The sequence below is a fragment of the Longitalea luteola genome (assembly GCF_017356035.1).
Taxonomy (GTDB): Bacteria; Bacteroidota; Bacteroidia; order Chitinophagales; family Chitinophagaceae; genus Niastella; species Niastella luteola.
The window spans coordinates 1-57671 of the sequence record NZ_JAFIQX010000008.1; the positions used below are offsets into that span (position 1 = coordinate 1).

Genomic DNA, 57671 nt, shown 5'->3' on the forward strand with positions numbered 1-57671 from the left:
GAGTAAAGCAGCTTTTACCACATCATTACAAAAAGTAACCTTCGATAGATCTTCGTTTAAATGCAACATGTACTTGCTCGTAGGGATACCTTGTAATTTGGTTCTTGTAATTTGTATTCGGGATTTATTTGGTTCTTGCTACTTGGTTCTTGGAATTTGTATTCAGGATTTTTTTGGTTCTTGGAATTTGTATTCGGGATTTATTTGGTTCTTGGAATTTGGTTCTTGGAATTTGTATTCAGGATTTATTTGGTTCTTGGAATTTGGTTCTTGGAATTTGTATTCGGGATTTATTTGGTTCTTGGAATTTGGTTCTTGGAATTTGTATTCAGAATTTATTTGGTTCTTGGAATTTGGTTCTTGGAATTTGTATTCAGGATTTATTTGGTTCTTGTAATTGGTTCTTGGAATTTGTATTCAGAATTAGTTCAACAAATTTTCCAGTTCTTTCTCGTTCAGGATGGTAATGGCGCCGTCGTGAATATCGATGAGCTTTTCACTTTTAAATTCACTCAGCGTTCTGATCATGGAAGCAGTAGCCGTACCGGCAATGGCTGCCAGGTTCTCGCGGCTTAAATTAATGGAGCTTTTGTATTTTCTGTTTACGGTGATCAATGCGTCTGCCACCTTTTTGCGCAAGGAGTTGTAGGCAAGTCCTAACAAAAGTTGTTCTTTTTCGGTAATGTTCTTTGCCATCATGGTCATAAACCGGTACACTACCTCGCGACGCGTGTTCATGAGGGCATCAAACTCATCTTTTGGAATAAAGGCCAGCTCGGTATTCTCCATGGTCTCGGCCCTTTCTTTATAAACTGTGCCTTCCAGCAGGGCTACATAACCCAGGAAATCACCTTCGCCATAGATCCCTACGATCAGTTCCTTGCCTTCTTCATTGGTCTTATACGTTTTTACTTTTCCTTTTTTTATGTAATACAGTCTGGCGGGGCGATTGCCCTCCACGTATATGATCTGTTTTCTTTTGTATTTGGTAACGTCCCGGTTCTCAGACAGCAAACTTAAAATATCCCGGTCATTACCCACCCTGGGCTGTTCATTCACCAGTTGGTGGCTACCATTCGCAGCTGCTTCCTTCCGTATAAATTCCTGCTTCATCCATTCTGCACGTTTTAAGCGGCATTCTATGGCTTGCAGTAATTCTGTTTTCTCAAATGGTTTGGTAATGTAATCGTCAGCGCCCAGTTCCATGCCCCTTCGCACTTCTGCCCGGTCGGTGCGGGCTGAGAGAAAAATAAAGGGTGTGTTTCGAATAGCCTCGTTCTTGTGCAGGAGATGAAGAACGCCGTAGCCGTCTAAATGCGGCATCATTACATCGCACAGGATGAGGTCGGGTTTTTCCTGTAGTGCAATCTCAATTCCTTTTTTTCCATCATCTGCAGTAAATACATTGTAATTAGCCAACTCGAGTATCTCCGCAACATTTTCCCTGATTCCGGCATTGTCTTCAATTACAAGAATCTTTTTCATGTTTAGTTGGGTTTTAAAAATGAAATAAAGCTGTTTACCATGCCATGGCAAGCATAGTCATAAGACATAGTCTTCGAAGGAATATCATAGATTATGAAACGGATAGGAATAAGGTGATGTCAGAGCTGCTTTCGGAGAAGTACTTATTAAAAAATATAGCGGAGAGAACTATCTCTAATGAATTCACTGTAATGAAAATCAAAACAGTGATAGCAATTGTTTGGTTACCTGCTAAGGATTCGGTTACAATAAACAATATGAATCTGATGGACTGGTTAATTTTAAAGATAATGTATTTTATACATTATTCCCATCCCATTCATATTATTTTTATGAAGTCAATAGGCAATCATTCAATTTGTTCCCAATAATGTTTTCTGGATTATATTTCGGTAAGACACGGAAGAGATATGCAAAGTTGCACAATTTTAAACTTTTTGCATCCTGAACCAGCAGGTTTTTTTTCAATTCTAAAAAATTTAAAAAGTACGATTCACTTTACTTCAATCTTCAACAAGTAGATAGCGAGTGAGGTGCGCCAAATTCGCTTTTGACGTTGCGATGATCATAATACACCTCGTTATATTACTGCGATACTTCGTCGAGCAAATACAATACGGAGCGGTAGTTTTTGCCTGATGATTCAGCCAGCGCCATTTCGCAGGTCTTTGCAGTGGAATAACAATCATTGCATTGAGTGCTGTTTACTTCTGCTGCTTCAGCACGTGTAGCTGCAGCTGTTAAACCCGGATAATAAAACCCACGGTCACCGGCCATACCACAACAACCTGCAGTTGAAGGAATAACAGGTTCCTCTACGGTATGTGCAGCGAGTTGTAACAGGTTCCTGTTCAGATTCATCTTATGCAGTGAGCATACCGGGTGAAATACGGCCTTAGCTTTCTTTTTGACAATAGTCAAACGCGGCATAAGTATATCAGTGGCAAACTGAAGGCTGTCGATGATCTTTAACCGGTCGAACCGCAGCTGGTTCTCGGGCGACAAATGCGGCCGGCAGGTCTGCAGGGAATGGGTACACGAAGTGATATCAAGCACAATGGGCAGAGCGCCCTGTTTGCTCCATTCCCACAAAACATCGATGGTGCTGTTAACAAAATAGCGATAGGCAGGCGTAAATCCTTTCGAGGCGAATGGCTGGGCGCAACAGGTGCCGGTGAGGTTGGAAGGGATCAATAACCGGATGTTGGCTTTGGCAGCCAGGCGGCGGCACACATCCACGATCGACTCCTGTTTTTCCATATCGCGACCCATCGTGCGGCTGATGCAGGACACGAAATAAACGACATCAGCCTGCTCAGGCAATTGTGGTTTAACAGTCACCGGAGCCGTCAATTGGCTGGGCCATAAGGGAAAAGCAGGCGCTATCTTACGAATACCAGTCGTGAACCGGTACATTGCTTTTCGTCCAAATATGCGATTCACCAGTCTTCCGCTGTGTAAACCGGTTTTAATGAGCCGTTCTACCAGCCCAAAATGCTTAGCCACCTGCATGGCAATGGCATTGCCGGTTTTCGAATGGTTCTCTTTTCTCAATCGCTTTACGAGTTCCCCTGTATTGATAGCTACAGGACAATCTGTAGCACACATGCCATCTACTGCACAGGTATCGAGACCATCGTAGGCATAATCTTTCAGGATACTATTATAGGTAGCGGTGTCCCCGGCTTTTTTCAATCTTGCCAGTGAACGTCTTAATACGATCCGCTGGCGGGGCGTAAGGGTGAAATGGCGGCTGGGGCAACGGTTCTCACAATAACCGCATTCGACGCATTTGTCGACTTCTTCCTCCACCACCGGCATGGGCTTCAGGTTCTTTAAATGGCAGTTCTTATCGGCATTGATGATCACGCCGGGGTTCAGGATATTGTCGGGATCAATCAGCGCTTTCAGTTCCTGCATAATGGCATAGCCATCACTCCCCCACTCGGTTTCCACGTAGGGTGCAATGATCCGCCCCGTTCCGTGTTCCGCCTTTAACGCTCCATTATACCGTTTGATGATCAATTCCGCCAGCGCATCATTAAAAGCGCCAAAAACGGCTATCTCTTCGGGCGTATCGAAGGATTGCGTCAACAGGAAATGCAGGTTACCCTCCTTGGCGTGACCGAATACAATGGCATCATTGTAATTAAATTTTATGAACAGCTGTTGCAGGGCTTCAATGGCATCGCCCAGGCGGTCAACCGGTACTGCAATGTCTTCCAGCATCACCGAAGTGCCTTTTTGCCGTACGGCCGCCACGGAAGGATACATTCCTTTGCGCAGCTTCCAGTAATTGGCCTGAATGGCTTCATCGGTGGTAAACGTGGTTTTATATATTATAGGTAGGGCATCTATGAATTGTGCAGCCCTGGTCAGTTTTTCCTCCAGTCCTGCCGCGGTTTCGGCCTGGTATTCGCACAAGATGCCCGCGGTGTTGGCTGGCAGGGTCTTCAGGAAGGCGGGGGCGCCGGCCAGGTCTTCAATGGAATGAATGGCGGCCCTGTCCATGAACTCCAGCGCTTCAGCGTCGCTTTCTTTCAAGGCGGGAATTGCGTTACAGGCGGCAGCCGGTGATGCAAAGAACAACAGGCCGGTGCTCTTGTATGGTTTATCGGGTATGGTGTTCAGCACCGCCTCCGCAATAAAGGCGAGCGTACCTTCAGCCCCGATCAGCAAATGGGCCAGCACATCCAGCGGATGCTCATAATCCAGGAAAGCATTGATACTGTAACCAACCGTGTTCTTTATTTTATACTTCTCCCTGATCCTGGCAGTTAATGCCGGATTGCTTTTAACGCGCTGCGCCAGTTGTTGAATGCCGGCAAACAATTGCGGCTGGGTGGTTTCAAAGCGTTTGTAATCAGCTGCATTTTCCGTATTGAATACTTCGCCGTTAGGCAGTACGAACTTTACAAACTTAAGGGTATGGTAAGAATTATAAGCCACCCCGCAACACATGCCGCTGGAATTGTTCGACAAAATGCCTCCCATCATGGCGGCATTGATAGAAGCCGGGTCGGGTCCGATCTTCTTTTTGTATTGTTTCAGGAAAAAATTCACGCGGCTGCCGGTGATGCCGGGCTGCACCCGCACTGTTGCACCGGCCATTTCCGCTTTGATCAGCGGCCAGTTGCGTGAGAGGTCAACCAGGATGCCATCGGTTACCGACTGGCCCGATAAACTGGTGCCGCCGGTGCGAAAAGTAAGTGAGGTCTGGTATTGTTTGGCCAGCTTAAAGAGCAGCTGCACTTCTTCCACATTCACCGGGAACACAACGGCCCTGGGCACCAGGGTATAAAAACTGGCATCAGATGCGTACGCGTGCAGGTCTATGAGCCGGGTCTTCAATCTTTCTGCCGGAAAATGCGCTGCCAGGGCCTGTTGTATTTTCTTTTCTTTCGTCATTGGGGTATCTGCTGGTTTCGGTTTGCAAGTTAAGCCATATCAGCGGAACGCAGAACGCGAAACGCGGAACGCAGAACGCGAAACGCAGAACGCGGAACGCAGAACGCAGAACGCGAAACGCAGAACGCAGAATGCAAAGTGCCGAACGTGCCGACCGGCCTGCTTCGCCGAAGCTCCGGAAGGCGCAGCAGGCAGGCGCAAAAACACGCATACATTTATCAGCTTCCGACTTCCGACCTCCGACTTCGTCATTAAACGTTAACCGTACACCAAAATCTGAAAACACCTTTATTTCCTGCATGCACAAACGCATTTCAAATATCAAAATTAAAAATATGCGTCACCGTTTGAACGATTTTTTTTAAATTCAGGAAATTTTCGTTCTGAAAAAATGCCTGGCCATACTGCTGCTCACGGTGCATTTGTTTAACCTGTGCGGTTATACGCTGTTGTTTGAATATTTCATCCAGCGTTCGAACGGGCAGTTGATAAAGCAGCTGGACAATCACGACTACAAAGACAGCGAGCTTATTGAGGTGAAGATCGCTTTACATTTGCCTTATCTTTCCAACTGGAGCGAATATGAACGGGTAGATGGCGAAGCGGAAGTGAATGGAGCCTACTATAGTTATGTAAAGCGAAAGATCCACAACGATACCCTGTACCTGTTGTGCCTGCCGAATAAAAATAAAACCCGACTAACCGCCGCACGTATTGAATATGCCAGTAAAGCACATGACGTACCCGCTAACAAAAAAGATTTTCAGGCGTTCAAAAAGAATCCGGCCGGCAATGAATACAATCAACCTGTTACCCTCTATGATGTAGCAGTTCTTTCCATGATGGCACATCAGCGCGGTGAAGATCCTGCGCCACCGGTTACAATCAACTATAATTCCGGCCCCTTCCATCCCCCACAGGGTTAAAAAAACGAACAACTTATCAGTAAACCCGGGGGCGAAGATCCCCTGCCCATTGATCCATCAGCCTGTTATTCAACTCATTGTTGATAATAAGCTCAACACATACTTCCATGACCATTGCCTTTCCTCGATGGCTGGCCATTCTGTTATGGCCGGCCATCTCTTGTACCTGGCCAACAGCGCCCAATAAAAAAATGATCAATTTGCTGTCGAATGTCGCAGAGCGCACAAATGTTCCGGCCAACCCTTTTGCCTCCGAAACAAAATTATCTTTCTATGATTCCCTGTTGCAGACGGCAACGGCGTATCCCGATTCAGCCACCGCCATCTTTGCTATAGCCAATACACACCTGGAACTGGGGCAGGAAGAAAAAGCCATACGGTTGCTTGAAAAACTGTTTCGTGATATGCCGCCCTCCCTCTTCGATCACAAAAAAATGGTCTTGAAAACCCTGGCTATGTGCCATCTTCGGCTGGGCGAAAGAAAGAACTGCATCTATAATCATTCCGGTGAATCATGTATCTATCCGATTGCCGGCAAAGGTGTACACGTAAACAAACAGGGCGCCGAAAAAGCCATTGGACTGTACGAAACAATATTGAAATACGATGCCTTCGACCTGGAATCGAGATGGTTGCTGAATATTGCATACATGGCCGCCGGGGGCTATCCGCACAAAGTGCCACCGCATTTATTACTTGACATATCCGGCACGGATAGTAACTGCAGCGTTCGACCCTTCACTGATCTGGCTGCCCGCGTAGGCATCAATATCAAAAATATGGCCGGCGGTAGCATCATTGAAGACCTCAACAACGACGGTTATGTTGATATTGTCACCAGCAGTTGGGGATTACAGGAAGGCATGCATTATTACATCAATAATGGCAATGGCACATTTAAGGATGCCACCGCTTCTTCCGGATTAAAATACCTTACCGGTGGACTGAACCTGCTGCAAACCGATTATAACAACGACGGATGGAAAGATATTTTTGTGCTGCGCGGCGCCTGGAAAGATCAGTATGGCAAAGAACCGAATTCGCTTTTACGGAATAACGGCGATGGCAGCTTTACCGACGTTACGCATGAAGCGAAATTGCTCTCCTTCCACCCTACGCAAACAGCTACCTGGGCCGATTTTAATAACGATGGATGGCTGGATGTTTTTATTGGCAATGAAACAGGGTACAGTGGCGAACAACACCCTTGTGAGCTTTATCTGAATAACAGGGATGGTAGTTTTACCGAAGCAGCCGCGAAAGCCGGTTGCAATATCATCGCTTTTGTAAAGGGGGTAACCTCGGGCGACTACGATAACGATGGCCGGATAGATCTTTTCCTGTCGACCCTGGACGGAAAAAAGATACTGCTGAAAAATGAAGCATCGGTGAACGGCGCCTGTCACTTCAAAAATGTTTCAAGACAGGCCGGGCTGAGTGATCATTTTGGTGGCACTTTCACCACCTGGTTCTTTGATTATGATAATGATGGCTGGCTCGATATCCTGGCATGCGGCTATGAATTCACCAAATCGCTCGCCTGGTATGCTGCAGCGGAAGCAATGAATATTCCACAGGGCAATTCAGGCAGGATCTACCTGTTTCGTAACCGGCAAGACGGAACGTTTGAAGATGTTTCAGCAAGAACAGGTTTGAACAAGATCGCCTTTGCCATGGGTGGCAATTTTGGCGATGTAGACAATGATGGCTGGCTCGATCTTTACCTAGGAACCGGTAACCCGCAATACGCATCCCTCGTGCCTAACAAAATGTTCAAAAACGTCAATGGTCATCGCTTTGCCGATGTAACCACGTCTGCCCGCGTTGGCAACCTGCAAAAAGGGCATGGAGTTTCTTTTGTTGATCTTGATAATGATGGAGACCAGGATATCTATATTGAAATGGGTGGTGCATATATGGGCGATGCTTATGAAAATGCATTGTACGTCAATCCCGGTCAAAACGATAATCACCGCTTGCTGCTTTGTGTGCAGGGCACCACCAGCAACCGCGCGGCAATTGGCGCACGGTTGAAGATATCGTTTACAGATAAAGGGATCAAACGCACTGTGTACCGTGACGTTAATTCCGGCGGCAGCTTTGGCGCCAATCCATTAACGCAGCATATTGGCATTGGGGCAGCAACGATTGTAGATGAAATTGTTGTACAATGGCCGGGCACTTATACGTCCCAGGTATGGAAGCAGGTGCCAGCTGATGCACTCATTTCAATACAGCAGGGGATCCAAACTTTCTGGAGCAAACGCCTGAAATCTTTCAATTTCAACCGGGAAACACCCGAGATCATCGATTGTTTTCCGCAAACCCGGGCTGACGTGCCAGGAAAATAGTTTTTACAGCTACAAAAAAACCTTCGGCATACAAAAGCCGGCTGTTCTTATTGTAAAAAAACTTATTAATTTTGCACCCGACTTAACTGATTTACACGCTATTATCACTGGTAAACATAGATCCGGCAGAATTTGGCCAGATGATTGCTATATAGTTTTAAGATAAGGAACCATTATCTTATGATAATTCATTCATTGTATCAGGGCTCCGGTATATCTTCAAACTAAATCGCAAACATCCTGAATTACTTCAGGTACTGGCAAAGGTTCAGTCATCAGGACTTGCTGTATTCCGTTTACACCCTACATTAATCGACTTCGAAGCCATACAGCTTTGGAAATAACCTGTTCACGGAAAAGGAAAAATAAATAACCATTAAACCTGGATAAGGGATATTTATCCAAAGCAAAACTATTGTCAGCACAATGCAACGTGAAATAACTACCATATTGTACATAGATGACGACCAGGATGATCTGTTGATCTTCGAGGAATCAGTGAACGCATTGTATCCTGACGTAAAGCTGTATAAAGCGCAAAGCAGCGAGGCAGGGATCAACATCCTTAACCAGCTTGAATCTGAAAAGAAGCCTTTTCCATCGCTCATAATGATCGATCTGAACATGCCTAAAATGAATGGCAGGGAAACCTTGCAGCATATACGCAGCAATGAGAAATGGCATGATATACCTGTAGCGATCTTCACTACATCGGCTAATTATGAAGATATAGAGTTCTGTAAAAATTTCGGTTCTGCCTGTGTCATTAAACCCATGAGCTATACCGATTTCAGCGGCACGCTGAAAAAGCTGTTCAATACCCCGTGTCCCCCTAAAGGCGGGATACTTAGCCCCAGATAATTACTTTATTAACTGCCCGCCTTCGCTGAAGCTACGGCGGGCAAACGTTCTCCTTAAGCGCTCCGGAGTATTCTCACTGGTCCCAATAAACCGGACGGCATCAGCGGAGCATCTTTTTTGAAACTTATGTTGGTGCGGGTGCGTCTCTTTTCAGGCGGTAACCCCGCATCACCGATCAGGCGGTTAGGCCAGCAGTTCACCACTACGATCTCCAGCACATTACCGGTTGCTTTTAATATTTCCGTCACTTCCACCCGCCAGGGATCCGTCCACAAAACGCCCAGCTTTTTACCATTCAGCGTCAATTCCGCAATATTCTTTACGACGCCTGTTTCCAGGAAATAGCGCTTACCTGTTTCAATATTGACGGCATCGAACTGCTTAACATAAGTAGCGCTGCCTGAATAATATTTAATGCCTTCTTCCGGGCGTTGCGTCCAGTCTTCCAGTTTGGCGAACTCCACGGTGGCAGGTCCACCCCATGCTGTATCAAAATGGACCTTCCAGGCGCCGGTGAGTTCCTGCACTGGAGCATAAGAAAGAAAATTTGAGACAGCCGGTTTGCCAGCCTGCTTTTTCACGGCAGCCCCTTTTTTGAATACGATGAACCACGATTGAAAAGGCGCAAATTCCAATGGAATACTGGTATACCCTTTTGCCTGGCTGTATGTTTTTATGGGCATCATTTTACCAGTTACAGCATCCCAGATCTCGGGCGCACTGCCTGTGTTGCGAAAACGGCAGCTTAATTTTTCTTCGCTTTTATTGCGGTTGGCAACAAAATAAATATCGGTATCATCAGTGGTACGGTGGATGAAATCAATAAAAGCATTTTCATCGTCACAGATAAAGTCAGGTCCTACCCCTTTTTCCTGCAACACTTCTTTCAAGGGCACATTCCAAAAGATCTTTCCTTTGCCATACAGATGTTGTTTAATGTTTTTGCCATCGCATTTGCCCCATACTGCATCGGCCAGCACTTTTATGCGAACATCACAATTCGGATAATCTTTTAAACCGCTGTCCTTTTGTGGTCGGGGGCCTATTATGGTAGCACCGGCCGCCACGAGCGCTTTTATTTTCTCCAATACAGGCACCGGCATGGAAGTAGTGTCAGGCAATACCAGGATGCGGTAACTCATGCCATCGGGTAATACCAGCTTGCCGTTTTTGACGTTTAGCCTTGTCAGCAGTACTTCTTCGTTACACACATCATAATCGAATCCTTTGCCGGCAGATGGGTCAACATGTTTTGGCAGCACGATATTCGGCGCTATATCACCATTATAATACAGGATATCGGCTACAAACAATCCCTGTTGTAATATGTACTGGCAACGGCTGATGTAGTCGAGGAACGGCCCCGCCTGGTTCCACCACGTAACATTTGGATTGAAGTGGGTACCTGCGCCATATTCATAACCCGGTTTTCCATCCTGCACACGGGTTGCCGTAGATGTATGAATGAGAAAGCGGTTAATGCCTTCGCAAAAGGCGCGGTCAGCCGCCTGTTTCATGTTGCCGGGATAGTCGTACCAATGGCGGAAGGAAGTGAATGATTCAGCAGATGCTGTTTTCTTTCCATAGATATGCGCTGCCGATGATACCATCTTGGTCACTTTGTTCTGACCTCCTTCCAAACGCACCATGCCATACCCTAATTTCTCATCGAGGCCGCCTTCTTCATCGTGTTTACCACCCAGCCAGAACTCCCCCTGCGGCATATCGCTGCGTCCGAGGTTCTTTAAGGCATCCATACACATGGTTCCCGAGCGGCTCGGACCGGCAGCTTCATTCTGCACCTGCAAACCATTCCTATGGCAGAGATCGGCAAAATGTTTATAATGTTCATCGGCCAGACAATCGGCTACGGTTTTGCGATAGTCGTTCAAAAAACGATCGCACATATCTATATTGCCAATGATAAACCCGTTCAGTACAGGCAGGTAGGGAACGGGATCATAGCCCCGGTATTTTTTAAAATGCGTAATAATGTTTTCTGTCCAGTTGGGAAACCCGTCTTCAAAACTGTCATCGCATAGGTACACGAGCGTTTTGCCGGCCAGGTCACCTGCTTCCTGGATCAATATTTTTCCGAGGTTCTCAAACTGCAGGTCAACCCCGGTACGGCTTAACCAGTCAACCGACAGGCCGCTGGCTTCCGGCTGTGCGATCATTACTTTGGAACCCGTCATGCGATGGCCGGTGCGAATGATGGTCCATTCGCCGGCAGGCACATCCCAATCGAGCTGACCGTCGGCCTTTACTTTATCAGTTAGATCAATTACTTTATCCACTGCAATGGGCTGGTCGCCGGGCATGGCTTCCCAGGGCGTAGAAACAGGGCCCATTACATCGTTTGCTTTTATAAAATTGCTGGCGTCTTTGCGGTTGGTTTTGGCAGGAAACAGGGCTGCGCGTTTATCGCTCTTTAGCGGATTTTTGTTAGCACCGGCAGGAATGGCTACGATAGCGGTATCGCGGTAATCGATCTGCTCGATCGGCAGATCGATGTATTCTTTCCAGCCGGGCGCATTCACCAGCTTGTCGTACCCATCGCGATTACCCGGCAGCGGTAGTTTGCCGGAAAATTTTTGTGGACCGCTCACTGTTAATCTGGATTGCAGGAACCAGCGGCAGGCATGTTGCGGCGGTATCCAGGGACCACCCATACACCAGCCGGAACTCATGTTCACGCCCATTTTAATGCCCAGGCGATGCGCTTCCTGTAATGAATATCGAAAGAGCTCCCGCCATTCGGGCGACAGGAACTTAACACCCTGCGGCATTCTGGCGCCGCCCAAACCATCAGCCGAATTGATCAACAGCACTTCGCCCATCCCCTTGGCCTTGAATTCCTCCAGGTCGCGGGTAATACCTTGTTTATCTACCAGTCCGTTGAACCACCACCAGTAACAACCGGGTTGAAATGCCTGTCCGGGCGACAGGAATTTTTCTTTCAGCACATTGAGTGACGGCGTGCCGGCAAAGTCGTTTTCATTTTGGCGTATCCATTGTGAAAAACCACTTTGGGCCGTAGCCAGGTGGGCGGTTGTCAGCGAAGTGAGGCTTATAAATTTGCGACGATCCATTCTTATCAGTTCAAAGTTTTAAGTTCATAGTTCATAGTTCAGAGTTTTAAGTTCTTAACTGTTAGTTCCTGCTTTTTGTGAATGGTTTCGGATACCAGTTACCGGTTACCAGTCATCACGCAAAGCTTCAGCTTCTTTCAGTTCATTAATGTATTCATAACTCATCCACCAGGCAACTTATAAACCGGGTACTTAATAACTCATGAACTTAATAACTTCTAGCCTTTACTAATACGTAATATTCATTCCTAACCACCAACTTTATAAGAAATGAAATACTTTATATTTGAGAACTTTGAACTATGAACTTTGAACTTAAAACTTTGAACTTAAAACTGAAATTTATTTCTTCCCAAAAAACTTCGCCTTTTCACTGTTTGAAGGGGCCAGTGATTTAATGGCAGCTGCTGCTTCAATGGCGCGGTCAGCTTCAATGACGTCGGCGCCACTTTTGATGATCTGCGTATAAGCTTTGGCGCGTTCCTCCGGCGTAGGCAGTTTATCGTAAACAGGTGCAGTAGAGATCATACACATGACGCCGCGCTGGTGCAGCAGATCGAATATTTCTTTATTCTCCGGTTTATCCTGCGGACCCACATAAGCCATGATCTGTTGCCAGGGAATACCGGCCTTTTCATATTCCTCCATAGCCTTTTTTGTTTTTACAAATGCCTCGAACATGACGTTCTTATTATCGTCGTAATAAAATTTCGCTTCTTTGGCATTGTGCACCGTGATCATCACCCAGGCTTCTGCTTTATGTTTTTTGATGAGCTTTGCAGTGGTGGCAAGGGGCACATTTTTTTTATCGAGGATAAGCACCGTCTTTCCTTTAGCCCACTTGATCGCTTCTTCTAAAGTAGGAACACGAAAAGGCGTCACATTGCCGTCCACATCTTTCAGTTGCAGCTTTTTTACCTGCTCCCAGGTATGATCCTTCAGTTTACCGGTACCGGTAGTGGTACGATCGAGGCTGTCATCGTGCAGCAATACCACCACGCTGTCTTTGGTAAGGCGCGGATCGATCTCGAAAGTAGCCGGCGTAAACTGCAGCGTATGGGCCATGGCCTCGATGCTGTTCTCCGGATAACCTTTGCCAGGTCCGCCCCGGTGGCCGCTGATCAGTGGAATATCGTTACCGGTATATTTGAAATATTGTTGTAGTTGTTGGGGCTTATTAATCTTCAACACGTGCATTTTACGTGATTGGCCATAAACAGGCGCTACATAACAGCAGGCCGCTATAACAGCGAGCTGCAAGATCTTTTTATGAAGGATCATTGTATAAAGTTTAGTCGATCAATCAGAATTTTGAGTTCAGGTGCCGTAACACGAAGGTACCATCGGGTTCCAGGGTGAACATGCTGGCAGTAGCGTTCTCCATAAAGAACCGGCGGTAGTTGCTCAACGGCATGCCCAGTTTATGCGCCAGGAACAGGCGGTTCACTCCATTATGGGCAGCCACCAGGATATTACCGGATTGATATTTTTGTTGTAAGCTTTGAAAGAAATCATCTACCCGCAACACGATCTCGGTACCTGTTTCACCGGTGCCCCCTGCCCTGTTGCTGGCGGGGTCGCGCATCCAGTCGTGCCACAATTGGGCATTCTCTGCCATGAATTCTTCTTTTGTCTTTTGTTCCCACATACCGAAATCTGCTTCTATCAGGCGATCATCCTTCACGACAGTAGTGCCGCTGGCAATTTTTGCAGTGGTAAAGGCCCGTTGCAGTGGTGAGGAAAAAACACCCTCCCAGGTGATGGATTGTAACTGCTGGCGCAAGGCCTCGGCCTGTTTCAGGCCTTTTTCCGTCAACGGGATATCTGTTCGTCCGCAGTAGCGGTTATTATCGGCATTCCAGGCTGTTTCACCGTGCCTGATCAAATAAATATTAAGCATATGCTGTTTTGCTGATATAGCCTTTGGCGGCCAGTATCTCAATAAATTGCTGGTAATCTTGTTGATAAATAGCTGCCTGTTCCTGTTGCGGGTGAACCTCCTTCTCAATTTGGGTCAGGGCTTTGGCCGCTTCGGTCAGGGAATTAAAATGTGTTAACGATGCGGCAATGATCGCCGCGCCCACGGCGCCGGTAACATGTTTCATTTTGTACACGGGCAATTGCAGTACATTACTTCTGATCTTCAGCCATACATCGCTGTTACTGCCGCCGCCTGCTGTGTACACGGCGGATACCTGTTCGCCCGACAATTGTTCGATCACTTCATACGCATACCGTTCAATATAAGCAACGCCTTCCATATTGGCGGCAAATAAAGCCGCGCGTGATAATCCGGCCGGTTGAAATCCCGCTGCCTGTGGTGCAATGAAGGGAAAACGTTCGCCGGCTTGTTTGAGCGGCCAGGCCATGTGCCGCGTAGGTACCAGCACTGCGGCCTGCCTTGTGAGCTCAGTAAGATCATTCCCGAAATCCCGGGTGACCCAATCGGCGCCGGTATTGCTGGCGCCGCCAGGCATCCAGAACCCTTCCGGATGGCGATGGCAATACAGCCGGCCATGCGGGTCGTTGATCTCCTGCGTGGTTACGCCTTTTACGACAAGTGTGGTTCCAATGGTCGTATTCCAATCGCCTACCTGCACCGCGCCGGAGGCGATCTGCGCTGCGCAGCCATCGGTCATACCTGCTACCACCTGGATGGTGCCAGGCAAACCCAAAGCGGTGGCTAATTCGGGTAATATTGTTGCTACCGTTGTGCCGGAGGCCTGTACTGCCGGCAACCAATCTTTTTGAATGGGCAGCTTTTCCCAGATATACGAGGGCCATTCTTTCAGCCGCACATCGTAGCCCGACTTCAGGGCGTTGGTATAATCGGTTACATCGTACCGGCCACTTAATTTGCCGATGATGAAATCAGCGGCATGAATGAATTTGCCCAACCGGACTGCTTTATCGGGATAACGATTGATGAACCATAACATTTTCGGCAGTCCGCTGCTGGCGTTAAAAGCCGTATAGCCATTACTGTTTTCTGCCAGGGCTATTTTTTTGCAATAGGCGGCTTCTTCTGCCGACCGCGGATCACTGTACATGATCGCGTTATACAAAGGCTGGTTGTTGGTATCCAGCGGAATAATGGTTCCGGAAGTAGAGGTTACGGATATGGCCAGAATATCCGCCGGTTTGATATGCGGTTTCACCTGCCGGATCACCTGTTGCAAACAAAGCACACAATCCTGCCACCATAACTCCGGCGATTGTTCTTCCCTCGATTGATTGCTCAGGGGAAATGCCTGTTCTCCACTGCCCAACACTTCTCCGGCAGCGTCTATCAACACGGCTCTTGCTCCCTGGGTGCCTATATCTATACCTATGAAATATGGACTGTTCATTCAAGAATGTTATTACTATAATATTGTTCCTCTTTCTAGTTTCAGGTTACAAGTTGCAGGGGTACCGGTTACCAGTTACCGGGAAATCAGATACATGAAGGCTGCGCCCCGGTAACCGGTAACCGGCGACCGCACTGCTTCGCGATCTTTCACTACAAAACACTCCTGAATAAGCTTCGAGTCTTCTTCCACTCTTTATACAACGCTGCACAATAGGGCTGTTGCTGCGGATGGATCACTTCAATAGTATCGTCAAAGTCTACAGTCAGTTTCAGCGCTTCATTACAAATGAGGGCGCCGCCAATGACCGAGGATTGTTCGAACCCCCGCCGCACCTGCACTTTCTTGTTCAACAGACCGGCCAGTAAACTGCGCAGGGTCACACTTTGCAAACCGCCGCCACAGGCCCACACATAATCGGGCTGATGGCCGGCTACTTCGCACAAGATCTTATAATTTTCTGCAATGGAGCAGGCGATATCCAGCACAGTGGCCCATACAAAATGACCACGGGTCAATTGATGCGACACAGGCGTTGGAAAAATAAATCCGCCTTTGATCAGCGGTGTTTTTTCATCGGCCACCAGCGATCCGAGGGAAGCCATACAAAAAGCATCTTTGGTAGCCGCCAGCTCCTGCTCTATCACTGCATAGGTCTCATTGGGGTAAAATATCTCTTTCAGCCGCTGAAAGTTCAGTCCGGTTACACCGGCATTGGCTTCAAACACCAGGCGGTGGGCTTCAATATCGCGGCTCGTCCACGTACGCTGACCGGCATCGAGCAGATAGGTATCAACGAGTTTTACGATGGGCGTGGTAGTGCCCGATACGATCACAATGTCTTCTACGGCGGGTTGCGTACTCTTTATGGCGAGCTGCGTATCACCACCGCCCACTACCACGAGCGCCTCTTTCGAGATATTGAATGCGCTGGCAACGGCTGGCAATACAGGTCCCAGAACAGTGCCTGAATCATTCAACGGAGGCAGCAGGGAACTGTCGAGGCTGAACAGATCGCAAAGCGCATCGCTCCACTGGCGTTTTTCAACATCATATAACAACGTTTCTGACGCCTGAGAGTGCTCATATTTAATGACACCACTCAATTGGAACTCTACCCAGTCGCTGATGCTGACAAAGCTGTTACATTGCTGCCAGACCTCTTTCCAGCGTTTTTTTATGCCGAGTAATTTAAAGGCGGAAAACAAGGAGGTGGGATAACGGCCTGTGATCTTATAAACGATCGTTTTATCAGGCAGGATTTCTTCCCATTCGCGGCCGCGATGATCGATATTAGGCAACCCTACCAGCGACTCGCCATTTTTTCCCAGCAACACAATACCCTCGCGCTGGCTGGTAGCGGTCAATGCCCGCACCTGTATACCGGGTAAGCCATCGATCACTTGCCTGGCCAGGCCGGTTACCTGTTTCCATAATCCGTTGGCATCAAAATACAGGGCATCGGGATATTTTTCATCGCGGATATATTGAATATCTTCCCGGGCAACCCCCAGCACCGTTCCATTGGTGCTCACTGCAGCCACCCGCACGTTGCCGGTGCCAATATCAATAACAATGTATGCTTCTTTTGCAGTCATAGTTTACGTTAGATCTGTACAGTCAATATTTCTTTATTAGCCAGCCTGGCGCCGGTTCTTTTATTATGCACGTACCAGTCGACCAGGGTCTTGTTTAAAATGGTCACATGATGATCTTCCACTTCGAAGGTAGCACCGGCAATATGCGGTGTCGCCAGCACATTGGGATGATCGATGATCTGATAATCAATTTCATCGGGCGGCTCATGGTCGAACACATCGAGGATCGCCCCGCGAATGGCGCCTTCATTTAACACCCGCAAAAGGTCATCGCGTTTCACCACCACTGCCCGGGCTGTATTAACAAAAATGGCACCGGGTTTCATTTTCGACAACAGCGAATAATCGATGAGCCCCCTGGTTTGTTCGGTAACCGGCAGGTGGATGGAAACAATATCACTGGTTGCAAACAATTCCTCCAGAGACACAGAGCGATAATTTTCATCAAAGGTTGTCACGTACGGATCATAAAACTGAATCGGACAGGGATAACACTGCAGCATGGATGCGATCAGCTGACCAATAGCGCCAAACCCTACCATACCCACCGTTTTACCGGCCAGCTCAGTGCCTTTGAACTGAAGATACGAAGTATGTGCACCGGCTGCCCAGTTACGGCCTTTCAACCATTCAACGCCTGCCAGGGTATTGCGCATAAATGTGATCACGTTGGCTATGAACATTTCTGCTACCGCCTGGGCATTGCGCGCCGGGGTATAAAAAACGGGGATGCCATGTTTGGTGGCGGTTTCAACAGCCACATTTGACGGCGTTCCGCGGCAAACGCCGATGAACTGCAAATGAGTATTGGCATCGATCACTGCAGCCGTTACATGGTCATGTTCTGTAATCAATGCGTTGGCGCCGGTTTCCTTTAACAAAGCCGTTAACTCATCGGCATAATATGCACGGCCATTTGGTTTCCAGGGCCTGTAAATTACCTCGCCAAAATGTTCCTGCAATGTTACCAGGCCATTATCATTGTAAGGCGCCGTCACAAGGATCTTCATAATTTTATACTTTGTTTGTTATTTCTTTATTATAGTTTGTTTCTATCGTTTCGCGTGAATCATAAATCGAATCGTGAATCGTGAGTCGTCAATCGTGAATCAACTGCTAACTGCCCGCTGCCTATTGCCTATTGTCTATTGTTTATTGTCTATTGCCTGTTCTTCCAATGCAGCCACCTGCACGGCCTCGCCCTTCACATGATGTAATGTTTTTGCATTATCGGGCAGGGTGATGAATTTTGTAAGGAAGGCGCTGATCAAATAAAGGATGGCCAGGATCCAGATAATGCCTTCATTGCCCACGGCGCTGAAGAACAGACCAACCAGCGCAGGGCCTACAAACACCGGCAGTCCGGCCCCAAGGTTCAGAATGGCGATGGCGGCGCCTTTGTCTTTTTTAACCAATGAAGGAACGAGGGCCGACAATGGCACATAACCGGCAAGGCAGGCGCCCCACAAAATGCCGGCAGCCAGTACGATCGTGAAATTGCCCGGCGCCGCCTGCGGCACATAATATAGTAACAGGGTTGTGATCGCACAGCCTACTCCACCAAACCACATAATGGTATTGCGCCAGCCAAAACGATCACCCACAAACCCGAAGATCAGGTTAAAGATGATATTGCTGGTAAAGATGGTGCCCCAGATCTTCAGCCAGGTGGTGGTATCGAATCCATGCTTTTCCATGTACATGGGCAGAAACACCGGGAAAGCAAATTGCGCCGTGGTATTGATGATGCGCACAATGCCGCCCAGCAACACCTTCGGTTCTTCCTGTACGATGGTAAGTCCCTTGAGCAGTTCGCGGGCCCTGCCGCCGGCATTATTGCCATGGGAACTACTTTTAAAGGGCGCTCTATTGAGGATCAATGCGAAAAAAGCGCCGATCAACACCCAGAATACCGAGCTCCATAAGGTATTAATGTAGCCCAGGCTCTCGATGGCCCAACTGGAATAAAAAGCGCCCAGTACGTTTAATCCACCGGTGAATACAAACCAGAACCAGCCAACAGCCCGGCCGAGTTTCTCTTTCGGGCTTTGATAGGCGATCCACACCATGAAAGAATAAGCAAACAACGGATAACCAAAACCACGCAGGGCATACGTTACGATCATAACGGGAAAGTTCAGCTGCCCCAACCCATATCCCACAAAACCTGCAGTGCCTGCCAGGTACAATAACAAACCGGCCAGCATGGTCTTCTTCGGACCAAAACCTTCTGCCAGCACACCCGAAAACCAGGCAGAAACAGCTACGGTTATTCCATAAGCGGTAAACAGCGAAGCATTTTGTTCAATGCTCATGCCCCTTCCTGTGAGGTAAGGACTTAACCAACCGGTTTCCATACCATCGCCCATCATAAATATGAGGATACCTACGTAGCCCCAGAGCAGGGACATGGGAATGCCGGTTTTGTCGGCGAATGATGTGTTGTTGGCAGCAAGCTTTTGCATGAATCGTTATTTTACTTTAAGCTCCACCCATTGATGGAGTAGTACAGTTGTGAATAATCTTGTATCCTTCTTTTTTCAACCCTTTGCCGTCTTTTCCGGGCTATTTGTACGATTCGCCGGGCCGAAAGGCGCATTGATTATAACGGGAAAAGTTCGGGATGACCACCATTTCAGCCTTTTTTCGCTTTAAATTTTATTTAATTTCGATGAAACAAGCTGGTGGTTATTAACAATTGACAAGCCTAACCGGAAAAAAGTACCAGAACCTGGCCTAAAAAAGCCATAAATAATGCTTAATCCACGGTTAAAGAATGAAAAACGGATAACAAAGTAAACAAAATTTACAGTAATTAAACAAATTTAAATACAATTAAATGTTTTTAAACCATTAATTAAACACATTTAAGCGTCAGAATGGTAAATCCTGTATTAACTTTATTTAAAAAATTAAACGATCTGTAACCTTTTTACAGAAAGCGATTACATTTGCGGGGGCGAAGCTCAAATAATCACACATCAAATACCTTATTCAGTTTAACCATGACAATCACTGATAGACACCAACTCATTATCCAGAAGTTACAGGAAAAAGGACGGGTAGATATTCAGGAACTCAGCGAAGAGCTGCAGGTTTCGGGTGTAACCATTCGAAAGGACCTGAAACTGCTGGAAGAAAAGAACCTGTTGTTCAGAACAAAAGGCGGTGGCTCTATCAATAATCCTTATGCGGCGGAACGCACGATCAATGAGAAGGAATTTATAAATGCCGATCAAAAGAAGAAGATCGCCAAAGCAGCGCTGACCCTGTTGGGACAGAACGACAGCATAATCATTGGTTCAGGCACCACCGTATTCGAGTTGGCGCAGGCATTGTATCCGCCAAAACATATCACCGTGATTACACCGGCTTTGCGGGTTGCGCTGGAATTATGCAACCGGCCTAATGTTGATATCCTGCAAATAGGCGGCCTCATCCATCACAGCTCGGCATCCGCTGCCGGCGCTTTCGGCGAACGCCTGCTTGAAGATATCTCCTGCGGATTGCTGTTCATGGGTGTAGATGGTATTGAACCGGAATTCGGCTTAAGCATAACAAACCTGGCAGAAGCCAGTCTCGATAAAAAAATGATCCAGGTAGCACAACAGGTAGTGGTAATGGCCGATAGCACTAAATTCGGCCGCCGCGGTATCGGCCGCATCTGCGGGCTCGACCAGGTCGACTACATCATCACCGACGCCGGCGCTCCTATAGAAAGCATCAAGCAATTGGAAGAAAAAGGCGTGAAAACCATCATTGCGGAATAATGCAGGTACCGGTTAACAGTTACCGGTTGCCGGGGCAACCCGCCACGAAAAGGGCTACAGGTTACAAGTTTAAGTTTTACAGTTAACAGCGCCATTCCAATGCAATTGCCGGTTCCCGGCGGTTTTGCTGTCCATCTTCGCAGCCAGACTGGTTAAATTATCGTAAACCAATTCCGTATAACGTCCATAGTACTGGTTGTCATGTTGTGTTTTGCAATTATTCCCGTACATGTATATGCCTAAACAGACGGTTTTTAACGTTCAATTTGGTGTTGCGCAGGCTTTCTCAGTCATTTACAACCACCAAAAAACGGCAAACACATTATTTTTGCAGAATGGATTATTTTAAAAGGCTGCTGGATTTGTTGAAAACGGAACGTGAAGAAGACCGGCAATTGTATTTAAAGCTTACGCAAACTACCTCTGTAGCCCAACGCAGGGCCAATGGACTTACCTGGTATCCCATCGCTATCCGCGACCAGGAAATGAGCCGGGGCGATTACCTGACCGTTGAAGTGGAACGCACTACCCACCACGATATAATTCACCAGCTGCGGTTTGGCATGCCTGCTGTACTGTTCTCTAACCATGATGCCGCCTCGAACAAAGTGGAAGGCACTATCACGTTTGTGAACGGCAACCGGCTGAAGATCACCCTGCGCACCGATGAGCTGCCCGACTGGGCCGGCGACGGCAAGCTGGGTATCGATCTGCTTTTCGACGAGAACAGCTACGATGAAATGCAGAACGCCTGTAAGCAGGCGATGGTGCTGGCAGAAAAACCAGCCGAGGGCCGGCTGATACAAATACTTACGGGTGGTAAAAAGCCCAATTTTCAATCCAGCCAAATCCTGGAACCGGTTCGCGGTTTAAACTCGTCACAACAAGCGGCTGTCAACAAAATACTCGAAGCAAACGACCTCGCTATTGTGCACGGTCCGCCTGGAACCGGCAAAACCACCACGCTGGTGCAGGCCATCAAAGCCATGATCAGGCGCGACAACCAGCAAATACTCGTGGTAGCGCCCAGCAATACCGCGGTTGACCTGCTCAGCGAAAAATTAAGCGATGAAGGATTGAATGTATTGCGCGTGGGAAACCCGGCGCGGGTCTCGGAACGCCTGCTGTCGCTCACGCTCGACTACAAGATGACCGAGCACAGCCACATGAAAGAAATAAAGCGGCTGAAGAAACAGGCTTCGGCCTTCCTCGATATGGCGCATAAGTATAAACGCCATTTTGGCAAGGCGGAACGTGAACAACGCAAAGCCCTGTTTGCGGAAGCGCGCAACATCATGAAAGACGTTGATAATTCAGAACAATATATCATCAATGACCTGGTAGCGAAAGCGCAGGTGATCACCGCTACCCTGGTGGGCGCCAATCATTATACCGTTCGCAACCTGAAGTTCAATACCGTAGTGATCGATGAAGCGGGACAAGCACTGGAACCCGCCTGCTGGATCCCTGTTTTGAAAGCACAAAAACTGGTGTTGGCCGGCGATCATTGCCAGTTACCGCCTACGGTAAAAAGTACCGAGGCCGCCCGGAACGGACTGGCCACTACCCTGCTGGAAAAAACGGTGGCACTACACCCTGAATCGGTAGTCCTGCTGGAAGAACAGTACCGCATGAACGAAATGATCATGGGTTATTCTTCTTCTACCTTTTATGCCGACCGGCTGAAAGCGCATGCATCCGTTGCCCGCCATGTGCTCTTCAACAACGACCATCCGCTTGTATTCGTTGATACTGCCGGTTGCGGTTTTGATGAAAAGACCGAACAAACAAGTACGTACAATCCGGAAGAGGCGGCATTCCTGTTCCGCCATCTTACACAACTGGTATCGACGCTTGACGGTCATTATAAACCGGAAAATTTCCCGAGCATTGCGATCATTTCTCCCTACAAACAACAGATAGATACACTGAAAGAACAGTTCCTGAGCTCACCGGCCCTGCAGGCGTATGAACATAAGATCGCCATCAATACCATCGACAGCTTCCAGGGCCAGGAACGGGATATTGTGTACATCAGCATGACGAGAAGCAATCCCGATAGCCGCATCGGCTTTCTAAGCGATATCCGGCGCATGAATGTGGCCATGACGCGCGCCCGTAAAAAGCTCGTTGTTATCGGTGACAGCGCTACGCTGTCGCAATTCCCCTTCTATTCTGATTTCATTACATGGGCGCAGGACAGGAATGCGTATCAAAGTGCGTGGGAATTCGCCGAGTAACCCATTGACAATGGGCAATGGGTTACGGACAATGGGCAAAAGCTCAAATTGTAGAACTCACTATTGTCCGTCACTTAATAAATATTAACTCAATAACTGAACAACTGAATAACTAAAGAACTGAACAACTGAATAACTCAATAACTGAAGAACTGAATAACTAACTAACCTTATCAACCTCATCACTTTCGAGGTACCGTTTCGCCTGCATATTGTATAACTCCGCATACTTCCGATCGAGTTGCATCAATTCGCGGTGGGAGCCACATTCCACAATGCGGCCATGTTCCAGTAGTATTATTTTATCGGCATTCTTAACCGTACTGAACCGGTGCGTGATGAGAATGACTGTTTTTCCCTGCATATTCCGCTCGAGGGTACTGAAGATCTTTTCTTCGGTCACGGCATCTATTGAAGCAGTGGGCTCATCGAGGATGGTCACTGCTGCATTGCGGTAAAACATCCTCGCTACCGCCAGCCGTTGGTGCTGTCCCTTCGACAGATCAATGCCCCCGGCAAACTCTTTCCAGATCAGCTGATCATAATCCCTGATAAAATCATCAGCACCGGAAAACTGCGCAGCCTGTTTCATTCTTTCTTCCCTTGCCGCCGGCAGCTCGCCGTTCTCTTCAATGCGGCCCACACCGATCGATTCGCGAATGGTTAAATTATATATCGGAAAGTCCTGAAACAAAATGCCCAATGCGCTTTGCCAGTCTTCGAGGTGAAGATCTTTCAAATTGATTCCGTTAATATAAATATTCCCTTCGGTAGGATCATAAATGCGGCAAAGCAGTTTGATAAGCGTGGTCTTTCCCGAACCATTCACGCCCACTATAGCTACTTTCTCCCCCGGCCTTATCGTAAACGACAGCTGCTGCAACACAAACGGCGTGTCACCTTCGCCAACCGGATACCGGAAACTGACATCCCTGAATTCGATCAGCGGTGGTTCGGTGAATTGTACCCTGACGGCATTCTCTTTGGAAACAATGCGGGGCTGCATATCGAACAACTCGAACCAGCGGGCTGCGTAGCGGGATGCTTCTTCTGCATGAGAAATGCTTTCAATATAGCCGTTGATGGTTTGGTAGAAACGTGTATAGGTGGTGAATGCCAGCAGCAAACCGCCCACAGCAATGCGGTCGGCCAGCGCCTCCCGGGTCATGAGGGCAATGGCCGCAAAGAGGAATAACAGGTACCACAGGCTCATTACACTGTATGATATGGCTTTCTTGCGTTCGGCCGCAATGATCTTGTTATGATATGCCATTTTTCTGTCGCTGATCTGTACTTTGAGCCACTGCTGCAATTTGAGCAGGATGACATCCACAGCCTTTTGTAATTCTTCAAAATGCGAAATGCGGTTATGAATGATGCGATGGTCGTCGACGGAAAAATAGCGAATGCGGAACACCTCCATGCTGTACTTTTTGTAAAAGAAATAAACTGGCGCCGCTGCCAGCACGGCAAAGACCACAAGCCAGTAATTCAACGACCAGAGAATGCTGATGGAAGTTATAATGCCGGCAAAATTGGTAGCGGAATTAAAAAAGAAATCCTGCAGGTTGAGTATACTGCCCGTGCCCCACTCCTGCGCGCTACGTAAAAGGTTCTGGTAGGAACTGCTTTCAATTGTGCCGATATCCAGTTTGCCCTGCCGTTCAATTTTATACAGGTCGAACTGCACACTTTGCTGCATGCGGAAGATCATACGGTAATGCGATCCTATATTACCTATGATCAGCGGCACCAGGAACGACAAACCCAGGATCACCGACGACCAAATGAGCTGACTGGTTTTACCCGTGCCGTCTTTTATCTTAATGATCTCATCAACTATAGCCGCAAAACTGGTGAACTGCAGATATACCACAGCCCCCTGAAAAATATTGAACACCATCAGCAGGATCAACAAACGCCTGTTCGTTTGCCAGGCAAAATCAATTGATTTGATTGCCACCCCGAACATATTCCGGTACTTTTTCATCTTCTCTCAAGATACCATTTTCCTGCCAATTTGTTAATACCGGAAATTTTATTTGGAACATTCGTTCCAATATATATACATTTGTACCGGAATGATCATTCCAATATCCATTTCATCAAACATTTTATCACTCATGAATCGTTTACAAAATAAAACAGCCCTCATTACGGGCGGTAACAGCGGTATTGGTTTCGCTACAGCAAAAGAATTCCTGGAACAGGGGGCAACCGTGATCATCACCGGCAGAAGCCGGCAGTCGCTCGACGAAGCCAAACAAGCGCTGCAGGGAAAAGTTCATACCATACTATCGAACACCAGCAACCTGAACGACGTAAGGGCGCTTCGCAATCAGGTACAACAAATAACGCCTGCACTTGATATTGTGTTCATCAATGCAGGCATAGGGAAATTCGCTCCCATTGAAGCAGTGACCGAAGAACATTATGACGAACAATTCAACATCAATGTAAAAGGCGCCTATTTCACCATCCAGCAATTGCTGCCCCTGGTGAATGACGGCGGTTCTATCATTCTTAACACCTCTGTGAATGCGCATATGGGCATGGCCAATTCAAGCGTTTATTCTGCTACAAAAGCGGCCCTGCTGACATTAGCACGCACCCTGTCGGCAGAATTATTACCCCGCAGGATCCGGGTGAACGCCATCAGCCCCGGCCCGGTAACTACACCTATATTTGATAAATTAGGGTTGCCCGTAGCAGAGAAAGAAGGATTAAGAACGGCTGTACAAAGTAAAGTGCCTCTCGGTCGCTTTGCCGATCCGGCTGAAATTGCACGGGTTGCCACCTTCTTCGCTTCTGATGATTCTACCTTTGTGCTGGGCGCCGAGATCATTGCCGACGGTGGTATGATCACATTGTAAAATTTGCGGTAATTTTGGAACAAAGATTCCAAATACAACCGATGCCAAAGACAAAACAGTTCGACGAAACGGAAGTGTTGACAAAAGCCAAGGAAGTCTTTTGTGAAAAGGGATACAACGGTACTTCCATGGATGACCTGGTGCAGGCCACCGGCTTAAGCCGGTCGAGCATATACGATACGTTCGGTGACAAACATGGCCTGTTCATGAAAAGCCTGAACTATTATCGATGCACACAGCAGGGTGATATGGAAAAACAATGCACCAGGAGCGACAGCCCCAAAAAGAATATCCGTGCTATTTTCGACTATTATATCAAAGATATACTGGCTGATAAAGGCGGTAAAGGCTGCCTGCTGATCAATGCAAGCATGGAACTGAGTGCGGTGGATAAAGACGTAATGGCCATTTTCCAGTCGAACATGGAAGATATAGAACAGGTGCTCAGCGCCTTGATAAAGGAAGGGCAAAGCAAAGGCGAGATCCCGAAAAAATTTTCACCGAAAGCATTGAGCCGCCATTTGTTTAATAGTCTGGCAGGGCTTCGGGTAACCGGGATGAACCGGCCTGATGCCGATGTATTGCGGGAGATAGCGAAGATCTCGCTATCGATGCTGGATGAATAAACGCTGAAGCTGTAGGCCGAACGCAGAACGCTAAACGCAATAGTCTGAAGTCAATGACAGCCTGCCTTACAGGCGGCCGTCATAAAACGAGGAAGGCGCGTTAAGCCCAGGCGTTCAGCCTAACGCTTTTTTCCCCTTACTTTTGCGCCTATGATCCAGGACAACCTGTTACTTATTTTATCGCTTCTTTTTGCCATCAGCATCCTTACCATGATCAGTGGCAAACTGAAGGTTGCCTATCCTATTTTCCTCGTAATAAGCGGCCTGTTGGTCAGTCTTATCCCAGGCATTCCTCACATCAGTTTACATCCTGACCTGGTATTCCTGATCTTTCTGCCGCCCCTGCTGTACGCGGCAGCCTGGAATACTTCCTGGAATGATTTCTGGCGATGGAAAAGGCCTATCAGCCTGCTGGGTTTCGGACTGGTCATTTTTACTTCTGCTGCCGTTGCCTGGGTGTCTAACCTGCTGATCCCCGATTTTTCGCTGGCAGCCGGCTTTCTGCTGGGTGGTATAATTTCACCGCCCGACGCCATTGCCGCCACCTCTGTATTACAGGGCCTGAAAGTGCCCAAAAGAGCGATCATTATCCTGGAAGGTGAAAGCCTCGTGAACGATGCTGCCAGCCTGATCGTATTCCGGTTTGCGTTAGCAGCAATAATGACGGGCCAGTTCCATTTCTGGCAAGCTACAGGAACTTTTTTCATGGTGGCCATCCTGGGGATCGTCATCGGGCTGGCCATCGCACATTTTGTTTATTTCATTCACCGGTTCTTTCCTACCACGCCGGAGATCGATGCTGCATTTACGTTGATCTCTCCGTATATCATGTATATCACAGCAGAGCATTTTCATGTATCGGGCGTTTTGGCTGTTGTGAGCGGTGGTCTGTTCCTCACTTTCCGTTCGCAGGATATTTTCAGTTACGAAGCCCGCATCCAGGTGATAGGTTTATGGAACACGCTGGTGTTCTTAATGAACGGCTTTGTATTTATCCTGATCGGCCTGCAGTTGCCGGATATTATTAAGGGTATGGAAAATTATTCAGTAAGCGAAGCCATTTCTTATGCAGTGATCATTAGCCTGGTTACGATCCTCATTCGCATTATGTGGGTATTCCCGGCTACCTATATTCCCCGGCGGCTGTTTAAAAGTATCCGCGAGAAGGAATCCAACCCGGGCTGGCGGAATGTATTGCTGGTGGGCTGGAGCGGCATGCGGGGGGTTGTTTCACTGGCATCGGCCCTCGCCGTACCGCTGACGCTGGCGGATAACCAGGCCTTTCCGCACCGCAATCTCATATTGTTCATCACATTTGTGGTAATACTTTTTACCCTGGTGTTACAGGGATTGAGCCTCAAGCCGCTTATCAGGCTGTTAAAGATCGAAGGCGATGAAAAGCTGTCTGAGAACAGGGAGGCGCTTGACCTGCGTTTACAGCTGGCCCGGGCCGTGCTCACTCACATGAACACGCGCTATGCCAAAGAGATAGCAGAAAATGAGACTTATAAACGGGTGCACGACCGGTATGCGCGCATGATATCCATAACACAAAAAAAGCTGGAGAACCAGGAAGCTGTTAATGAAACGCAATCGTTTTTACCCCATTACCGGCAAATGCTGCTTGACCTGGTTGAAGTACGGCGCCGTGAATTGAATAGTTTCCGGCACAACAACAGCTTCAGTGAAGAATTGATCCGGGAAAGGGAATGGGAGCTGGATCTGGAAGAAGCACGGTTACGAAGGTGATTCAGTTCCTGAGTTTTTAGGTTAAAGTTTGATACAAAGTATAAGTAAACCGCAAACTGTGAACTTATTTATCAAAGACCACCCTTACCATACAACCCTGCCCCGGAGCGGTCTCAATGTCAACTTTTCCATTGAACACATCGGCGCGGTTGATAATGTTATTCAACCCAATGCCCTTGCGTTTGGCATTCAGGTCAAACCCTTTTCCATTGTCGACGATCGTGAGAATAAGTTTTTTATTTTGTTCTTTTATACTGATACCTATTTTAGTGGCCTCGGCATATTTCAGAATATTATTGATCTGTTCCTGCACCATCCGGTAAATGGTCAGCTTTAAGCCATAATCCAGTTTCGATTCATCGAAGCCGGCATGATTGAAGCTTACCTCTATTTTCTGCGCCCACCGGATATCGCCGATCATATCATTAATGGTTTCAATAATGCCCAGGTCCTCAGTACTGGGCGACACCAGTGATTTTGACAGCTTGCGGATCTCTTCGATGGCCATATGAATATGTTCCGCCGCTTTGTTGGTAAACTTTTCGCGTTCTTCTTCCGTTTCCAGGAAGGGCGACGACAGAAAAAGTTTCGCTGAAGCCAGGATCTGGTTTACGTTATCATGCAATTCCTTTCCTATTTCAGAACGTTCCTTTTCCTGCGTATTGATCGTGTTACGGGCAATCTGCCGCTGGTGATTCACTTTCTCTTCCGCCAGCCTGGCCTCCTGTTGCCTTAATTGTTCTTCTGCGTGTTTCTGATTGGTAATATCATGTACGACACCGATCAGTTTCTCCGGTTCGCCTAAATGATTTTTGACCAACTGCCCCTGCGAATGAATGATACGGACCTCTCCATCCGGGCGAACGATCCGGTGCTCAATATCAAAATCGCCCTTGCCGTCGACTGTATCCTTTATGCGTGCCCCTACAAATTCCCTGTCATCAGGATGAACAATACTCATATCCATTTTTTTGGCCGGTAATTCGGGATCATACTCATAGCCGAAAATGCGGTACAATTCGTCTGACCAGAACATAGTGCCGGTCTTGAGATCGCTTTCCCAACTGCCGAGGCTGGCTATACGCTCGGCCTGTTCCAGCAATCGCTGGTTATATTTGACCTGTTCCTTTGAGATTTTGCGTTCAGTACTGTCTATGCCAATGGCAAAATAACCGTTGAGTTTACCATTTTTATCGAACTGCGGCTGCGCCTGCAATGTGATCCATACTTTTCGCCCCGATTTGGTATACACCAGTATTTCCGTATCAAAAATGCGGGCGGCCGTTCTGTTTTCGAGCAGTTCTTTGATAGTGTCGACATTGGTTTCTTCACCATATAAAAAGTCTTCGGGCCGTTTGCCCACAGCTTCTTCCAAGGTGTACTCAGTCACCCGGGTAAAGGCTGCATTTACCCACTGGATCCTTCTCTCAACATCGGTGATGAGGATCGGGCTTAATGTTTCACTGGCAATATGGGAAAGCTTTTGCAGCTCTTCCTCTACTTTTTTCTTGGCAGATATATCCCGAAGGATCGTGCTCATGCGCTCCTCGCCATTCAGATCTGTAAAACAAACCGATGAGAATTCACTGGGAAAATATTCACCGTTCTTTTTAATGCTGATCTGTTCGCCCTGCACATACCCTTTTTTATTACGCTCTTCCATCAGTTTCAGAAATTCATCCGTTTGAAGCACACAATCCTCCCTTCTCAATTTTCTAAACTCCTCCTGGGTGTACCCAAACATTTCACAGGCTTTATTATTCACTTCCAGAATAGTACCATCTGGTTTACCCAAAATAAATGCATAGAGGCTGCTATTTGCAATGGCCCGGTATTTGGTTTGGCCTGTATAGATCATTTCCTCGGCCTGTTTATGCTGGGTAATATCCTGGAAAGTGCCGAACAACTGAATGGTCTTATTGAAGATCTGTTTAGGCCGGCCGATGGCCCGGATCCATTTTACTTCCCTTTCGCATTCATTGCAGTCGAGCTCGAGATTAAATGCAATGCCTTTATCAATGGCTTCCTGTACAGCCGATTTAAATTGCATGTAAGCCTCTTTTCCAACAAAGGAAAGTATATGTTCCCAGCTGATGGTGGTATACTTTTGAATGCCCATCAGCTTGTACATGCCTTCCGTGCACGACAGGTGATTGGATTGTACATCGAGCAGCCAGCCGCCGATACCAGCTGCCAGCTCGGTTTCCTCCAATAGCTGTTTGTAGTTATTGGTTTCTGTATTATCTGTTATGGAAGCGATCATGTACCGGTGATCCGGTTCGATAACGACGTTCAGTTTGCAATAAACCCCGAAGATGTGCCCGTCTTTTCGTTGTACATGAAATTCGCCTATTGTTTGTTTTGGAACAGGCGACGCCATCGCCTCGTTAAACGTATACAAAGTAAAATCGCGTTGTTGTTCGGGCACCACCGATAAAAAATGCCTGCCGATCAATTCCTGGCGTTCGTAGCCGATCATGCGGCAATACGTTTCGTTCATATCAATAAAAAAGCCGTCGCTGTCTACCACCAATACGCCAACATCGAGTGAATTGAAAACAGCATTGCAAACGGGATTGTTTGGGTTACTCATCGCAGAAAACTTACTCCGTTGGGATTTGGAATGTACTCGCATATCACCCTTTTTACCAACTTTGGTTTTGTGTCATCCCCGCTGATGGGACGGCAACAAAAAGTCAGTTTAATTAATTATGTATTATAGATCATCAGGTACAAGCCTCATGGCAGGCGATTGTAGGAACAGGTTGGCGCATGCTTCTGCATGCAGGCACACGGGATACGCAGGATTATTTAAAAAAGCAGATATAAATTATGAAACACTGGTAACGGATAAATTTACTATTTTATCTAATATGGATGAAGAAATAATTGTGCCCTGCCAAGGGTTTTGTATTGCTTACAGGCGGTTTGGCAATGTTTCGTGACCCCGATCATTTTGTCGGTAAATGTTTGTTAAAGAACAGCATATAAAAAAAGCGCGGCACGTTTTATAAGTGCCACGCCTGATGCTTTATTGCTGATATGCGGTGATCTGTTACTTCACTATATCTTTTATTTTGCTTTTCGCAAATTCATCGGCCAGCTGGTTCAACCGGCCGGCTGAAAGAGTTACCGGTCCCTGGTCAAAGACTACACGATACACAAAACGCACGCGCTCACCTTTTTTCAATTGCAGGTTCTTAGCTGATTTACCCTTGGTAAATATTTTTTCGCCCAACGGGTTGGCCGCGAATAATCCATAACCTCTTGCATGCCAGAAGGTGGGATAATTGATGTTGCTGGGGTGATCGATGATGGCAATACTGATAGAATCGTTCTTCATTTTGCCAAACATCTTACACCAGTGCGCCCTTGTGCTCCAGGCACTGTCGCCTTCTTTGCCGGCACTGGTTATATAATTACCCGTGGCAACGGCATCGGTGTTGCCTTTAACCACGGTTACATTGCCTTTATCATCTTTAAACAACTTGTCTTCCTTGGCCGAGATCTGCAGTTCATGGGCAACGCGCAGGCCGAGCAACCCATCCTTGGCATCGGTGAACAGCACATCGGTATTGGCTGTCAATACGGTGATACGGTCTACAATGCGCTGGTTCTCGGTGCCACTGAATTCATATTGGGTGGTTTCTTCGAGCAACACATTGTTTTTGGAATCTACCCAGTTGGCATGATAGGCCAGCACACCTTTAGCGCCGTCCTCTTTTTTAATGATGCGATCGGTCTTAATGCTTCCGTACATCGACTTTTTATTATCCGGAATGGCGAAAGAATTATTCCAGAAATCGAGCCCGTTCACATTTTCAAAATTAAGCCACAGTCCGAGGTGATGCGGGTGATCGGTAGGATCACCGGGCAGCGTGTAAATGGGATAACCCCGGGTGAGCATGGCGCCATTGCCCGAAAAAATGGGATACAACACCGGCTTGGCCAATGTATCGGGGTAAATGAAACTGGTGAAAAGTTTTGACCCGATCATTACGTTAATGGTATTCTTGTCTTTTTCCTGCACCAGTTTTACGGTCTCTTTTTTCTGAGCGAAACCGGCAGAAACAAAACAGGAACCAATTGCCCAAAGAAAGACTTTCTTCATATAGGTTATACAATGGTTTAAAAACAATTAATATTTGAACGGTTTACCGCCTACCATTACTTCCTGTGTTTTTTCATCGAACGTTGCCTTTAACCCGGTATGCGCTGCTGCAGTGGTCATGATACAGGCAATAGAATGGTTGTAACCCGCTTCTACCGGTGCATTCGGCTGCTTGCGGCTGCGGATGCATTCCATCCAGTTACGCACATGGTTGCTGGTTAGTTTATCACCACCGGTATTGGCGCTGGCAACAACTGCTTCTTCCTTTGCCAGGCTTTGCTCAGGCAGCAGGTTGGCCTGCATACCCATGGCCTCGGCAAATCTCTTTGTCAAGCCACCTTTGGGTGACACGGTGTTGGTGATGAGGTTGAGCTCACCGCCATTGGAGAAATATACTTCCGACGGACGTTCATCACCATTGTGCATACGGCTGCCAAACGTTACCTGGAAGCCGGTTGAAGGATCATTTAACGGACCGTAATCAAACACAGCGGTAATGGTATCCCAGTTGCGTCTGCCATCTTTCCACACATAAATACCACCGTTGGCCACAACACTGCGCGGATGGGCCAGACCACTGAACCAATGCACGGTATCGATCTGGTGGCTCATCCATTGACCGGGCAACCCGGATGAATAGGGCCAGAAGAGGCGATACTCAAGATATTTACGGGGATCGAACTTCTCAAACGGGCGGTTCATCAAATAGCGTTTCCAGTCGGTGTCTTCTTCTTTTATCTCTTTCAATAATTCAGGCCGGCGCCAGCGTCCGGGCTGGTTTACGTTCCAGGTAAGCTCAACCATGGTAATGGGGCCGAACTTGCCGGATTTTATAAACTCATTGGCGGCATGGTAATTGGCGCCGCTTCTGCGTTGTGAACCGATCTGCACGATGCGGTCCGTAGCCTTGATGGCTTTCAGGGCCGCGCGGTTATCTTCCATAGTTTCGGCAAACGGCTTTTCAACATAGGCATCACAACCGGCCTTAACGGCTTCTATGGCGTGCAGGGCATGTTGAAAATCGGCCGTACTGATGAACACGGCATCTACCAGTTTTTTGCTGTATAGTTCTTCGTTATTGCGACAGGCGACTATATCGTGGCCCATTTTTTCTTTCCATTGGGCAGCGCCTTCTTCCCTTCTTTTTTTCCAGATGTCTGATACGGCAACAATATCGAAGTTCAATTCCTTGTAATGGTTCATGAAGCAAGGCATGTGAGAAGCGCGATGACGGTCAGAGAAACCGACTACACCTACCCGTACCCGGTCGTTTGCTCCGATGATCCTTCTATAACTTGTTGCAGTGAATCCGGCCTTTGCAGCTAAGAGACTGGCTCCGGCCATAGTGGTTTGCTGAATAAACCGGCGACGAGAATTTTTCATATCGGCATTATTAAAATTGGTTGATTGAGTAGCCTTAAAATTAAGGAGAACAATACCAATTTCAGCATTAAAAAGCGAATAGCATAAATTTATTAGTAGTTGGGTAGTATAGTTTAATACAAAAAATAAAGGTCGATGCAACCTTTTATTGGCCGGTATCATCCCATCACGAACCGGGTGAGGGTTACTGAAATTGCAAGGCAAAATACTCCAGTGGCCCGGCGCCTGCATTCTTGATCGAATGCAAGGTTCCTGATGCAAAGAAGATGAGATCGCCTGCACCAGCGGCCCGGGTGGTATCACCCAGCAGCACCAGCGCATCTCCTTTTCTTACCAGGATGATCTCTTCCTGCGGATGTTTATGCGGGCTATGGCTTACGAGTCCCGCATTCAGTGAAGTTACATGCATTTCCATTTTCATGAAAAGCGCGGTAAAGCGATCGAACACACCTCTTCTTTCCCCTTTTTCATTTTCCTGAACCGACCAGTTCTCCCAGTCACCGACAAATGAGCCGCCCGCCTGGTTACCCCGTTCGATATATTTGGGCGTGTGGGTATTGAACCGCAACACATAATATACGGCGAGCGCCTTGCCGGTATTTTCAAAACTATGGTCATCACCCGGCATAATCAGCGCTACCCCACCCGGTCCAATGATGGTGGAATTGCCTTTTACGGTCACTTTCAGGTTGCCTTCTTTTACAATGATGAGTTCTTCTGCGTCTACATACGCCAGCGATGAATGGTGCGTTTTGCCGGGATCGAGCTCTATTACCCTTATGTTCAGATTAGACAATGTAGCAGTAGGGCCGTTGGCCACTTTCATAAAATAAGTGCTGGAATCCTTTTCAACGATCAGGTCGTTCCAGGCAAATACTTTCGAGGTTATTGATCCCTGCTGCGCCTGCGCCAAAAAACAAGCTAAAGCAGTAATGGTCAGAAAGATAGGTTTCATGTCGTAAATATAACATTGATTTGTTATAAGTCACGGTTTGCCAATGTATAACGAAAATAACCGGGTGCGGATTGTGGAAGTATTGCGAGATCCCGGTAAAAGTCGGGAAAAAAGGAACCGTCCCCCCGGCCGGGACCGGAGCAGACGGTTCTCTTACACTTCACCAGCCTGTTCTTTTTAAGGAAGCTTAACACCCTGCCGGGTCTTCATCAGTCTACTGTAAGCCATGACAGCATCTCCTATGCCTATTCTTTAACCAGTTTTGAGCTGATGATCTTTCCTTTATTAATCATTTTGAGCATGTATAAACCAGCTGGCAGGCGGCGCGGCTTGAAAACGGCCCGGTGGCTGCCGGCCGATAACTGACCGTTGACCAGCACAGCCACTTCTTTGCCGGTAAGATCGAATACCGACAGGTAAACATGGCCCGGTTGATCCATAGTGAAAACGATGGTATTGGTCTGTTTGAATGGATTGGGATAGGTCTGCAGCGTTACACCTGCAGCTGCCGGTGTGGTTGACCGGTGGGCGGGATCATTCTTTAACAGCTGAACGGTCACTGTACCCGTCAGTATCTTCACTTCTGTATAACTGTTCCAGGCATTGATGCTGTTGCCGTGTCCTATAATGCGAACGTATTTGGCCGTTCTGGGTGAGAAGTTAAATGTCTCGAGATTGAGTGTAGCGCCGCTGCTTTGCAGGCCGGTTGCCGCAATTACATAGCTCAGTCCATCGGTGCTGGTTTGTATGTCGAAAGTTGATGTACGGATATTGCCCTGGTAAAAAGCGATCTGAACACCTGATACGGTAGTTGCAGTGTTTAAACAGAACTGGATCCACTGTCCATCACCACTGGCCGACCAACGGGTATTAAGATTGTTATCGAGCACATTGGCGGGTACATTGCCATCATTACCGCTGGCTGTAACCGGTTCACACACCGGAGTACCACCGGGAAAATCATCGGCAGGGCTCAGCATACGCTGGCGAACCCAGGCGCCTGCTTCTTTCAGCCGGGCTGTGGTCCATGGACCATTTGAACAGGTTCCGGATTGCCATACGGCGCCTGAACGGAAATCATCAGAGTAATTCCAGTTCGTCCAGCTGATCTTTTTATTACGCATAAGATCGATGAACTGCTGCGCCATGGCGAAATCGTTCAGGCCATCACCACTGGCTTCCTGGGTACCGAACTCGGTTACAAACACAGGCAGTCTGTCAGACGCGGCATTCAACTGGTTCAAATACGCTGTACGATGATCCCTTGCATAGAAGTGGAAGGTGTACATCACGTTGGGAAACTGCAGCGGATTGTTCAATACATCCTGCAGCGAACCATCGCCGGACAAGCCGAATGTAGACCAACCATGTGTACCTACGAGGATCACGGCATCGTTATCAATAGCGCGGATGTGCGGGATCATCTGGTCTGCATAGGTTTTGATCTTTGCCCAGGTAGCGCCCGAGTTTGGCTCATTACAAATGTCGTAGATGATGTTATTCTTGTTCTTGTGCTGGTTGGCAATCGCCGAGAAGAAGGTTTTCGCTCTCGAAAGGTTGTAGTTGGGATCACCCGGCGTGAGCTGATGCCAGTCGACCAGGGCATACATGCCACGCTCGGTAGCTTCTTCGATCAGCCTGTTTACCTGGGCGGTAAAACCGGCAGGATCGGTTTCATAACCGCCTTCCTGCACATACAGGGATATACGCAGTACGTCTGCACCCCAGTCATAAGCGAGCGCATCGAGCGAAGCTTCGGTTAAACAGCTTCCCCAGCCGTACCATTGGATACCGTGGGTGCTCATGCCCCGCAACTGAATGGGATTGCCATACTGGTTGCACAATTTTGTGCCGATCACGCGTAACTGGCCGTTCCTGGCCACTGGTGTTTGCGCCTGGGCGTCTGACGCTACCAGTAAACGCAACATTCCTAAAAGTGCAATGAATGTAACTTTTTTCATTGGATATATATTATAGGTTAACAATGACACCTCCTGGCCCCCTAAAGGGGGAAACCGACAATCGGCAACGACAATTGGCAATCCTCAATCGACAATCGTGAATCAACAATCGTGAATCGTCAATCGTGAATCGTGATTCCAGTCACTCCTTTACGATCTTTTTTGTGATACTTTTCCCATTACCCATCAACTTTATCCAATACACCCCTGCTCCCAGCTTTTGGGCATGAAACACCACGCGATGATGGCCCGCCTTACTATTCCCGTTTAACAACAGGGCCACCTGTCGCCCCATGATGTCATAGACGCTCAACTGAACGTGCCCTTCTTTTTCAAGAAACCAGGTTATAGTGCTTGATGTATGAAATGGATTTGGATAACCGTTGAGTGTGGAAGCGCCAACAGGCGTTTCCGTTATCACGCGGGCAGCCAGCAGCGCGCTGCTTTGAATGCGTACTTCGGTATAACTGTTCCAGGCGTTGACGCTGTTCCCATGCCCCACAATGCGCACATATTTTGCGGGGGTAGCCGTTATGGGAAACGTTTCCAGGTTCAGGGTGGTGCCGCTGCTTACGCGGTTGCTGGCGGCAGTTGTCCAGGTAACCCCATCAGTACTTACCAGGATATCGAAAGAAGAAGTACGAGCCGTGCCATTATAGAAAGCGATCTGCACGCCGCTCACGGTTGACGCACTGCTTAAACAAAACTGGATCCATTGCCCGTCGCCGTTAGCCGACCAGCGGGTATTGAAATCGTTGTCGAGCACATTGCCGGGTACATTACCATCATCGGCACTGGCCATTACAGGCAGGCAGGTAGCCGGATCGGCGCCATTATGGCCAACCATGGATGTACTGAGGATTTGCGCGATCACCGGGGCCGAACTGGTTTCATCGGCGCCTTTATCGAGTGGAGAGGTACGGCTTTGTCCATCCATATCTACGGTAACCGCAGGATAAGTACCGGTTGCTGTACCTATTGCCGGGCTGCCCGGCTGCAAATGGAAAGTACCGGTGGCATTGCGGGCAAGCAGCGGATTCACGGACGTATAACCGCTGGCAGGCATAGCGCCAGCGCCATTCGTCTGGTATAGTATATTCCCCGACCATACTGCGCCGGTATAGGGACCAGCAATGGAAGCGGCGGCGCCCCCACCCTGGATAATATTGTTGGCAAACGTAGTATTGGTAGCCCCTAACCCGCCCGTACGTCCGCTTTGTGTGTAGTTGGCTGTATTATTGACGAGGGTATTGAAAACGATCACCGTGCGGTCCGGCCGGTCATGCACTGTTAATGCATCGCCATCGGCCACTTCGCCATCTCCATTCCCAATATTGATGGCCGGATTACAATTCTCAAAATGATTGCTGAATATCACATGATCATCGCCAAAGATGCGGATGCCGGGTGTATTGATAAAGTAGTTACCATACACCTTACAAAAGTTCCCATGCCGCAGCGTAAATTGTGCCGGGCAGTTACGAATGGTATTATACCTGATGGTTACTGCAGATGCTTTTACGGAGATCAATTCATTCTCGCCTTCACATGCTTCAAACAGATTATGTTCTATAATGCTGTTGCTGGAAGAAAGACTGTAGCCGCTTAAACCGAATTGCAGCGTTTCAGCGCCATTAGCAGTTTGAGGTTGCTGATCGAAGAAATAGTTGTGATGGATATGGATACGTTGCGCGATCTGGCTGCCCGTGCCACGTACCGTAATGAAGCGGCCCAACGCATTCTTATGTTGAAAGGTGTTGTAATCTACTTCGTGATCATTGCCGTTCAGCGACAGGTTCTCGCCGGCGCCCGGCGTTTCAAAGATATTACGGGTCCACCGGCAAAAGCTGGTGCCGCTGGCCATGGTAGCCTGCGACGCGCTGTGTGTGAATTTGAAACCTTTTATAATTATATACCTGGCCGGACTTACAATATTAAAACCGTTGGTACCACCAATTTCAACCCCGCCAATGGATTGCGCCTGAATGGTGATGGGCAAAGCCGCAGTGCCCTGTTTACTGATAGTGATGTCGGTACTGGCGCTGTATACGCCGTTGGCCAGGATGATAACATCACCCGGCGCTGCATTATTGATAGCAGTTTGCAAAGCCGGTAAAGAACTTACGTTAATGGTAGCAGCAGTCAGTACCGCTGGTACAGCATACAGCATTACAAGCAAGAGTAAAATTCTGGCATTCATGATTTTTGACTGTTTTAAGGTCATCAGCTGGCACACAACGATCCCTGGCAGGGTCGCGACCGGCCGATTGATGACAGGAGTTAAATATTTGAGGGGCTATAGGGGGATAAAACAGGCATGAAAGGCAAAAATAATATAATGTTAAACGTTAGTAGCTGGCGTATCGGAATACGCCGATTGGTTTTCCTTTTCTCATGTGACAGGTTTTAATGAACGCTTATGGTTATGAAAGAAAATACCAGTGAAGTAACTAAGTAATTGTACTCAAAGCGCGCATAAGGTTAGCCGAATAGTAACCTAAATTAGCAAACGAAGCAAGGCAAATACCGGTGGAAACTATTTACTGTTTATAAGTTCAATACTTCCGCTTTTCGACATGCTGGAACTGAGCAGGAAACTTTCTTCTTTTTTACCATATATAATTCGAACCAGGGCGGTATTAGGCGGAAAAGAACCCAGGCTTTCGGCATAGATCACCAGCCGGTTTGGGTAACCGGGAAACAGCGGCACCTTAATGATATGCGGTTTTTCTTTTAAGTACAGTTTTGGAACGATCAGTTGTCCATTATAAAATATACTGATGGTATCGCCATCAACAATGCCATTATCCATAAACCTGATCTCTGCCGAATCGGCATTGATGAGGTACCGGTTTGCTGGCGCCACTGCGCGGCCGGCGAAAAAATCACGGCCCACCAATGAATCTTTGTAAACAGGTTTCACAAATGTAAAACTGGTACCGGCGGTTTTGGTGGCAAGCCTGCGGGGCGATATATCAGGTTCGTAGAGGAAGGCAGCTTTATATTTCAGCAATCCTGCATCCTTTGTATAGCGGGCAACGATATTACACAGTGTATCGCATCTTCTTTCTCCCTGCAGCACCACGCTGTCGCCCACTTTTTCAAAAGATAATTTCATGCTGTCGCATAAATGACAATGTTTGGCCCAGGTATATTGTCCCGGCGGATCTTTGAAATACACCACTTCCTTTAGTTTGGTCATGATGTGATCTTTGTAGATCTTGCCGGTGATGCGGGTATGCAACCGTACGGCTGTATCAGAGGGCAGAATGCACTGTACCACCCCTTCAAACTGCGAACCATGTACCCGGGAGATCTGCAGGCGGGTGTCAAAAGTTTTGGTGAGTTTGCTTTTCTCGCCAAAATAAACGCCGTTCCATGTTCCGGCCAACCAGTCATTCTCCTGGCCAAAACCAGGCAACACAGCCAGCAAACAAACCAGGTGAACTATAACCAATAGATATTTTGTCATTTTAGTACAGTTGTACAACTGCTCCGATGGTATCGGCACAATTTGAATTAAAGCCTGGCGATCCAGGCGACTGTACAGTTCAGGGATGAATGATTAGTATTATTATGTGGGGTTAAGTACCCGGCAATTGCGTCAAATGAACCGGGAACCGCCGGCAATTTAAAGCCAAAAAACAATCCGGCAAAACTGAAAATAAGGAGTTCGGCCCATGCCGGTTTTTCGCTTCCTGGCCGGTTCGGTTTCCTCAGGACAGGACAAGACCTACCAGGGCGTTCAGAGCCATAGATTTAGACAAAAAAAATCCCGCCTCAGCGGCGGGATACGCTCTCTTAAACATGTAGTATGACTGGAAATTGGATCTCATCTCAGGTAAACAGTATATGGCTAGGCCACAAATAAAGCGGGTTCATGTTGTTTGTCGAGCACCCGGGCAAACAGCTCCTCATTGAGCAGGTCTTTCACCGATCTTATAATGAAGTCGGGTGCATAACCAAACTGATCGAGATCTGTTTCCCTGGTAACGCCTGACAGTGTTAGCACCGTAGTGAAACCCATTGATCCTGCGCCCAGGATATCTGTGGTCATGGTATCACCGATCATAATGGTTTCATCGGTTGATAATTGTAATATCTTTCGCGCCATACGCATCATTACCGGACTGGGTTTACCTACACTGAAAGCCTGTTTACCGGTAGCAAATTCGAGCATGGCGACAAATGCGCCGCAACCGGCCCGGTATTTTCCACTGCCCACGGGACAATTGGGATCAAGGTTGGTAGCAATCAGTTTTGATCCGTTCATGATCATATTGATGGCCTTGTCAACCGACTCCAGCATGATCGTGCGCCCTTCGCCTATGATCACATAATCTGGATGATCATCTACAATGGAATAACCAACATTGTGGAGCTCGGTCAATAACCCACCTTCACCAATAACGTATGCAGTACCGTGCTCTTTACGGGAAGCCAGGTAACGGGCCGTTGCCATAGCACAGGTAAAAATATCTTCATCGTTTACATTAAAACCCAGCTTGCGCAATTTGTAGCACACATCGCGGGGTGTACGCTGGCTGTTATTCGTCAGGAATAAAAAAGGAAAGCCTTTTTCGCGTAATGAATTAATGAACTCTACAGCGCCGGGAATTGGTTCACTGCCTTTGTAAATAACGCCATCCATGTCGATAAGAAAGCCCTTTTGTGCCATAAGTTTACATTTTGATGTTTTTAAAAATTGGGCAAGCGAACGGACAAGCATTCATTATTGAAAGAATCACTCACAGGCAAGAAAAAAATCGGTGGCAAGGAACTGGCAAGAAGTTATCTAAGGGAATTGTGCAGATTGCAAAACGGCAAGTGTTATAATAACGGGCAATTGTTACGCTTATTGTAAGCGGTACAAAGATAGCGGTAATATTTGAATGGTTGGTTTAAACTATTATTAAATCGTGAGTGGTGAATGGTGAGTGGTGAGTGCGAGTTAACGCTATCAACCAGTCAACTTATCAACTAGTCAATCCATCAACCCTTCCCCTCCAGATCCTTCAGGGCCTTATTGTACCGGTATAATACTTCAACATATTTCTCCAGCACCGGCAACAAGAGCCAGCAGGAAGCTTTCGCATCGACCAGCATATAATAGTATTGCACCGCCCGCTTGATATCTTTATGATCCAGGCAGATCCAAAGGCGGATGAGCCAGAAGTTGATCACTTCCGATGAATGATATTGTTCATAACCAGGTACTGCTTCACGGATGTCGGTAACCGCATAAATGTTCTCAAAACGAGGATCCGGTTCCTGCTGGATCAAAGCGCCAAGCGCCAGGCTGAAATGCAGCACCGGAAAGTATTTGTACATTTTCAGCGCATGCCGTTTAGCTACGTCACATAATGTATGCAGATCGAGCAGTACACCCTGCTCATAGATCGTTTGTAAAGCCAGCGGGTTATGAGCAAACTGGTTAGCCAGTGCGATCATTTTGCTTTCGAACGCGTGCATCAGCTGCTCATTATTGCGGTCTAACAACTCTGCCAGGTCATCTGCCTGCTTTACCACAGCCAGGTGTTCATCAAAATGTTCATCCAGCACATTATTGGTTGCTTCGGCGCCATGCCCTATTTCATCCCACATCTCGTGCCACATGAGCTCTTCAGCCGGTGTACAGGTGTTGATCTCAGGTGGTAACAGGCGGGTAAGTAATTCCGCATGGATCGTGATCTGCTCCAGTACCGACCGCTGCTGCACTTTTTCTGTGTTCAGCATATCATCCGAACGGATGCTCTGCACATTACCAAGGCTTACTTCTCCGGGTGGTATATTATCGATGATTAAATTTGTATCGGCCGATTCTTCGCGTAAACGAGGCGGGGCGTTTGTTTCTTCTACGGTATAATAATAATTTCCTTCGCCGGCGTATTGTTTGAGTTTAGCCAGAATTTCGGCAAACTGTCCGGCTTTTTCAACGATGAGGTGCGGCAATCCATCTGTACCTACCGGTACTTCAATAACAGGCACTTCATGATCGTCTTCTTCCAGTATAAAGCGGGTAACTTCAAAATTGTGGTGCGGATGAATATCAAATTCCAGGGCAAAATCATGGCCGGCATAAATGATGTTGTGGGCGAGGGCATACTCTATTTCCTTGAAATCAGCGAGCTGCTCACTGTATTCTTCAAAAAACTCATCTTCCGGCGTATTGAAAAAAAACACGGTATCCTTTACGCCGAGGCAAAGCAGGTCAACCCGGTACAAGCCTATTGTTACATTGCCGTTCGGATGTTTTCGCATTACCGATACATTGGCGATCTGGCTTTCTTCCCAATCTTTATTCACCATACATTTGCTCACAGGCATCGTGCGCGCTTTTGCCTGCACGTATTTACGGGGGGAGAGTGTCTGCATACCCAATGTATTTATTGTTGCTGTGTTGACCTGGATTAAGAATCGTAGCTTTTACCTTTAACGAGCAGTAATCCGTAAGATCAAAGTAAACGCATTTTACGGTACAAAAATTCAAAAGTTGTTGTCATAATTTTCACACATTTCTGCACATAAGGATAACATCCTGTTTGATATTGTTTTGTGATCAACTCACCATTTTGACAATGATCATTAAATGTTGTTACCCCCTTTGTGGTATTGTTATGACCGTTACAATCCCTTAGATTTGGCTATTCATTCTTATCACTCACCCCTACCCTCGCACTTTTAAACAAACTATATGATGCTTTTCAGGGCACCGTTAACGAGATCACTATCATTTTTCTTTATTGCAATACTGCCTGCAATAACCTGCATACTCACCAGTTGCAGCAGCACCAAGATCATTACGGAATACGATTGCGCCGATGCAGCTAATGTGAATAAAGACACTACAGTATGGCATTATTTCTGGGGTTTGAAACAATCGAAAGACATCCGGCCCCAATGTGATAACCGGTACAATCACCTGAATAAAGTAGTTGTAAAATCTACACCCGGTAATGTATTGCTCGCTGTTGTTACATTGGGTATTGTAATACCACAAAAAATCTCCTGGTGTTGCGCCCCGCCGAACCTGCAACCAGGCCGTCTGGGAAATTGAGCACACTTTAACATTGCATGCAACCTATCATCACAACATTAACCATATGGCATTTCCAGAAGGCATCTTACCGCTTCCTATCACCAACTGGCAGAATGGTCACCAGAACTTTACCGTGACATTAACAAAAGATGCCAGCTTTAACCTGCGCCTGCCCTTTGCCTTTACTGAAACAGAAAAAAATTATCATGCTACCACCAAAAATTTTCAATGGCTCATTCAACATGCCATTGATAATAATATCCGGCTAAGGGCCATGGGCAACGGGTGGAGCTTCAGCGATGTTGGTGTTTGCAATGGCGGACTGGTAGATACCCGGGAACTGCGGACCTTCTTTACGGTAGGCAACAGCTTTTTATCACCTGACTACCTCGCCACCGGTAAAACAGCGCAGGACCTGGTCTTTTCCCAGTGCGGCATGAGCATTTTGCAAATGAACAAAGAACTGGAACAGGAAAATGGCTGGCTTCGTTGCCTGCGTGCTTCCGGGGCCAGTAATGGACAAACCATTGCAGGCGCCACTTCAACCGGCACCCACGGTGCGGGCCTGTCGGCAGGCGCCGTACATGACGCAATTGTCGGTTTACATATAGTAACCGGCGCCAACAGGCATGTATGGCTCGAACGGGCATCCTACCCCGTTGCCTCCCCTGCATTCACTGACTGGCTGGGCGCTGAAGTATTCCGTGATGATGATCTGTTCAATGCGGCTGTAGTAAGTTTTGGGAGTTTTGGTTTTATCCATGGCGTATTACTGGAAACAGAACCCATCTATCTGCTGGAAAAATACACATCGGCCAATATTCCATACGACGATAATCTGAAACAGGCCATCAACGAATGGAATTTCGATGCACTGAATGATTTTCTCCCCTTCCCGCCCGAAAGCCCCGGCCGTAGTTTATACCATTTCGAAGTGTTGGTGAATCCACATCGTTTTGCCATCAATGATGCCGACAAAGGCGTTTTCCTGAAAGTGATGTACAAAACACCTTACCGCACCGATTATCCCAGGCCGGTTTTGCCGGATAGTAATTTCCAATACGGTGATGAATTGCTGGGCCTTGTACAAACCATTCTCGATGCTATCGGCAAAAAGCTTACCCAAAAACTGGTGCCGCCGCTCGTTACCAAATTGTTTCCCCTGGCGTTTGCAGCCAACGAAAAAGCGATAGGCACTATCGGCGAAACCTTTACCAATACCCGTTTCCGCGGCAAAGCCGCCAGTGCAGCCATTGCTATCGACAGCGCCCATGCAAGCAGGGCCATTGAAGAGATCGTTCAACTCAACAGCAAAACTCCTTTTGCCGGAGCCCTGGCATTACGCTTTGTAAAAGGCACCAAAGCCACGCTTGGCTTTACCAAATTTGAAAAGAGCTGCGTACTCGAAATGGATGGTGTTGAGGCTGCTACCAGCCGCCGTTTCTTTACCAGTGTCTGGAACCGGTTCGAAGAAATTGGCCTTCCTTATACGCTTCATTGGGGCAAGATCAACTTCCACCTGACCGAAGCGCGCATTCGGCAGATGTATGGCGATACGGCCGTGAACAAATGGCTGACCGCCCGTCATAAATTGCTGGATGATGTGACGCAGAAGGTTTTTAATAACAATTTCATGGAAAGAACAGGCCTCGTTTGACCGATGTGATAATGTGATAATTCGATAATTTGATAATGAATACACTGATTCGCTATCAGCGGGTATTTCCATCATCACATTATCACATCATCACATTGTCACATTATCACATCATCACATCATCAAATTATCAAATTAACTAATTGCCTACACTTTCACATAAATCCTCTTCTTATCCATCCAGTACCCCACCAGCCAACAAAGGAGCATATACAGCACTGCCTGCACCAATGCACCAACATACGGCGTAACCAGGTAAATGAAGAGGTTGTCATACAACCACCTGAATACGGTAATGCCGGATGGCAGGCGGAATACATTCCATAGAATGACCAGTACTTCCGATAGCAAATAAATGAATAGGGGATTTTTACCGAACACCTGGAAGAAGGGTGTCCAACCTGTCTTTTGCTGAATATCGGCTACAAAAACAATGGCGGCAATGATCAGGCAATCCAGTCCTACCGTTTGTACGACAAAAGAGCTCGTCCAGAGTTTTTTATTGACAGGGAAGGAATAATTCCAGAAATGCGCCAGTACCAGTAAGGCAAAACCAGCCAGCATCAGTTTCGTGAGCGCTTCGTACGTACCACCTTTCTGCTGCAGGAACTTTCCCACCCAATAACCCGCCACCACGTTGCCAATGGCAGGAAATGTACTTAAGAAGCCTTCCGGATCAAACGGCACGCCGTTGCCATGGTATAAATGGCCGGGACCGATCAGTAAAAGATCGAGCTTCAGCACGGCGTTGCCCTGTAATGAAAAAGGATCGGCGGCATCGCCAAAGAAATACAATATGGGCCAGTAGAGCAGGACGATCGCAGCTGTAATGATCACAGCAGCGCGGAACTTCAAAAAGTAGATCATTAAAGAAGCAAAGCAATAGGCCAGCGCAATGCGTTGTAAAACGCCAAAAACGCGTGTTTTGTCAAATGGCAGGAAAAAGTAGCCGCCGGTTGTATTATCGGGCCGCACAAAGGGAAACCAATACATCAGGTAACCCAGCATAAAAATGAGCAGGGTGCGTTTGAAGATCCTGGCCAGCACTGAAGCCGTGGTAGCCGCCTCCCATTTGGGCATCACGAAGCTCATGGCATTACCTACTGCAAACAGGAATGAGGGAAAAACAAGGTCGGCAGGCGTAAACCCATGCCATTGCGCATGCATTAAGGGTGCAAAGGTATGATCTCCATCCGGTGACGTATTGACGATGATCATAAAGCAGATGGTCATACCCCGGAACACATCGAGGGCCAGGAAACGTTTTTGTTGTAGCATGTCAGTTCTTAGTTAGCGTAGCAGTAAATACCTGGCGCATCGAAAGTAATCATTTCAAATGAACAGGCAAATTTCTGTAGCCCTGACATGGCTTTTACTTTTTTTCTTTTCCAAAGAATGCAGACAATGCCTTGATACTGTCGGTATTAATATAGTCCACTTGCAGCTTCATCAACTGGCGCCAGGCATTGGGATTATCAGGCGCAGCCCAAAACCGAACCGTTTTCCCCTGGGCATGTGCCCGGTTTACCAGTTGTTGCAGGGTATCTCTTTGCGCGGCTGGTATATTGCCATTGCCATTCCATGGCGTATATTTTTTCAGGTTATCGCTCATCATAACGATGCGTGACAGGGCTGCAGCCGGGTATTCCTTATACAACTCCCCGTCGAACCAGATAAAGGAAGGATAAGAAGCGTATGCAGTCACATCCGGGCGGTTACCGCTAATGGCAATTCGCAGGGAAGGGCAGTTTGTAATGGCAGGATATTTTTGCAGCAGTTCCACCAGTTTATTCAGGGTGGCGACTGCCTCTGTTTTTATGTCGATCATGAACTGCAGTCGGCGGCTGGTATCAGCATAAATATAGCCCTTGTTCTTTTTGATATATGCCTGCAATGGTTTCAGGTACAGCTCCTCCAGGGTACGGTGCAGCACCAGTTCACTGGTGGTATGGGCTACCAGCAATTCACCGTTGTGCCAGAAGATATCGGCTTCAATAGATCCGAATTTTTCATTGTATGCTGCATTCAAAGGCACCGGCTGTTCATAATCATTATGCGAATGGGCATTGGCTGTAGTGTAAACAGATGGTTGGGCAAGGGCAGCAGTACCTGTGAGGAAAACGACTATAAATAATAGCTTGTTCAAAATATTATAATTTTCGGTTATCCGGTTAGTCAGTTCCAACGTACGAACATAATAACTTTAAGTTTGCAAAATAAATAGATTAGCATTTCAATTGCCATTCTGATATTTAAGAAATTATTAGCTAATAGTAGTTCCTATAACGGGCTATGTCCCATCGAAAAATTATGAGCCCACCAGTTGGCGGGCTCATAGGTGTTACTGATAACTGAATACTTATTGAACGGTTATATTTAACTCCTGCACATCTCCTTTGTGATCATACCTGTTGATGTTGTCTGCTACAAAGGTTGCTTTATAAATGCCGGGGGTTTCGTAAATATAATTGTACCCCGGCATAAAAGTGGTCATATTCTTTAATGGCGTACCTGTATCGGGCGTAACCTTGTTCAGCACCAACGGCTTGGAAATAACCCAGCCTTCTGCCTCTGCACTGGCCGCAGTAGTACCCCCTTTTATCTGCAACTGGGAAGTAGAGATCGTCCAGGCAACACCAGGCGCTTTCATAGCTACCGATTTAAAACCAGCGGTAGATTCACTAATGGCCAGCAGCGCATACGAAGTATTATCGGCCAGCACATTCGACAGGTTAACTGATCTTATTGTCCACGTCCTTTGGGCACTACCGGCAGCACCGGTATATTTAAACGCAATGTATACCGGATGATCGCTGGTAATAAATGGAGCAAGATCGATCGTGCCTGAGGGTGTAGCCGTATTATTGGTCGCCAGTACAGCTTTGTTAGTAATATCTGTCCAGGTAGCCTCATAAATATTTGTTGAGTCATACACTCCTGAAAAATCCGTCGACACCATCAGACGCAGGGTATTTGTCTGCGTGCCGGTTGTCATTTGCGATGTGAATTGCAACTGCGGAATACCATCAGCTGTGACCCGTTCGCTGTACTCATATTTATGATAGGGTTCTCCGGAATAAAAAGTCAGGTACCAGGGGTTGCCGGTGAAGGAGAAACGCACGGTATCGACGGTGCTATATGTTTCTTTGTCTGTAGTGACCGAAAACCCTGTTGCATCAACCGTTTTCTTATTGCAGGCCACTCCCAATAGGAGGCTGATTGCTATGATGAATATTTTCTGCATGATGTTTTTTTGAAAGATGAGCCGGTTTGGTTTACCAGTAAGGATTCTGCACCATTTTCTTGTTCAACGACATTTCGATCAAAGGAATGGGATATAATAAATGCCGCTCGGTAACATTACCTGCATTCACTGCTGCATAAGAATAGGTAGAAGTAGCCCTTGTTTTGATCTCATCAGCAGCATCATGCATGGTCTCCACAAAAATTCCCCAACGGATGAGGTCTGGTTTGCGCAATCCTTCGAAACAAAGCTCGCGTGCTCTTTCGTCGCGGACCTCCTGACGGAAGTCTTCCCGGGATGTTATGGTTGTATCGGATAAACCGGCTCTGTGACGTACCAGATTCAGCGCCTCATGCGCCAAAGGGGTTGCGCCGGTCACTTCATTTTCCGCTTCAGCCAGCATCAGCAATACATCGGCGTAACGCAACATAGGGAAGTTGGTGGGCGTGTAGTTCTTGTTCTTGGGTGAAGCCACTTCATATTCACGACGCCATTTGGCCACATTACGGCCATAGATATTGTTGGCGGCCAGCGTTGTTTTAACCCCGTCGGCATTCAGCGTGTAGGTTGATATTGCCCAATCCCTGCGCACATCGGCTGGTTCATACAAATAATACAGCTTCCAGGTCGTACTGTTGAATCCATACGCATAACCGACGACATCGGTGTTGGTTGATCTGCATAATACGCCGTTCTCATTTCCGATGCGGCCGCCTTCGCGAAACGCATCGTTATTGGTGCCATAACATTCAGCTTCCCAGATACATTCCTTGAAATCCTCGATGTCTTTCGATTCATTTATGAAGATCTGCTTGTAATCAGGATTCAGCATATGTTCGCCGGATTCCTTTACTTTCAAAGCCCACTCCCTGGCGTCCTTGAATTTCTCCGTATCATGCAACGGCGCACCGGCCATGGTAAGATATACCCTTGCTAAAATGCCCCGGACAGTTGATTTTGAAATTTGTCCTGAAGAACCGATCTGTGTCGCCGTTTTTACCAGGGTTTCTGCTTCTTTCATATCAGCTATGATCTGCGCATATACCTCACTGGCGGGGGTACGGGCTATATCTACATTATTTACAGACGTAGATTGTGTAAGCTTCAAAGGCACATCGCCATAATACTGTACCAGGGTAAAGTAATAAAACGCTCTTAAAAACAAGGCTTCTCCCCGTACAATGGCTTTCTTCTCATCACTCATATCTTCTGCTTCATGCATATTTGCCAGCAATGTATTGGCCCGTTCTATCCCTACATACAGGTTCCTCCACAGCGTGGTTATATAAGTATCAGAAGGATCGTAATTATAGCGGAAAGGACCGGTTGGGAAACTGGTATATGAAAAGAACGATTCATCGGTTGTAGCATTATGCCGAATCGGTATCTGCCCACCCCACATGGTTTCCTGTGACAAAATATCGTACACTCCTGCCAGTGCCGCGGTTACTTCTTTTTCATTGGAATAATAGTTTTCCGGCACCAGGAAAGGAGGTTTTTTATCAAGGAATTTTTTGCAGCTGCCGGCCAGGACAAGTGCGCCTGCCAGCAGTCCCATTAAAAAAATCCGTTGCTTCATATAATATATTGTTAATAAGCTAATCAATTTGGTTTGGTATAAATGACAGGGTGATCAAAGTGATAGATTCAGACCAACGGTCACCGTTCTGGCCCTGGGATAAGAGGAATAGTCGAATCCCGGCGTAAGCGCTGAATAACCGATCGACACTTCGGGATCGGACCCGGAGTATTTCGTCCAGGTATACAGGTTTTGTGCAGCCACATAAACGCGGCAGCTTTTCAACTTTATATTCCGTAACAGCTTTGATGAGAGGGTGTAACCCAAAGCCGCGGTTTTAAAACGCAGGTAAGAACCATCTTCAATAATTCGGGTAGAATAGGCATACCCATACTGACCACCGGCACGAGGCATGGTAGTGTTGGTGTTCTCGGGTGTCCAACGCGCCTGGAAGCTCTGATACTGGTTAAGGTAGGTCTTATTACCTGACTCAAAATTCAACCTGTTAGCGTTAATTAGATCATTGCCATACGACCACTGGAAGAAAATGTTCAGATCGAAACCGCGGTATTTAAAATTATTGCTGAAGCCTCCGATATGAACGGGGAACCCACGGCCGATAACAGTACGATCGAAATCGTTCACCACTTTATCTCCATTCAGGTCGCGATATTTTACATCGCCGGGCTGAATGGCGCTACGCGTATTGCCATTGGTAGTAACATTATCTTTCAACAGATATTTACCATTGGCCAGCGTCGTAAAGTCTTCATACTGATATACGCCATCATGGATGTAACCATATACCTGCCCCAGCGGCTGATTCATTTTGGTAATATAAAGCGGGATGGAGGCATACCAGGAATCCCAATTCATGTTAGATACAATACTTTCCTGGTTTTCGGCCAGTGCAACGACCTTGCTTTTGTTAAATGAAATATTGAAGCTGCTGTTCCAAACGAAATCGTGCGTATTGATGTTAACTGATGACAATCCAAATTCAAGCCCTTCATTGCTGGTTTTACCAATATTCTTCATAGCTGAAGGATAGCCGGTTGTCGGCGGCAGGCCGGCATTCAGCAACAGGTTACTGGTCACTTTCTTATAATAGTCAACAGTAAGTGACAAACGCTGGTTGAAAAATCCAACATCAAAACCAATATCCGTCTGGGCGGTAGTTTCCCATTTCAGGTCTTTGCTCTCCATGCTCGACAATACCGCACCCTGTTGTAACACATTGTTGAAAGAATAATAAGCGCCGATGGGAAAATCAACCTCCGGATAAGTAGCATATTCGCCTACACGGTTATTGCCGGTGATACCCCAGCTGGCCCTTAATTTTGCATCAGACAGAAAGGAAATATCTTTCATGAATGGCTCATTGATCAGTCGCCAGGCAACAGCGCCGGATGGGAAATAGCCCCATTTGTTGCCTTCCCTGAATTTAGAACTGCCATCGGCCCTGAATGAAGCGGTGAACAGGTACCGGTCTTTGAAGGTATAGTTTACCCGCGACAATGCCGACACCAACGTCCATTCCGTCAATACCGGATATACCGGCTGCGGTACGCCCAGGCCCAGCCCCAGCAAACCCATGGATTCGTATGGCAACTGATTGGCAGAAGTGCCATTCGACTCATAATGATTGCCCTGCATGGTAAGTCCGGCCACTGCATTGATGCGGTGATCACTGTTAAACCGTTTATCAAAGCTGAGGGTGTTTTCGTTCAGCCAGTTCATGGTCTCATAATACATGATCGAACCATTCATTCCATACACGGTGCTCGGATTACCTGACCGCGTTTTGGAATTATTGAAAGCATCGGCGCGCTGCATATTACTGTTAATGCCACCCGTTACCCGCAGTTTCAGGTTCTTCAATATGGCATACTCCAGGTATGCGTTGGCAATAAGATTATTGACATTCCTTAACCGGTATTCATTCTCTGCAATTACGATGGGATTCATCCGATAGTCGGTGGTGGGATTCACCATATCGTCAAACAGTTCGTCCTGGTAATCGCCGTTAACCGGTTTATTGGGTCGCAGCGGTGTAACGGGACGATACCCCCAAACACTGTAAAGCAGGTTATTCATCGATGAATTTGACTGGGAAGAAGGGATCATACCGGTACGTTTGGTATTGGTATATAAAACATATCCACCCACTTTAACTTTGTCGTTAATGATCTGGTCAAGGCTCATTTTTCCCTGGTAGCGTTTGAAGCCCGAATTAATGATGATGCCATCCTGGTCGAACAATTCACCAGATACGCTGTATTTTGTTCTGGCAGTACCCCCGGTCAATGACAGGCTGTGATCCATCATGGAGGCATCGCGATACAGTTTCTTCTGCCAGTCAACCGCTTGCACATCTTTGTAATCATCGAGTGTAACCCCATTCGCCAGGTATGTGTCATTGATATCTGATACCCCCTGCTCCATTTGCAGCTTTACAAATTCATAGGGGCTCATTACGGGAATCGTTTTGTTGTTCTGCTGCAAGCCGTAATAGCCGCTGTACCTCACCACGGGCGGACCATCTTTTCCTTTCTTGGTGGTAATGATGATAACGCCATTTGCGCCCCTGGCGCCATAGATGGCAGTAGCCGATGCATCTTTCAATACATCGATCGATTCAATATCGTTCGGGTTAAGGATGTTATTATCAGGGTTCTCAATGGGAAATCCGTCGATCACGTACAAGGGCGAATTATCCTGTGTAAGGGAATTGTTGCCGCGTATAATGATAGTAGTGGCAGCGCCGGGCTGACCTTCGGTTGAAGCAACCTGTACCCCCGGCATCCGGCCCGCCAGCGCTTCTTCAAATGAACGCACCGGGGCTTTTGACATATCTTCCATACTTACCTGCGATACGGAACCGGTCAGGTCTTTTCTTTTTACGGTTCCATACCCTACTACCACCACATTCTCTAACCCTTTTGAATCAATCTCCAATTGTACGTTCAATTCCCTGTTTAGGTCATTCACTTTCATCTCCAGCGTAGTAAAACCAACGTAGGAGAATAACAATACTGCGCCGGGTTCTATGTTCCTCAATATGAATTCTCCTTTGGCATTCGTTCGGGTGCCACCCGACTGGCCGCGTACTGTTATGGAAACGCCCTCGATAGGCTCCTTCGTTTGGGCATTCCGTACCTGGCCCCGTACGTCGCCAAACACCGCATTTGATGAAATGACCACACGTTTAGGCTCGTCCTTTAAACGCAGCACAATCGTCTTATCAACTATGCTGTAGGTTAACGGTTGTTCCGTAAGGCAAAGGTCAAGTACTTCTGTAAGAGTAGCATCCTTTACATCAATGGTCACCGGTTTCGCTTTTTGTAACCACTCCAGATCATAGAAGAACAGATAGCCGGTTTGTTTCCTGATATCTTTGAACACCTGGTCAAGTGATGCATTCCGACGGGTTAAACTTAATTTTTGTGAGAAACCAATGGCATGTACCTGCAGGCAAGCCGCCAGTAGAAAAACAGCGCTAAATTTCATACAGCGCGCGGTTTTGAACAGTAATCGTTTCACCTTCCGCTCCGGCCGGAGAGAAGGTGCTTGGCAAAGAACCTTCGATGACATAGTTTTGTAATGATTGTGGAAAAGAGCCCCTGCTCTCAAAAGGCAGCTCCATCCTTTGGTTAGAGTTTAGCAGTTACGAATTAATTGTTACCCGTTAACCCAATCGATCCCGTTGCACCGGGATCTGCAACCGGAAACACGCCCATGTTTCCGGTTTTTTTATGGGACAGGCCAGTTGGTTTTTCATGGATCCATATATGCTTTGTTTTAGTAATGTTCTTAGTTAAGTTATTGATCATACGGTAAGGGCTTTCATTACTGATTACCGTTTCATGGGAGCACCGTTACTGTGGTTCCTTCAATGGTAAAATGAATTTTACTGAGTTCCAGGATCTTCAGTACCTGCGACAGGTTCGAATTCCTGGAAACCTGCCCGGCGAAGCGGCGGGCAGGGATCCTGCCCTTGAAGACCACCTGCACCTTATACCAGCGTGCCAGCTGCCGCATGATCGCCTGTATGTCTACGTTATTAAAATAAAATAATCCATTCTTCCAGGCTATTGCTTCTTCCAAATCCACATCATCAATAACCCGGATATGGCCCTTACCAAGAGCGGTGTTCGACAGTTGTGCCTGCTGGCCGGGATTAAGCACTACTGCATTCTTAACATCCGGCATTTGCTTATCGGCAGGCATCACCCATTGTCGTACTTTTCCTTCCAACAGTGTTGTTCTGATCGTTCTTTCATCCTCATAGGCATTCACGTTGAACTGTGTTCCCAACACTTCTATGAGGCCTTCCCGGCCCCTGGCGCCTGTTGATGAAGAAGAAAAATGCACCCGGAAAGGCTTAGCATGATTTTTCTTTATATCAAAATAGGCTTCTCCTGTTAGTTCAACCAACCGCTCTTTACCCGTAAATGCCGTGGGATATCGAATGGAAGAAGCTGCATTCAGCCACACTTTACTGCCATCGGGCAATTCGAGAAAATATTGACCGCCCTTCGGCGTCGACAACATATTATATGCAGGTGAATGGTCGTTGGGCAAGGAGGCATGCGCATGTTGATATGCCAAACTACCGTCTTCCTTTTTCTTTACAATGGTTTTACCTACAGTAGCAATGGTTCCATTGGCAGCCTTGTCAAGATCGATCACTGTGCCATCGGCCAATGTCAACGTAGCTTTATTGCTACCAGGCATAGCATCATTGACAGCCGGTGCTGGTAACTGGTTGGTTTGAACGATTTTTTCCGTAGGCGTACGAATACTAAAGTAATAAACGGGTATAAAAGCCAGGACCACTATGGCAGCGGCCATGGCAATCTGAAACCAGATACGCTTTATCATTGGAGCTGCTGCAGGTGGTTCTTCTGAAGTATGGATCTGTTGCCAGATCGCTGTTTTCATTTCCTGGCGCAACGCTTCCTTTTCTGCATCATCCTGTGATCCCTTTTCCTCGCCCCCGTCAAAACTTTTATAATAAGCGTCAAGGAATTCTTCTTCGGCTGGCGAAGCTTTGCCAGCCAGGTATTTTTGTATAAGCCGGATCAATTTCTTTCTGGCATCTAATTGGGCCATTATGCGGTTGCTTTATAGTAAGTACCGGAAATGGCAAAAACTCCCTTCCTGTTCAAAAGAATTTTTACAAAAAAATTAAACGTTAGAACATCATAAAAAAATGGGCAATATGCAAACGCAAGCGGTAAATAATGGCGCCCAACTGGTTCTGTACTGTTTTTTGAGAGAGACTTAATTCGTGGGCGATCTCTTTGGTAGATTTATCGTGCTGGGTATGTAACAAAAATATAGTGCGTTTTTTTTCGGGCAGTTGGTCTATCCAGCTCTTTACATGTTCAAGAAATTCTTTTTCGATCAATGCTCCCTCTGCGATGAAGGAAGAGGAGGCAATGGTTTCATATAATTCGAAGAATGAAGGACCTGTTTTCTCTTTCGCCACCAGTTTGTATACCTGAAACCTGACAGCCGTTAATAAGTATGCTTTCAAATTGCTGATAGCTACCTGCCCTCTTCTGCACCACAGATCAACAAATACGTCCTGAATAATGTCCTTACATTGTTCTTTGTCTTTAAGTCGTCTGAAAGCTGTATCATAAAGTAATTCCCAATAACGGTCATACAAGGCGTCAAAGGCATCCCTGTTATCCTGCGCAAGCAAATCAAGCAATTCGGTGTCGTTGTGTTGTCTCAAAGCAGTTTGGCTATAGTTAGTTCGGTTCAGGTAAAAATAAAAAAATAGCTGAATTATTTTTACCTGTTTTGCTATTAAAGATCAAATGAACATAGCAAAAGCTGCTTAAAACTATCGATTCCCTACATATAAAAATCACGCAATCGGTTGCGTGAAAACGCCATATCATTTTTTGCAGTGTTGTGAACTGGTCAACATGTTGACGCATCAACCCTTCACCAGCTTCTTCTCCAGTTCCTCCAATGACACGCCCTTCGTTTCAGGCACTTTAAGCAGCACCCACATCAACTGCAGGGCCATCATAAACGCAAAGAAGGCAAAGATGGGCCATGGATTATCCTTGAAAATACCGTTCTGCTCATCTAAAAATACCGGCGTGATCAGCGTAATAATAGCTGCAAATACCCAATGCACACTGGCGCCAAACGATTGTCCCATCGCCCGTGCCTTATTGGGAAAGATCTCGGCAATGAACACCCAGATCACTGCGCCCTGGCCAATGGCATGCGCGGCAATGAACAGCAACAGGAATACCATCAGCAAACCGGCGCTGGCCTGTGCATAAAAACACCAGGCAACCATGGCCAGACTTACAATATAACCGAACGAACCAATGATGAGCAATGTCTTTCTTCCCAGTTTATCGATCAGGTATAGCCCGGCAAATGTAAACAGCAGGTTCGTACCACCGATCGCAATGGAGTTGAACAGGGATTCTTTGGCAGCCAATCCGGCCCGGCCCAGGATCTCGGGCGCATAATATAAAATGAAATTGATCCCCGACCACTGGTTAAAGAAAGCTACTAAAAACGCCAGCCAGATGATCGTTTTATATTTTGCATTGAAAAAGCTGCTGTTGTTTTGACCGGCATGCGCTTCATGCTGTGCACTGTCGGCTATCAGTTTGATCTCGTCATCAATATTGTTCATACCCAGCCGGGCCATCACTTTTCCGGCAGCGTCATGATCTTTTTTAACCGATACCAGCCAGCGCGGGCTTTCGGGAATACCAAACACCATGAACGTATAGATCAAAGAAGGAATGGCCATAACGCCCAGCATCCAGCGCCAGTCGTTACTGCCTCCCACCCCTTGCAGAAAATAATTGGAAAGAAAAGCCACCAGGATACCAAACACGATATTGAACTGGTACATAGCTACGAGGCGGCCCCTTGTTGATGGCGTGGAGATCTCGGAAACATACGTAGGCGCCGCAACAGAGGAAATGCCGATACCCAGTCCACCAATAAAGCGGAAAAACGAAAATATATACGGATCATTGGCCAGCGCCGAACCTATTGCTGATACACTGAATAAGATGCCGATCCATAGCAATACCTTTTTGCGGCCATACTTCTGCGTGGGCAGCCCGCCGAAGATAGCGCCAACGACAGTGCCCCACAATGCCATGGACATGATAAAGAAACCATGGAACCAGGGGGAAGTATGCCACAATTCTTTAATGGGCAGATTAGCGCCGGAGATCACTACGGTATCGAATCCGAAGATAAAACCGGCCAGGGCGGCGATCAATGAAATGCCGAACAAACCGGCACCGGTGGAGGTAACGCCATTTTGTGCAGTCGCCCGGGTATCGAATGAAACTTGCATAGCAGTCGTTTTATTATTTAAGTTACCATTTTTAAACAATATAACTGCCAGATAGTCATAGTTCTCTCAGTTTGCAGTCGGCGGTCACCGGTCTGCAAATACCAGTCAAAGCTTCC

At 47.1% G+C, this 57671-nt stretch carries 38 protein-coding genes; 11 read left to right on the forward strand and 27 right to left on the reverse strand.

The features are described from left to right. Positions 1–397 (forward strand): hypothetical protein (locus JUB15_RS18710; RefSeq protein WP_207514037.1); only part of this gene is annotated, 397 nt, incomplete at its 5' end. 26 nt (positions 398–423) lie between these two features. On the opposite strand, the gene JUB15_RS18715 is transcribed toward JUB15_RS18710, so the two are convergent. Together JUB15_RS18715 and JUB15_RS18720 are read right to left on the reverse strand one after the other, a co-directional pair. Beyond that, entirely contained in the window at positions 424–1485 is a 1062-nt protein-coding gene (locus JUB15_RS18715; protein WP_207514039.1) for a response regulator, read from the reverse strand. A 585-nt stretch (positions 1486–2070) separates the two neighbouring features. After that, the gene (locus JUB15_RS18720) at positions 2071–4893 is read right to left on the reverse strand and encodes an FAD-binding and (Fe-S)-binding domain-containing protein (protein WP_207514041.1); all 2823 of its coding nucleotides are present in this window, start codon (positions 4891–4893) and stop codon (positions 2071–2073) included. Positions 4894–5309: 416 nt separating this feature from the next. Here JUB15_RS18720 and JUB15_RS18725 point away from each other — a divergent pair, with 416 nt between their 5' ends. The 3 genes from JUB15_RS18725 (at position 5310) to JUB15_RS18735 (ending at position 9031) form a co-directional block, all read left to right on the forward strand. Beyond that, on the forward strand, positions 5310–5819 hold the full coding sequence (locus JUB15_RS18725) for a hypothetical protein (RefSeq protein ID WP_207514042.1): 510 nt from the start codon (positions 5310–5312) through the stop codon (positions 5817–5819). A gap of 107 nt (positions 5820–5926) precedes the next feature. After that, on the forward strand, positions 5927–8170 hold the full coding sequence (locus tag JUB15_RS18730) for a CRTAC1 family protein (RefSeq protein ID WP_207514044.1): 2244 nt from the start codon (positions 5927–5929) through the stop codon (positions 8168–8170). Between the two features lie 426 nt (positions 8171–8596). Continuing rightward, on the forward strand, positions 8597–9031 hold the full coding sequence (locus JUB15_RS18735) for a response regulator (RefSeq protein WP_207514046.1): 435 nt from the start codon (positions 8597–8599) through the stop codon (positions 9029–9031). A gap of 53 nt (positions 9032–9084) precedes the next feature. Here JUB15_RS18735 and JUB15_RS18740 read toward each other — a convergent pair whose 3' ends face one another. The 7 genes from JUB15_RS18740 to JUB15_RS18770 form a co-directional block, all read right to left on the reverse strand. After that, positions 9085–12123: a glycosyl hydrolase gene (locus JUB15_RS18740; protein ID WP_207514047.1), complete on the reverse strand. Its 3039-nt coding sequence runs from the start codon at positions 12121–12123 to the stop codon at positions 9085–9087. A gap of 342 nt (positions 12124–12465) precedes the next feature. Then, positions 12466–13404: a glycerophosphodiester phosphodiesterase family protein gene (locus tag JUB15_RS18745; protein WP_207514048.1), complete on the reverse strand. Its 939-nt coding sequence runs from the start codon at positions 13402–13404 to the stop codon at positions 12466–12468. 22 nt (positions 13405–13426) lie between these two features. After that, positions 13427–14023: a histidine phosphatase family protein gene (locus JUB15_RS18750; protein WP_207514049.1), complete on the reverse strand. Its 597-nt coding sequence runs from the start codon at positions 14021–14023 to the stop codon at positions 13427–13429. Further along, complete coding sequence (locus JUB15_RS18755; protein ID WP_207514050.1) at positions 14016–15473, reverse strand: FGGY-family carbohydrate kinase; 1458 nt, start codon at positions 15471–15473, stop codon at positions 14016–14018. Before JUB15_RS18755 ends, JUB15_RS18750 begins: the two co-directional genes overlap by 8 nt. 152 nt (positions 15474–15625) lie before the next feature. Continuing rightward, on the reverse strand, positions 15626–17071 hold the full coding sequence (locus JUB15_RS18760) for an FGGY-family carbohydrate kinase (protein WP_207514051.1): 1446 nt from the start codon (positions 17069–17071) through the stop codon (positions 15626–15628). Between the two features lie 8 nt (positions 17072–17079). After that, positions 17080–18081 (reverse strand): 2-hydroxyacid dehydrogenase, encoded by a 1002-nt coding sequence (locus tag JUB15_RS18765; protein WP_207514052.1) that lies wholly within the window; start codon positions 18079–18081, stop codon positions 17080–17082. Positions 18082–18216: 135 nt separating this feature from the next. Then, positions 18217–19536, reverse strand: coding sequence for an MFS transporter (locus tag JUB15_RS18770; protein WP_207514054.1), 1320 nt, complete (start codon positions 19534–19536; stop codon positions 18217–18219). A 540-nt stretch (positions 19537–20076) separates the two neighbouring features. On the opposite strand from JUB15_RS18770, the gene JUB15_RS18775 reads away from it, so the two are divergent. Together JUB15_RS18775 and JUB15_RS18780 are read left to right on the forward strand one after the other, a co-directional pair. Continuing rightward, the gene (locus JUB15_RS18775) at positions 20077–20841 is read left to right on the forward strand and encodes a DeoR/GlpR family DNA-binding transcription regulator (RefSeq protein WP_207514055.1); all 765 of its coding nucleotides are present in this window, start codon (positions 20077–20079) and stop codon (positions 20839–20841) included. Between the two features lie 335 nt (positions 20842–21176). Further along, positions 21177–23081, forward strand: a complete 1905-nt coding sequence (locus tag JUB15_RS18780; RefSeq protein ID WP_207514057.1) for an AAA domain-containing protein — start codon at positions 21177–21179, stop codon at positions 23079–23081. 160 nt (positions 23082–23241) lie between these two features. Here JUB15_RS18780 and JUB15_RS18785 read toward each other — a convergent pair whose 3' ends face one another. Further along, positions 23242–25071: an ABC transporter ATP-binding protein gene (locus tag JUB15_RS18785; protein WP_207514058.1), complete on the reverse strand. Its 1830-nt coding sequence runs from the start codon at positions 25069–25071 to the stop codon at positions 23242–23244. Positions 25072–25204: 133 nt separating this feature from the next. On the opposite strand from JUB15_RS18785, the gene JUB15_RS18790 reads away from it, so the two are divergent. The 3 genes from JUB15_RS18790 to JUB15_RS18800 all read left to right on the forward strand — a co-directional run bounded on the left by JUB15_RS18790 (position 25205) and on the right by JUB15_RS18800 (position 28329). Further along, a complete protein-coding gene (locus JUB15_RS18790) occupies positions 25205–25954 on the forward strand; it encodes an SDR family oxidoreductase (RefSeq protein ID WP_207514060.1) in 750 nt (249 codons plus the stop codon). Between the two features lie 41 nt (positions 25955–25995). Then, positions 25996–26580 (forward strand): TetR/AcrR family transcriptional regulator, encoded by a 585-nt coding sequence (locus JUB15_RS18795; RefSeq protein ID WP_207514061.1) that lies wholly within the window; start codon positions 25996–25998, stop codon positions 26578–26580. Between the two features lie 150 nt (positions 26581–26730). Continuing rightward, a complete protein-coding gene (locus JUB15_RS18800) occupies positions 26731–28329 on the forward strand; it encodes a Na+/H+ antiporter (RefSeq protein WP_207514063.1) in 1599 nt (532 codons plus the stop codon). 64 nt (positions 28330–28393) lie between these two features. Here JUB15_RS18800 and JUB15_RS18805 read toward each other — a convergent pair whose 3' ends face one another. The 9 genes from JUB15_RS18805 to JUB15_RS18845 form a co-directional block, all read right to left on the reverse strand. After that, positions 28394–30964, reverse strand: a complete 2571-nt coding sequence (locus JUB15_RS18805; protein WP_207514064.1) for a sensor histidine kinase — start codon at positions 30962–30964, stop codon at positions 28394–28396. A 420-nt stretch (positions 30965–31384) separates the two neighbouring features. After that, positions 31385–32440, reverse strand: coding sequence for a DUF6807 domain-containing protein (locus JUB15_RS18810; RefSeq protein WP_207514066.1), 1056 nt, complete (start codon positions 32438–32440; stop codon positions 31385–31387). A gap of 27 nt (positions 32441–32467) precedes the next feature. Beyond that, complete coding sequence (locus JUB15_RS18815) at positions 32468–33823, reverse strand: Gfo/Idh/MocA family protein (protein ID WP_207514067.1); 1356 nt, start codon at positions 33821–33823, stop codon at positions 32468–32470. 184 nt (positions 33824–34007) lie between these two features. Then, positions 34008–34778 carry a cupin domain-containing protein gene (locus JUB15_RS18820; RefSeq protein WP_207514069.1) on the reverse strand — a complete coding sequence of 257 codons (771 nt, stop codon included), beginning with the start codon at positions 34776–34778 and terminating at the stop codon, positions 34008–34010. Positions 34779–35023: 245 nt separating this feature from the next. Further along, complete coding sequence (locus JUB15_RS18825) at positions 35024–36739, reverse strand: cellulase family glycosylhydrolase (RefSeq protein WP_207514071.1); 1716 nt, start codon at positions 36737–36739, stop codon at positions 35024–35026. A gap of 142 nt (positions 36740–36881) precedes the next feature. Next, positions 36882–38939 (reverse strand): chondroitinase-B domain-containing protein, encoded by a 2058-nt coding sequence (locus tag JUB15_RS18830; protein WP_207514072.1) that lies wholly within the window; start codon positions 38937–38939, stop codon positions 36882–36884. Between the two features lie 336 nt (positions 38940–39275). Continuing rightward, positions 39276–40211 carry a hypothetical protein gene (locus JUB15_RS18835; RefSeq protein WP_207514074.1) on the reverse strand — a complete coding sequence of 312 codons (936 nt, stop codon included), beginning with the start codon at positions 40209–40211 and terminating at the stop codon, positions 39276–39278. A 384-nt stretch (positions 40212–40595) separates the two neighbouring features. Next, positions 40596–41417 carry an HAD-IIA family hydrolase gene (locus tag JUB15_RS18840; protein WP_207514075.1) on the reverse strand — a complete coding sequence of 274 codons (822 nt, stop codon included), beginning with the start codon at positions 41415–41417 and terminating at the stop codon, positions 40596–40598. A gap of 314 nt (positions 41418–41731) precedes the next feature. After that, positions 41732–43114, reverse strand: coding sequence for a hypothetical protein (locus JUB15_RS18845; protein ID WP_207514077.1), 1383 nt, complete (start codon positions 43112–43114; stop codon positions 41732–41734). A gap of 319 nt (positions 43115–43433) precedes the next feature. Between JUB15_RS18845 and JUB15_RS18850 the strand changes: the two genes are divergently transcribed. Together JUB15_RS18850 and JUB15_RS18855 are read left to right on the forward strand one after the other, a co-directional pair. Further along, positions 43434–43796: a hypothetical protein gene (locus JUB15_RS18850; RefSeq protein WP_207514078.1), complete on the forward strand. Its 363-nt coding sequence runs from the start codon at positions 43434–43436 to the stop codon at positions 43794–43796. 46 nt (positions 43797–43842) lie between these two features. Beyond that, a complete protein-coding gene (locus JUB15_RS18855) occupies positions 43843–45435 on the forward strand; it encodes an FAD-binding protein (RefSeq protein ID WP_207514080.1) in 1593 nt (530 codons plus the stop codon). Positions 45436–45582: 147 nt separating this feature from the next. On the opposite strand, the gene JUB15_RS18860 is transcribed toward JUB15_RS18855, so the two are convergent. The 8 genes from JUB15_RS18860 to JUB15_RS18895 form a co-directional block, all read right to left on the reverse strand. Further along, positions 45583–46713: an acyltransferase family protein gene (locus tag JUB15_RS18860; protein WP_207514081.1), complete on the reverse strand. Its 1131-nt coding sequence runs from the start codon at positions 46711–46713 to the stop codon at positions 45583–45585. A gap of 94 nt (positions 46714–46807) precedes the next feature. Further along, positions 46808–47581 (reverse strand): phosphatidylinositol-specific phospholipase C/glycerophosphodiester phosphodiesterase family protein, encoded by a 774-nt coding sequence (locus JUB15_RS18865; RefSeq protein WP_242696421.1) that lies wholly within the window; start codon positions 47579–47581, stop codon positions 46808–46810. A 213-nt stretch (positions 47582–47794) separates the two neighbouring features. Continuing rightward, on the reverse strand, positions 47795–48679 hold the full coding sequence (locus JUB15_RS18870; RefSeq protein WP_207514082.1) for a DUF5017 domain-containing protein: 885 nt from the start codon (positions 48677–48679) through the stop codon (positions 47795–47797). Positions 48680–48710: 31 nt separating this feature from the next. Further along, positions 48711–50258: a RagB/SusD family nutrient uptake outer membrane protein gene (locus tag JUB15_RS18875; RefSeq protein WP_207514083.1), complete on the reverse strand. Its 1548-nt coding sequence runs from the start codon at positions 50256–50258 to the stop codon at positions 48711–48713. 54 nt (positions 50259–50312) lie between these two features. Further along, entirely contained in the window at positions 50313–53708 is a 3396-nt protein-coding gene (locus JUB15_RS18880) for a TonB-dependent receptor (RefSeq protein ID WP_207514084.1), read from the reverse strand. 354 nt (positions 53709–54062) lie between these two features. Further along, positions 54063–55313 carry a FecR family protein gene (locus JUB15_RS18885; RefSeq protein ID WP_207514085.1) on the reverse strand — a complete coding sequence of 417 codons (1251 nt, stop codon included), beginning with the start codon at positions 55311–55313 and terminating at the stop codon, positions 54063–54065. A gap of 82 nt (positions 55314–55395) precedes the next feature. Further along, positions 55396–55944, reverse strand: coding sequence for an RNA polymerase sigma factor (locus JUB15_RS18890; protein WP_207514086.1), 549 nt, complete (start codon positions 55942–55944; stop codon positions 55396–55398). Positions 55945–56151: 207 nt separating this feature from the next. Beyond that, on the reverse strand, positions 56152–57555 hold the full coding sequence (locus JUB15_RS18895; RefSeq protein ID WP_207514087.1) for a sugar porter family MFS transporter: 1404 nt from the start codon (positions 57553–57555) through the stop codon (positions 56152–56154). Positions 57556–57671: the final 116 nt, after the last annotated feature.

What these genes read in the sequence shown, in the direction of transcription:
- JUB15_RS18715 (WP_207514039.1), bottom strand. Translation starts at nt 1,485, where the DNA reads ATGAAAAAGATTCTTGTAATTGAAGACAATGCCGGAATCAGGGAAAAT.
- JUB15_RS18720 (WP_207514041.1), bottom strand. Translation starts at nt 4,893, where the DNA reads ATGACGAAAGAAAAGAAAATACAACAGGCCCTGGCAGCGCATTTTCCG.
- JUB15_RS18730 (WP_207514044.1), top strand. Translation starts at nt 5,927, where the DNA reads ATGACCATTGCCTTTCCTCGATGGCTGGCCATTCTGTTATGGCCGGCC.
- JUB15_RS18735 (WP_207514046.1), top strand. Translation starts at nt 8,597, where the DNA reads ATGCAACGTGAAATAACTACCATATTGTACATAGATGACGACCAGGAT.
- JUB15_RS18740 (WP_207514047.1), bottom strand. Translation starts at nt 12,123, where the DNA reads ATGGATCGTCGCAAATTTATAAGCCTCACTTCGCTGACAACCGCCCAC.
- JUB15_RS18745 (WP_207514048.1), bottom strand. Translation starts at nt 13,404, where the DNA reads ATGATCCTTCATAAAAAGATCTTGCAGCTCGCTGTTATAGCGGCCTGC.
- JUB15_RS18750 (WP_207514049.1), bottom strand. Translation starts at nt 14,023, where the DNA reads ATGCTTAATATTTATTTGATCAGGCACGGTGAAACAGCCTGGAATGCC.
- JUB15_RS18755 (WP_207514050.1), bottom strand. Translation starts at nt 15,473, where the DNA reads ATGAACAGTCCATATTTCATAGGTATAGATATAGGCACCCAGGGAGCA.
- JUB15_RS18760 (WP_207514051.1), bottom strand. Translation starts at nt 17,071, where the DNA reads ATGACTGCAAAAGAAGCATACATTGTTATTGATATTGGCACCGGCAAC.
- JUB15_RS18765 (WP_207514052.1), bottom strand. Translation starts at nt 18,081, where the DNA reads ATGAAGATCCTTGTGACGGCGCCTTACAATGATAATGGCCTGGTAACA.
- JUB15_RS18770 (WP_207514054.1), bottom strand. Translation starts at nt 19,536, where the DNA reads ATGCAAAAGCTTGCTGCCAACAACACATCATTCGCCGACAAAACCGGC.
- JUB15_RS18775 (WP_207514055.1), top strand. Translation starts at nt 20,077, where the DNA reads ATGACAATCACTGATAGACACCAACTCATTATCCAGAAGTTACAGGAA.
- JUB15_RS18780 (WP_207514057.1), top strand. Translation starts at nt 21,177, where the DNA reads ATGGATTATTTTAAAAGGCTGCTGGATTTGTTGAAAACGGAACGTGAA.
- JUB15_RS18785 (WP_207514058.1), bottom strand. Translation starts at nt 25,071, where the DNA reads ATGAAAAAGTACCGGAATATGTTCGGGGTGGCAATCAAATCAATTGAT.
- JUB15_RS18790 (WP_207514060.1), top strand. Translation starts at nt 25,205, where the DNA reads ATGAATCGTTTACAAAATAAAACAGCCCTCATTACGGGCGGTAACAGC.
- JUB15_RS18795 (WP_207514061.1), top strand. Translation starts at nt 25,996, where the DNA reads ATGCCAAAGACAAAACAGTTCGACGAAACGGAAGTGTTGACAAAAGCC.
- JUB15_RS18800 (WP_207514063.1), top strand. Translation starts at nt 26,731, where the DNA reads ATGATCCAGGACAACCTGTTACTTATTTTATCGCTTCTTTTTGCCATC.
- JUB15_RS18805 (WP_207514064.1), bottom strand. Translation starts at nt 30,964, where the DNA reads ATGCGAGTACATTCCAAATCCCAACGGAGTAAGTTTTCTGCGATGAGT.
- JUB15_RS18810 (WP_207514066.1), bottom strand. Translation starts at nt 32,440, where the DNA reads ATGAAGAAAGTCTTTCTTTGGGCAATTGGTTCCTGTTTTGTTTCTGCC.
- JUB15_RS18815 (WP_207514067.1), bottom strand. Translation starts at nt 33,823, where the DNA reads ATGAAAAATTCTCGTCGCCGGTTTATTCAGCAAACCACTATGGCCGGA.
- JUB15_RS18820 (WP_207514069.1), bottom strand. Translation starts at nt 34,778, where the DNA reads ATGAAACCTATCTTTCTGACCATTACTGCTTTAGCTTGTTTTTTGGCG.
- JUB15_RS18825 (WP_207514071.1), bottom strand. Translation starts at nt 36,739, where the DNA reads ATGAAAAAAGTTACATTCATTGCACTTTTAGGAATGTTGCGTTTACTG.
- JUB15_RS18830 (WP_207514072.1), bottom strand. Translation starts at nt 38,939, where the DNA reads ATGAATGCCAGAATTTTACTCTTGCTTGTAATGCTGTATGCTGTACCA.
- JUB15_RS18835 (WP_207514074.1), bottom strand. Translation starts at nt 40,211, where the DNA reads ATGACAAAATATCTATTGGTTATAGTTCACCTGGTTTGTTTGCTGGCT.
- JUB15_RS18840 (WP_207514075.1), bottom strand. Translation starts at nt 41,417, where the DNA reads ATGGCACAAAAGGGCTTTCTTATCGACATGGATGGCGTTATTTACAAA.
- JUB15_RS18845 (WP_207514077.1), bottom strand. Translation starts at nt 43,114, where the DNA reads ATGCAGACACTCTCCCCCCGTAAATACGTGCAGGCAAAAGCGCGCACG.
- JUB15_RS18850 (WP_207514078.1), top strand. Translation starts at nt 43,434, where the DNA reads ATGATGCTTTTCAGGGCACCGTTAACGAGATCACTATCATTTTTCTTT.
- JUB15_RS18855 (WP_207514080.1), top strand. Translation starts at nt 43,843, where the DNA reads ATGGCATTTCCAGAAGGCATCTTACCGCTTCCTATCACCAACTGGCAG.
- JUB15_RS18860 (WP_207514081.1), bottom strand. Translation starts at nt 46,713, where the DNA reads ATGCTACAACAAAAACGTTTCCTGGCCCTCGATGTGTTCCGGGGTATG.
- JUB15_RS18870 (WP_207514082.1), bottom strand. Translation starts at nt 48,679, where the DNA reads ATGCAGAAAATATTCATCATAGCAATCAGCCTCCTATTGGGAGTGGCC.
- JUB15_RS18875 (WP_207514083.1), bottom strand. Translation starts at nt 50,258, where the DNA reads ATGAAGCAACGGATTTTTTTAATGGGACTGCTGGCAGGCGCACTTGTC.
- JUB15_RS18880 (WP_207514084.1), bottom strand. Translation starts at nt 53,708, where the DNA reads ATGAAATTTAGCGCTGTTTTTCTACTGGCGGCTTGCCTGCAGGTACAT.
- JUB15_RS18885 (WP_207514085.1), bottom strand. Translation starts at nt 55,313, where the DNA reads ATGGCCCAATTAGATGCCAGAAAGAAATTGATCCGGCTTATACAAAAA.
- JUB15_RS18895 (WP_207514087.1), bottom strand. Translation starts at nt 57,555, where the DNA reads ATGCAAGTTTCATTCGATACCCGGGCGACTGCACAAAATGGCGTTACC.